General features: G+C 73.2%; 51 protein-coding genes and 2 pseudogenes (1 of these 53 cut by a window edge). 28 read left to right on the top strand and 25 right to left on the bottom strand.

What is annotated here, in order from left to right:
* Both AB0G63_RS20015 and AB0G63_RS20020 read right to left on the bottom strand, forming a co-directional pair.
* The coding region (locus AB0G63_RS20015) for an alpha-L-rhamnosidase C-terminal domain-containing protein (RefSeq protein ID WP_360751799.1) at positions 1-332 on the bottom strand (332 nt) is incomplete at its 3' end.
* Complete coding sequence (locus AB0G63_RS20020; protein WP_360751802.1) at positions 329-583, bottom strand: hypothetical protein; 255 nt, start codon at positions 581-583, stop codon at positions 329-331. The genes AB0G63_RS20020 and AB0G63_RS20015, both read right to left, overlap by 4 nt.
* A 290-nt stretch (positions 584-873) precedes the next feature.
* On the opposite strand from AB0G63_RS20020, the gene AB0G63_RS20025 reads away from it, so the two are divergent.
* Positions 874-3,150, top strand: coding sequence for a catalase (locus AB0G63_RS20025; RefSeq protein ID WP_360751805.1), 2,277 nt, complete (start codon positions 874-876; stop codon positions 3,148-3,150).
* A gap of 308 nt (positions 3,151-3,458) precedes the next feature.
* On the opposite strand, the gene AB0G63_RS20030 is transcribed toward AB0G63_RS20025, so the two are convergent.
* On the bottom strand, positions 3,459-5,084 hold the full coding sequence (locus AB0G63_RS20030) for a LuxR C-terminal-related transcriptional regulator (protein ID WP_360751808.1): 1,626 nt from the start codon (positions 5,082-5,084) through the stop codon (positions 3,459-3,461).
* Between the two features lie 230 nt (positions 5,085-5,314).
* On the opposite strand from AB0G63_RS20030, the gene AB0G63_RS20035 reads away from it, so the two are divergent.
* From AB0G63_RS20035 to AB0G63_RS20045, 3 genes are all read left to right on the top strand, one after another.
* Entirely contained in the window at positions 5,315-5,980 is a 666-nt protein-coding gene (locus tag AB0G63_RS20035; RefSeq protein WP_360751810.1) for a cutinase family protein, read from the top strand.
* 121 nt (positions 5,981-6,101) lie between these two features.
* Entirely contained in the window at positions 6,102-6,569 is a 468-nt protein-coding gene (locus tag AB0G63_RS20040; protein WP_360751812.1) for a DUF4334 domain-containing protein, read from the top strand.
* Positions 6,566-7,657, top strand: coding sequence for a zinc-binding dehydrogenase (locus AB0G63_RS20045; RefSeq protein WP_360751816.1), 1,092 nt, complete (start codon positions 6,566-6,568; stop codon positions 7,655-7,657). Before AB0G63_RS20040 ends, AB0G63_RS20045 begins: the two co-directional genes overlap by 4 nt.
* A gap of 62 nt (positions 7,658-7,719) precedes the next feature.
* Here the strand turns inward: AB0G63_RS20045 and AB0G63_RS20050 are convergent, their stop codons facing one another.
* The gene (locus AB0G63_RS20050) at positions 7,720-8,712 is read right to left on the bottom strand and encodes a hypothetical protein (RefSeq protein ID WP_360751818.1); all 993 of its coding nucleotides are present in this window, start codon (positions 8,710-8,712) and stop codon (positions 7,720-7,722) included.
* Between the two features lie 85 nt (positions 8,713-8,797).
* On the opposite strand from AB0G63_RS20050, the pseudogene AB0G63_RS20055 reads away from it, so the two are divergent.
* A pseudogene (locus tag AB0G63_RS20055) lies at positions 8,798-9,025 on the top strand (DUF3093 family protein); the annotation flags it as partial.
* Positions 9,026-9,117: 92 nt separating this feature from the next.
* On the opposite strand, the gene AB0G63_RS20060 reads toward AB0G63_RS20055, so the two are convergent.
* Positions 9,118-9,579 (bottom strand): ATP-binding protein, encoded by a 462-nt coding sequence (locus AB0G63_RS20060; protein ID WP_360752003.1) that lies wholly within the window; start codon positions 9,577-9,579, stop codon positions 9,118-9,120.
* Positions 9,580-10,195: 616 nt separating this feature from the next.
* Here AB0G63_RS20060 and AB0G63_RS20065 point away from each other — a divergent pair.
* The 5 genes from AB0G63_RS20065 (at position 10,196) to AB0G63_RS20085 (ending at position 14,679) form a co-directional block, all read left to right on the top strand.
* Entirely contained in the window at positions 10,196-11,923 is a 1,728-nt protein-coding gene (locus tag AB0G63_RS20065; protein ID WP_360751821.1) for an ATP-binding protein, read from the top strand.
* A 126-nt stretch (positions 11,924-12,049) separates the two neighbouring features.
* Positions 12,050-12,469 (top strand): roadblock/LC7 domain-containing protein, encoded by a 420-nt coding sequence (locus AB0G63_RS20070; protein ID WP_360751824.1) that lies wholly within the window; start codon positions 12,050-12,052, stop codon positions 12,467-12,469.
* Positions 12,466-12,822 (top strand): DUF742 domain-containing protein, encoded by a 357-nt coding sequence (locus tag AB0G63_RS20075; protein ID WP_360751826.1) that lies wholly within the window; start codon positions 12,466-12,468, stop codon positions 12,820-12,822. Before AB0G63_RS20070 ends, AB0G63_RS20075 begins: the two co-directional genes overlap by 4 nt.
* A complete protein-coding gene (locus AB0G63_RS20080; protein ID WP_360751829.1) occupies positions 12,803-13,420 on the top strand; it encodes an ATP/GTP-binding protein in 618 nt (205 codons plus the stop codon). The genes AB0G63_RS20075 and AB0G63_RS20080 overlap by 20 nt, the downstream gene beginning before the upstream one ends.
* A complete protein-coding gene (locus AB0G63_RS20085; RefSeq protein ID WP_360751832.1) occupies positions 13,417-14,679 on the top strand; it encodes a cytochrome P450 in 1,263 nt (420 codons plus the stop codon). Before AB0G63_RS20080 ends, AB0G63_RS20085 begins: the two co-directional genes overlap by 4 nt.
* An 82-nt stretch (positions 14,680-14,761) precedes the next feature.
* On the opposite strand, the gene AB0G63_RS20090 is transcribed toward AB0G63_RS20085, so the two are convergent.
* Genes AB0G63_RS20090 through AB0G63_RS20100 form a run of 3 tightly spaced genes read right to left on the bottom strand, consistent with a single transcriptional unit; the run spans position 14,762 to position 17,819 of the window.
* Positions 14,762-15,988 (bottom strand): cytochrome P450, encoded by a 1,227-nt coding sequence (locus AB0G63_RS20090; RefSeq protein WP_360751834.1) that lies wholly within the window; start codon positions 15,986-15,988, stop codon positions 14,762-14,764.
* Positions 15,989-16,027: 39 nt separating this feature from the next.
* The gene (locus AB0G63_RS20095) at positions 16,028-16,912 is read right to left on the bottom strand and encodes an oxygenase MpaB family protein (RefSeq protein ID WP_360751837.1); all 885 of its coding nucleotides are present in this window, start codon (positions 16,910-16,912) and stop codon (positions 16,028-16,030) included.
* 1 nt (position 16,913) lies between these two features.
* A complete protein-coding gene (locus tag AB0G63_RS20100; RefSeq protein WP_360751840.1) occupies positions 16,914-17,819 on the bottom strand; it encodes an oxygenase MpaB family protein in 906 nt (301 codons plus the stop codon).
* Positions 17,820-18,049: 230 nt separating this feature from the next.
* Here AB0G63_RS20100 and AB0G63_RS20105 point away from each other — a divergent pair, with 230 nt between their 5' ends.
* The 4 genes from AB0G63_RS20105 to AB0G63_RS20120 are packed head-to-tail and all read left to right on the top strand — an operon-like array spanning position 18,050 to position 22,821.
* Positions 18,050-18,682: a DUF6230 family protein gene (locus AB0G63_RS20105; RefSeq protein WP_360751842.1), complete on the top strand. Its 633-nt coding sequence runs from the start codon at positions 18,050-18,052 to the stop codon at positions 18,680-18,682.
* A 24-nt stretch (positions 18,683-18,706) separates the two neighbouring features.
* On the top strand, positions 18,707-20,389 hold the full coding sequence (locus AB0G63_RS20110) for a DUF6114 domain-containing protein (protein ID WP_360751844.1): 1,683 nt from the start codon (positions 18,707-18,709) through the stop codon (positions 20,387-20,389).
* A gap of 12 nt (positions 20,390-20,401) precedes the next feature.
* A complete protein-coding gene (locus AB0G63_RS20115) occupies positions 20,402-21,295 on the top strand; it encodes an oxygenase MpaB family protein (RefSeq protein ID WP_360751847.1) in 894 nt (297 codons plus the stop codon).
* The gene (locus AB0G63_RS20120; RefSeq protein ID WP_360751849.1) at positions 21,292-22,821 is read left to right on the top strand and encodes an aldehyde dehydrogenase family protein; all 1,530 of its coding nucleotides are present in this window, start codon (positions 21,292-21,294) and stop codon (positions 22,819-22,821) included. The genes AB0G63_RS20115 and AB0G63_RS20120 overlap by 4 nt, the downstream gene beginning before the upstream one ends.
* 7 nt (positions 22,822-22,828) lie before the next feature.
* Here the strand turns inward: AB0G63_RS20120 and AB0G63_RS20125 are convergent, their stop codons facing one another.
* Entirely contained in the window at positions 22,829-23,455 is a 627-nt protein-coding gene (locus AB0G63_RS20125) for a TetR family transcriptional regulator (protein WP_351893466.1), read from the bottom strand.
* Positions 23,456-23,545: 90 nt separating this feature from the next.
* Here AB0G63_RS20125 and AB0G63_RS20130 point away from each other — a divergent pair, with 90 nt between their 5' ends.
* Positions 23,546-24,685: an acyl-CoA dehydrogenase family protein gene (locus AB0G63_RS20130; RefSeq protein ID WP_360751852.1), complete on the top strand. Its 1,140-nt coding sequence runs from the start codon at positions 23,546-23,548 to the stop codon at positions 24,683-24,685.
* 84 nt (positions 24,686-24,769) lie between these two features.
* On the opposite strand, the gene AB0G63_RS20135 is transcribed toward AB0G63_RS20130, so the two are convergent.
* The 6 genes from AB0G63_RS20135 to AB0G63_RS20160 form a co-directional block, all read right to left on the bottom strand.
* The gene (locus tag AB0G63_RS20135) at positions 24,770-26,590 is read right to left on the bottom strand and encodes an AMP-dependent synthetase/ligase (RefSeq protein ID WP_360751855.1); all 1,821 of its coding nucleotides are present in this window, start codon (positions 26,588-26,590) and stop codon (positions 24,770-24,772) included.
* Between the two features lie 113 nt (positions 26,591-26,703).
* Complete coding sequence (locus AB0G63_RS20140) at positions 26,704-28,887, bottom strand: 3-hydroxyacyl-CoA dehydrogenase NAD-binding domain-containing protein (RefSeq protein WP_360751858.1); 2,184 nt, start codon at positions 28,885-28,887, stop codon at positions 26,704-26,706.
* A 68-nt stretch (positions 28,888-28,955) separates the two neighbouring features.
* Positions 28,956-30,170: an acetyl-CoA C-acetyltransferase gene (locus tag AB0G63_RS20145; RefSeq protein ID WP_360751862.1), complete on the bottom strand. Its 1,215-nt coding sequence runs from the start codon at positions 30,168-30,170 to the stop codon at positions 28,956-28,958.
* A gap of 65 nt (positions 30,171-30,235) precedes the next feature.
* Complete coding sequence (locus AB0G63_RS20150; RefSeq protein ID WP_360751864.1) at positions 30,236-31,378, bottom strand: acyl-CoA dehydrogenase family protein; 1,143 nt, start codon at positions 31,376-31,378, stop codon at positions 30,236-30,238.
* 61 nt (positions 31,379-31,439) lie between these two features.
* Positions 31,440-32,465, bottom strand: coding sequence for an LLM class F420-dependent oxidoreductase (locus AB0G63_RS20155; RefSeq protein ID WP_360751866.1), 1,026 nt, complete (start codon positions 32,463-32,465; stop codon positions 31,440-31,442).
* Complete coding sequence (locus AB0G63_RS20160; RefSeq protein ID WP_360751869.1) at positions 32,465-33,700, bottom strand: CaiB/BaiF CoA-transferase family protein; 1,236 nt, start codon at positions 33,698-33,700, stop codon at positions 32,465-32,467. The genes AB0G63_RS20155 and AB0G63_RS20160 overlap by 1 nt, the downstream gene beginning before the upstream one ends.
* A gap of 305 nt (positions 33,701-34,005) precedes the next feature.
* Between AB0G63_RS20160 and AB0G63_RS20165 the strand changes: the two genes are divergently transcribed.
* The 5 genes from AB0G63_RS20165 (at position 34,006) to AB0G63_RS20185 (ending at position 37,558) form a co-directional block, all read left to right on the top strand.
* Complete coding sequence (locus AB0G63_RS20165) at positions 34,006-34,719, top strand: TetR/AcrR family transcriptional regulator (RefSeq protein WP_360751871.1); 714 nt, start codon at positions 34,006-34,008, stop codon at positions 34,717-34,719.
* Positions 34,720-34,921: 202 nt separating this feature from the next.
* Positions 34,922-35,338 carry an ATP-binding protein gene (locus AB0G63_RS20170; protein ID WP_360751874.1) on the top strand — a complete coding sequence of 139 codons (417 nt, stop codon included), beginning with the start codon at positions 34,922-34,924 and terminating at the stop codon, positions 35,336-35,338.
* A gap of 365 nt (positions 35,339-35,703) precedes the next feature.
* A complete protein-coding gene (locus AB0G63_RS20175) occupies positions 35,704-36,078 on the top strand; it encodes a hypothetical protein (protein WP_324788276.1) in 375 nt (124 codons plus the stop codon).
* Between the two features lie 211 nt (positions 36,079-36,289).
* A complete protein-coding gene (locus AB0G63_RS20180; RefSeq protein ID WP_360751877.1) occupies positions 36,290-36,673 on the top strand; it encodes a metalloregulator ArsR/SmtB family transcription factor in 384 nt (127 codons plus the stop codon).
* Positions 36,674-36,883: 210 nt separating this feature from the next.
* Positions 36,884-37,558 (top strand): hypothetical protein, encoded by a 675-nt coding sequence (locus AB0G63_RS20185; protein WP_360751881.1) that lies wholly within the window; start codon positions 36,884-36,886, stop codon positions 37,556-37,558.
* A gap of 71 nt (positions 37,559-37,629) precedes the next feature.
* Here the strand turns inward: AB0G63_RS20185 and AB0G63_RS20190 are convergent, their stop codons facing one another.
* On the bottom strand, positions 37,630-38,070 hold the full coding sequence (locus AB0G63_RS20190) for a hypothetical protein (RefSeq protein ID WP_360751884.1): 441 nt from the start codon (positions 38,068-38,070) through the stop codon (positions 37,630-37,632).
* Between the two features lie 126 nt (positions 38,071-38,196).
* On the opposite strand from AB0G63_RS20190, the gene AB0G63_RS20195 reads away from it, so the two are divergent.
* Positions 38,197-38,721, top strand: a complete 525-nt coding sequence (locus AB0G63_RS20195; RefSeq protein WP_360751887.1) for a molybdenum cofactor biosysynthesis protein — start codon at positions 38,197-38,199, stop codon at positions 38,719-38,721.
* Between the two features lie 115 nt (positions 38,722-38,836).
* Here AB0G63_RS20195 and AB0G63_RS20200 read toward each other — a convergent pair whose 3' ends face one another.
* Both AB0G63_RS20200 and AB0G63_RS20205 read right to left on the bottom strand, forming a co-directional pair.
* Positions 38,837-39,832 (bottom strand): peptidoglycan-binding domain-containing protein, encoded by a 996-nt coding sequence (locus tag AB0G63_RS20200; RefSeq protein ID WP_360751889.1) that lies wholly within the window; start codon positions 39,830-39,832, stop codon positions 38,837-38,839.
* 485 nt (positions 39,833-40,317) lie between these two features.
* Positions 40,318-40,695, bottom strand: coding sequence for an HAD family hydrolase (locus AB0G63_RS20205; RefSeq protein WP_360751892.1), 378 nt, complete (start codon positions 40,693-40,695; stop codon positions 40,318-40,320).
* 401 nt (positions 40,696-41,096) lie between these two features.
* Between AB0G63_RS20205 and AB0G63_RS20210 the strand changes: the two genes are divergently transcribed.
* Positions 41,097-42,425 carry an alpha/beta fold hydrolase gene (locus AB0G63_RS20210; RefSeq protein ID WP_360751895.1) on the top strand — a complete coding sequence of 443 codons (1,329 nt, stop codon included), beginning with the start codon at positions 41,097-41,099 and terminating at the stop codon, positions 42,423-42,425.
* Between the two features lie 95 nt (positions 42,426-42,520).
* Here AB0G63_RS20210 and AB0G63_RS20215 read toward each other — a convergent pair whose 3' ends face one another.
* Entirely contained in the window at positions 42,521-43,948 is a 1,428-nt protein-coding gene (locus AB0G63_RS20215; RefSeq protein ID WP_360752006.1) for an MFS transporter, read from the bottom strand.
* A gap of 431 nt (positions 43,949-44,379) precedes the next feature.
* Here AB0G63_RS20215 and AB0G63_RS20220 point away from each other — a divergent pair, with 431 nt between their 5' ends.
* Positions 44,380-45,102, top strand: a complete 723-nt coding sequence (locus tag AB0G63_RS20220) for an FAD binding domain-containing protein (protein WP_360751898.1) — start codon at positions 44,380-44,382, stop codon at positions 45,100-45,102.
* Between the two features lie 117 nt (positions 45,103-45,219).
* Here the strand turns inward: AB0G63_RS20220 and AB0G63_RS20225 are convergent, their stop codons facing one another.
* Both AB0G63_RS20225 and AB0G63_RS20230 read right to left on the bottom strand, forming a co-directional pair.
* The gene (locus AB0G63_RS20225; protein WP_360751901.1) at positions 45,220-45,924 is read right to left on the bottom strand and encodes an LmeA family phospholipid-binding protein; all 705 of its coding nucleotides are present in this window, start codon (positions 45,922-45,924) and stop codon (positions 45,220-45,222) included.
* Positions 45,921-46,481 (bottom strand): annotated as a pseudogene (locus AB0G63_RS20230) (MMPL family transporter); the annotation flags it as partial. The pseudogene AB0G63_RS20230 and the gene AB0G63_RS20225, both read right to left, overlap by 4 nt.
* A gap of 225 nt (positions 46,482-46,706) precedes the next feature.
* Between AB0G63_RS20230 and AB0G63_RS20235 the strand changes: the two are divergent.
* Positions 46,707-47,171, top strand: a complete 465-nt coding sequence (locus tag AB0G63_RS20235) for an SRPBCC family protein (RefSeq protein ID WP_360751904.1) — start codon at positions 46,707-46,709, stop codon at positions 47,169-47,171.
* A gap of 165 nt (positions 47,172-47,336) precedes the next feature.
* Here AB0G63_RS20235 and AB0G63_RS20240 read toward each other — a convergent pair whose 3' ends face one another.
* Positions 47,337-47,603 (bottom strand): hypothetical protein, encoded by a 267-nt coding sequence (locus AB0G63_RS20240; RefSeq protein WP_360751907.1) that lies wholly within the window; start codon positions 47,601-47,603, stop codon positions 47,337-47,339.
* Positions 47,604-47,719: 116 nt separating this feature from the next.
* Positions 47,720-49,810, bottom strand: a complete 2,091-nt coding sequence (locus AB0G63_RS20245) for a DUF1996 domain-containing protein (protein WP_360751910.1) — start codon at positions 49,808-49,810, stop codon at positions 47,720-47,722.
* 198 nt (positions 49,811-50,008) lie between these two features.
* Between AB0G63_RS20245 and AB0G63_RS20250 the strand changes: the two genes are divergently transcribed.
* Positions 50,009-50,542: a DoxX family protein gene (locus AB0G63_RS20250; RefSeq protein WP_360751912.1), complete on the top strand. Its 534-nt coding sequence runs from the start codon at positions 50,009-50,011 to the stop codon at positions 50,540-50,542.
* Between the two features lie 112 nt (positions 50,543-50,654).
* Here AB0G63_RS20250 and AB0G63_RS20255 read toward each other — a convergent pair whose 3' ends face one another.
* The gene (locus AB0G63_RS20255; protein WP_360751914.1) at positions 50,655-53,663 is read right to left on the bottom strand and encodes a glycosyl hydrolase; all 3,009 of its coding nucleotides are present in this window, start codon (positions 53,661-53,663) and stop codon (positions 50,655-50,657) included.
* Positions 53,664-53,844: 181 nt separating this feature from the next.
* On the opposite strand from AB0G63_RS20255, the gene AB0G63_RS20260 reads away from it, so the two are divergent.
* The 3 genes from AB0G63_RS20260 (at position 53,845) to AB0G63_RS20270 (ending at position 56,521) form a co-directional block, all read left to right on the top strand.
* The gene (locus AB0G63_RS20260; protein ID WP_360751916.1) at positions 53,845-54,522 is read left to right on the top strand and encodes a lipoprotein; all 678 of its coding nucleotides are present in this window, start codon (positions 53,845-53,847) and stop codon (positions 54,520-54,522) included.
* A gap of 737 nt (positions 54,523-55,259) precedes the next feature.
* Positions 55,260-55,712, top strand: coding sequence for a hypothetical protein (locus tag AB0G63_RS20265; protein WP_360751919.1), 453 nt, complete (start codon positions 55,260-55,262; stop codon positions 55,710-55,712).
* Positions 55,712-56,521 carry a sigma-70 family RNA polymerase sigma factor gene (locus AB0G63_RS20270; protein WP_360751920.1) on the top strand — a complete coding sequence of 270 codons (810 nt, stop codon included), beginning with the start codon at positions 55,712-55,714 and terminating at the stop codon, positions 56,519-56,521. Before AB0G63_RS20265 ends, AB0G63_RS20270 begins: the two co-directional genes overlap by 1 nt.
* A gap of 165 nt (positions 56,522-56,686) precedes the next feature.
* Here AB0G63_RS20270 and AB0G63_RS20275 read toward each other — a convergent pair whose 3' ends face one another.
* Positions 56,687-56,821: the 3' portion of a pectin esterase gene (locus AB0G63_RS20275; RefSeq protein ID WP_360751923.1), read on the bottom strand. It continues 879 nt past the right edge of the window; 135 of the gene's 1,014 nt are visible here — the last part of the coding sequence; the start codon falls outside the window, past its right edge — the gene reads right to left on this strand; it ends in the stop codon at positions 56,687-56,689.

Genomic DNA, 56,821 nt, shown 5'->3' on the forward strand with positions numbered 1-56,821 from the left:
GTCGTTGCTGGGGAACCACCACCAGGCCGCCTCGGGCTCGTCCGCCGCCACGGCTCCGTCAGCCGACCCGGTACACCGCCGCGGTGTCCCCGACACGCAGCAGGTGCGCCTCCTCGGGCGCGCGGGCGGTACCGCCGAGCAGCGGGATGGACCTCGGCGGTGCTGCCGGCGGGCACGTCCACCGTCAGCCGGAAGCCGTCCGCGCTGCGCTCCCGGTCGGTGCGGGCGACACCGTACGGCGTGCGGTACGAGCCCGACGCGAACGCGGGCGTCACCGCGACGGCGGTGAGGACGGTGGGGGTCCGCGTCCGCGGCGCGAGGGGGCTGGTCATGGGGCTTCGTACGACGCCCACAGCAGCGGCGGCAGCGGCGTGCCGTTGACGGTGACCGCCGCGACATCGCGCACGTCGCCGAGGTCGAGCGGGATCCGGCGACCGTCGAGCGGCGACGCCGGTACGCCGATGTCCTTGGTGCAGATGCCGCTGCCGGAGAACAGCCGGTCGTGGTCGGTCCGACGGCCCAGCGGCGCGGTGACCGGGACGGCCCCCTCGCGTTCGAGGACGAGGGTCCGGTCGCCGTCCACCGCACTCGGCGTTCCGCCGCGAAGGCCGGGGCGGCCGGGGCGGCGCGTCGCCGGGCCCGGCACGGACGTACGGGCGCCGGCACTCCCCCGGCGGCCGGCGCCGTCGTGACCGCGTCGCCGGACGGGGGGTACACAGCCGCGGCACAGGTGTCGCGCGCTTTCCGGCCGTGTTCACCCGGATGATCCACCACCGTGTTCGCTCGCGCCGCGCGGGTACCCGCCGTGTCGCTGTGCCCGAGTGCAGCCCACTCCCACGCGCGGCACCGCCCCCGTCGAAAGGTACGAATGCAGTGAGCGAGAAGAAGAACCCGGTGACAGCCGCCGCCGAGAAGGTCGTCGAGAAGGTGCAGGAGACGGTTTCGCCGGGCAACGACATTCCCGGCGCCCCGAGCCCGCAGGCCCCTCCGGTCGAGGAGCCGACGCAGGCGCGCGAGCCGCTGCCGCCCAAGCCCGACCAGCGCGGACCGGACACCTACAGCCCGACCGGACACCCCACCGGGAGCCCGCAGGGCGACGTCGCCCAGCAGGGCGCCTACGCGACCACCGCCCAGGGCGCCCGGCTGTACGACACCGACCACTCGCTGAAGGCGGGTCCCCGAGGCCCGGTCCTGCTCCAGGACCATCACCTGCGCGAGAAGATCACCCATTTCGACCACGAGCGCATCCCCGAGCGGGTGGTCCACGCCCGCGGGGCCGCCGCACACGGCGTCTTCCGGTCCTACGGCACCGCGACGGGCGTCACCAAGGCCGCGTTCCTCGCCGAAGGCGCCGAGACGCCGGTGTTCGTCCGGTTCTCCACGGTGCTGGGCTCGCGCGGCTCCGCCGACACCGTGCGCGACACGCGCGGTTTCGCCACGAAGTTCTACACCGGTGAGGGCGTCTTCGACCTGGTCGGCAACAACATCCCGGTGTTCTTCATCCAGGACGCGATCAAGTTCCCCGACGTCATCCACGCCGGCAAGCCGCATCCCGACCGTGAGATCCCGCAGGCGCAGAGCGCCCACGACACGTTCTGGGACTTCGTCACCCTGCACACCGAGGCGACCCACCACACGCTGTGGAACATGTCCGACCGGGGCATTCCGCGCTCGTTCCGGATGATGGAGGGATTCGGCGTCCACACCTTCCGGCTGGTCAACGCCGAGGGCGCGACCACACTGGTGAAGTTCCACTGGAAGCCGAAGCTGGGCGTGCACTCGCAGGTGTGGGAGGAGGCGCAGATCACCGCGGGCGTCGACCCCGACTTCCACCGCCGTGACCTCGCCGACGCGATCGAGGCCGGGGCGTTCCCCCAGTGGGAGCTGGGCGTGCAGACGTTCCCGGACACCGAGGACCAGATGTTCGAGGGCATCGACCTGCTGGACCCGACGAAGATCGTGCCCGAGGAACTGGCGCCGGTGCAGCCCATCGGTCTGATGACGCTCGACAAGAACCCGTCGAACTTCTTCGCCGAGACGGAGCAGGTCGCCTTCCACGTCGGGCACCTGGTCCCCGGCATCGACGTCACCAACGACCCGCTGCTGCAGGGCCGTCTGTTCTCCTACCTCGACACGCAGATCACCCGGCTGGGCGGCCCCAACTTCGCCCAGCTGCCGATCAATCGCCCGCACGCGCCCGTCAACGACATGCTGCGCGACGGCATGCACCAGACCGCCGTGCACCGGGGCGTGGCGCCCTACCGGCCCAACTCCCTCGACGGCGGCTGCCCGTTCATGGCGGGCGCGGACACCGGCGCCTACATCGAGGTGCCGGCCGAGGTGCCCGCCGCGCGCAAGGTGCGGGACGCGGCGGCGTCCTTCGACGACCACTTCAGCCAGCCCCGGCTGTTCTGGCTGAGCATGTCCCCCACCGAGCGCGAGCACATCGTCGCCGCCTACACCTTCGAACTGGGCAAGTGCTACGAGCAGTCGGTCAAGGAGCGAGGGCTGCGGGTGCTCGCCAACATCGACTCCGAGCTGTGCGCCCGGGTCGCGGCCGGTCTGGGGCTGCCGGCTCCGGAGGCGACCGTCCCGCCGGCGGCCGTCGAGCCCAGTCCGGCGCTGTCCCAGCTCGGCGAGGAGTGGCCGGTCGACGGCCGTGTCGTCGGCATCGTCACCGACGGCGCCGACGGCCTGGACCAGGTGCGCGAGGTACGCCGGGCGGTGCTCGACGCCGGAATGGTCCCGCTGGTGATCGCGCCGTCCGGCGGCACGCTGGGCGACGGCGACGCGGTCACCGTGCAGCGCACCTTCGCCACCGCCCGCTCCACCGAGTTCGACGCGATCCTGCTGGCGGGGGCGCCCGCTCCGGCGGCCGACGCCTACGGTGCCCGTGAGGCGAAGGCCGACGACGCCGCCGCGCGGCTCACCGCCCTCGACCCCCGGGTGCTGCTGATGGTCACGGAGGCGTTCCGGCACGGCAAGGCGCTCGGCGCCTGGGGCAAGGGAACGGACGCCCTGCAGGCCGCCGGTCTGCCCGTGGGCGCGGCGGGCGTGGTCACCGGTGACGCCGCGGCCCCGGTCCTGGAGACCGTCACCGGCCTGCTGCGCGGGCACCGCGCCTGGGACCGCTTCGCCGCCGCCCTGTGAGGCGGTGTGTCCCGTGAGGGACACCGCGCGGGGCAGGTGACCGCCGCCCCTTTCGGACACGCACCGACGGCGTTGTCCGGGAGGGGCGGCGGTCGTGCGTGGGGCGGGCCGCCTCCTGCCGGACGACGGCCGGCGCCTGCCGGACGACAGCCTGCGCCTGCCCGGCTACGAGCCGGTTCCTCCGGACGGCGGCCGGGAGCATGCCCGGCGACAGACCGGCGCCTGCCGGAGGACGGCCCGGCGCGCGCCTGCCGGAGGACGGCCCGGCGCCTTCGGGCGGCGGCCGGGGGCCTTCGGACGAAGGGTCGTCACTCTCCGAGCAGTCGAGCCAGGTCGACCCGGGAGCGCACGCCGAGTTGGGTGAAGACGTTGCGCAGGTGGTACTCGACGGTGCGCGTGCTGATCGAGAGCTGACGGGCCACTTCGCGGTTGGTGGCGCCCTGCGCGACATGGCGGGCGATGCGCAGTTGTTGCGGGGTGAGGCGGCCCAGGGGACCCGGTTCGGGGCCGGCGGCTCCCGTTGTCTCCCCCGCCGCGCGCAGCTCCGCGCGCGCGTGCTCCGCCCAGACGTCGGCGCCGCACTGCTCGAACCCCATGACAGCGCTGCGCAGTTGGGGCCGGGCTTCGCCGGGACGACGCCGCCGGCGCAGCCACATCCCGTAGGCCAGGTGAGTCCGGGCGTGTTCGAAGGGGCCGTTGACCTGGTCGTGCCGCGCCAGGGCGTCGGCGAACAGTTCCTCGGCACGCTCGTCGCCCGCCACGAGCGCCCGGCAGCGGGCGAGGAGTGCGGGGGCCTGCGGGTCGGCGCCCATGCCGGCCCAGACGGCGTACGCGTCAATCACGTGGTCCGTGTCCGTGTCCGCGTCGACGTCGGCGCCGCGTCCGGCGAGCACGGCGGCTTCGACGTAACAGGGGACGGTCAGCACCCACAGACCGAAGTGGCCACGGCGGGGGCCCGCGTGCACCACCGGCGCGAGGCGGGCGGCTGCTCGCTCGGCGTGCCCGTGCCCGAGGTCGGCGCGGGCCTGCGCCCACTCCGCGAGGGTGGCCGTCTGGCGCAGCCCGTGGGCGTGCGCGACACGCAGCGCGGCCTGGGCGTGCGCGGCGACCGTGGCCGGGCTGCCCGTGATCGAGGCGGCCAGGGCGAGTACGGCGGAGAGATTGGCCGACACGTTCCGCTGCCGGAGTCGTCCGGCCGCCTCCAGGCCGGCTTCGGCGTGCACCCGGGCCTGGTGGTGACTGCCCTCGCGCAGTTCGGCGTAGGCCAGGTGCTCCAGGATGCGCGGCACGAGGTCGGGTGCCTTGCCGGAGCGGGCGCCGGCCAGCGCGAGGCCGAGCAGGTGCCGGGCCGTCGGGAGGTCGCCGAGCATGAGGGCGACGGTGCCGGCGTTGAGCAGGTCCAGGGGTTCACGCCGCGCCGCGAGCACGTTCAGCACGGGGCGCAGCAGGGCGTCGGCGCGTGCGAAGTCGCCGTTCATGACGCTGTGCATGCCGTCGCGGTAGGTGCGCCAGAAGGCGTCGACGGGGCTGTCCCGGTCGCGGGCCGCGCCGGTGCCGTCGTGCGGGCCGGGTACGGCGGGGAGCGCGGCGAGAGCGGCGAGGTAGCCGTCGCGGTCGCCGCCGGACCAGGCGGCGGCGGTGGCGTGCACGCAGGCCGCGCGCGCCTGTGCCGGGTCTGTGCTCGCCAGCGTGGCGGCGGCCAGGGTCAGGGAGTTGTAGGCGTCGGCGACGGGGCCGTCACGCAACAGCAGGAGACCCTGCCGCAACTCCTCGCGCGCCTGACTCAGCTCGCCGTCGGCGTGGAACAGGGCTCGGGCGGCGGGGTGACGGTCGGAGCGGGGCCGGCCGGGCGGGCGGGATTCGGCGCTCACTGCGCCGACGGTGCGGCGCTCGTCCTGATGCCAGGAGGCCGCCTCGGCTGTCTCGTGCCCCACGTGCACCACCGTTCTCCGTGGTCTCGCTGTGCCCGATCGTAGCGACGGGCAGACGGCCGCGGACCCGTTTCCCGCGCTTTGCTGACTCGGCATCCAACAGCCGACCCCAGTGAGGTGACTGGTGATTCCACCGATGCCGGTGGGGCGTTGCGGCTCTTACGTTGCTCGGGCTCCGTACGAACGGATCCGTGCGGAGCACCCGCACCGCCGCACGCGAAAGAGGTAGCTCCATGTCACATCGCGCTCCCCGACGCCGCACCACGATCGCCGCCCTCGTCGCCGCCGGAGCCCTCGGCGCGGCCGGCCTCACCCTCGCGCCGTCGATGGCCTCCGCGGCGCCCTGTTCCGACGTCGAGGTCGTCTTCGCCCGCGGCACCGGGGAAACTCCCGGCCTGGGCATCGTGGGCACTCCCCTGGTGAGCGAGATCAAGAAGGACCTGCCCGGCAAGACGGTGACCTCCTACGCCGTCGACTACGCGGCCAACTTCTCCCAGACCAGCGCCGGTCCGGGCGCCACCGACATGACGCGCCACGTCAGGTCCACCGCCGCCGACTGCCCCGGCACCTCCTTCGTCATCGGCGGCTACTCGCAGGGGGCCAGCGTCACCGACATCGCTCTGGGCATCCGCACGGCCCTGGGCACCGGCCAGTCCATCCCGACCGACCTCGCCCCGCGCGTCAAGGCCGTCGTCGTCTACGGCAACCCGCTGCGCCTGTACGGCAAGACCATCAACACGGCCAGCGCGCTGTACGGGCCGAAGGCCAAGGAGTTCTGCAACACCGGCGACCCCGTGTGCGCCAACGGCGCCAACGGTGCGGCGCACCTCAGGTACCACCTCAACGGCAGCGTCCCGGAGGGCGCACGGTTCGCCGCCGACAGGATCAAGGCGGGCTGACCGGAATCCGGCACCGATCCTCCGCTTCTCCGCCCCTCTGTCCCCCTGCCCCTCTGTCCCTTCCGGTGAAACACTGATACACAGAACGTGCTTATGTATCTCTCCATGGGAAGAGGGACTGATGGACATCGACGAAGCACGGACCAGGTTCGCGGTCCTGCGCGGCAGGAACTCCGCCGTCTCGCCGGACGAACTCGACGCCATCTGGGCCGCGTTGCCCACCGTCCGGGTCGAGGACATCCTCGGCGAGTGGCGGGGCGACGAGTTCCACACCGGCCATCCGCTCAACGGGAAACTGGAGAAGGCCGGTTGGTACGGCAAGACCTTCCTGGCCGCCGACGACGCCAAGCCGCTGATCATGCGCGGGAAGGACGGCCGGCTGTACTCCGACACCGAACTCGGCAAGGGCGAGGCCAGTCTGTGGATGGTCGAGTTCCGGGGCGAGTCGACGGCCACCATGGTCTACGACGGCCAGCCGGTCTTCGACCACTTCAAGGCCGTCGACGACCGCACCCTCATGGGGATCATGAACGGCAAGGGGTTCGGCGAGGACGGCCCGTTCTTCTACTTCCTCCTCGAACGCGCGTGAGAGCCGCGGTGGTGGAGGCGGCGGGCGGCGCCTTCACCGTCCAGGACATCGACATCGCCGAGCCCGAAGGCCGCGAGGTGCTGGTGGAGGTGCGGGCGTCGGGTCTGTGCCACACCGACCTGACCCTCGCCGCGCACCCCTCCGCGCGGTTTCCCCCGCCGGTGGTACTGGGACACGAGATCGCCGGAGTCGTCGCCGCCCTCGGCCCGCAGGCCACCGGGTTCGCCGTCGGGGACCACGTCGTCGGCTGCCTCGTGCAGTGGTGCGGGACCTGCCCGGCGTGCCTGGACGGCCGGCCGTACCAGTGCGGCCGGCCCGGGTCCACGCTGCGCGACCCGCGGGACGGTCCGCGGCTCAGCCGCTCCGGGCAGCCCGTCGCCCAGGGCATGGGCCTGGGCGGCTTCGCCGAACGGGCACTCGTCCACGAGAACCAGCTGACGGCCGTCCCGCGCGAGTTGCCGTTCGACGCGGCCGCGCTGCTGGGGTGCGGGGTGCTGACCGGCGTGGGGTCCGTCCTCAACGGCGCCCGTGTCGGGGCCGGGGAGAGCGTGGCCGTGATCGGCGCCGGGGGCGTGGGGCTGAACGTGATCAGCGGGGCCAGGCTCGCCGGGGCGGCCCGGATCGTGGCGGTCGACGTGCGGGAGGGCGGGCTGCGGCGGGCGCTCGCCTTCGGCGCCACGGACGTCGTCGACTGCTCGGCCTCCGACGCCGTCACGGCCGTGCGCGAGCTGACCGGCGGCGGGGTGCGGCACGCCTTCGACGTGGTGGGCGTGGCCGAGACAACACAACAGGCGCTGGACATGACCGTCCTCGGGGGTTCCGTGCACCTGGTGGGCCTGGCGGCGGGCGCGGCGGAGCTGACGCTCTCCCTGCCCAGGCTGCTGCTGCAGCAGAAACGGATCCAGGGCCTGATCATGGGCTCCGGCAACCCCCGGCGTGACATCCCCCGCTACGCCGGCCTGGCTCTGCAGGGGCGGCTGGACCTCGACGGCCTCGTCTCCCACCGCATCGGGCTCGACGAGATCGACACCGGTTACGCCGCCCTGCGGGATCCCGGGACGGCCCGCGTCGTCGTCACGTCCTTCTGAGGATCACCGCCGCGACGCCCGACGACGTCCCGGGCTCACACCGGCGAGCCGGCCGGGCGGGTTCACACCAGCGAGTTCGCCAGGGTCCGCTCGGACAGGCCGAGCCACCAGGCGGCCGCCTCGCGCGCGGTGAGGGGCGGGCGGGCCGGTCGCGCACGTCCCGGATCAGGTCGGTACGCCGCGCCCGGCCCATCACGTAGACCAGGCCGCTCGGCGTGGCGGCCGCGGCGGGGTCCCGGCGCTGCGTCCACTCCCGGCTGGGCGAGGGCGCGGGTGAAGAACACATCGTCGTCCCGGGCGCAGTCGATCCGGCCGAGGCTGTGCACCGCCGCGGAGACCGTGGCGCGTGGCAGCCCGGGCGACAGCGCGAGGCGTTCCACGGTGCCGCGGTGACCGGCGTCGCCCAGGACGCGCAGGGCGCCGAGCAGGGGCAGGGCGCAGGAGGGCGCCGCGGCGACGTGCGGGCGGTCGAGCTCGGCCAGGACCGCGTCGGCCAGCCCGCCACGGTACGGGGTGGCCGCGAGCAGGACCGCGGTGTACAGCCGTACGTCGAAGAGGGAGGGGCAGAGCAGCTCGGTGACGAGGGCGGACAGACCGCGTCGGCTCCGTCGGACGGCGTGGTGCGCCGCGCCTGCCGCAGCACCCGCCGTGCCACCGGCGCGAGTTCGGCGGGCGCGCGGCCCGCGTCGGGTGCGCCGAGCCGGGTCCGCTGCGCCGGGGCCGGGCGACTCCCGTAACGCCCCGGACAACGCCCGTACCTGGCCGAAGAGATCCCATTCGGGGCCGATGTCATGGGCGGCCCGGCCGAGGCGGCGGAGCCGGGAGGCCGTGAAGTGCCGGTAGTGGATCTTGCGGATGCAGGCCATGACGGCTCCCGGTAACGCCCGCTGGCCGGTGGGCCGTTGCAGTTCGGCCAGGACGCGGGCGGCGGCGTCGGCGTGCGCGGTGTTGTCGAGGGCGCAGATCACCTCGGTCGCCGCGTAGTTGGAGCCGTCACGTGCCGTGGAGGCGCAGACGGCGATCGCTTGCTGAGCCGCCCCGGGACGGTTCAGCATCCGGTTCAGAGCCTCGAACCGCAGCATCCACGGTGAGCGCGCCGACCGCCTGGGGCTGCACGCCCATGGCGGCGTCGGCATCGTCGTGACGGCAGTCATCTCCGGGCGTGCGATACGGTTCCCGCTCGCCTCCCTCGGCATGGCGGAGATGCTGGACGGGGAGGAGGCGTTCCTCTGGCGCACCCGTCGGGCCGACGTTCGCGCGCTGACGCTGCTGCGCAGCTACGTCCCGACGGCGCTGCGCATCGAGATCGACGACCCGGACTGCCCGGCCCCCTACCTGTACCTCTCCACCCGACGGCCGGCCACCCTGCTGGCGGTACTGGCCTTCGCCCGCACCTGGCAGGCGCGTCGCGGTCACCGCCCCGTCGGGCACGCGCCGCACCGGCGAGGCGTCGACGCGCGTCACATCAGGCGGCCCGCCGGGTGGCCGCCCGGATCGTCGGCGAGCATGATCGTGGCCCTGACCCGCTTGCCCACCGGCTCACGGCGGATCTCGAAGCTGCGGCACACCGCCATGACGATCTCCAGCCCGTGCTTCCCGACCCGGGCCGGGTCGGCGGCCTGGGGCACCGGGAGGGTCGGGTCGCCGTCCCACAGGCTGATCTCCACGGCTCCGTCGCTGACCTCCAGGTCGAGCAGGCACGGGCCGGGCGCGTACTTGTAGGCGTTGGTCACCAGCTCGCTGACCACCAGTTCCACCGTGCCCATGGCGCGGTCCGACACCGGGATCCCGTGCACGGACTGCACCTCGGCCATGAAGCGGCGCGCGGCCCGGCGGGCCTCGGCGATCGGTTCTCCGGCGCCGAGGGCCACGGCCGCGGACACGGGACGGCTGACCAGCGGCTGATCCTCGTCTTCGTGCACCACTGGCCCACACCGCCACCCTCGTCCTGAGCAACACGGCTAACGGCACTCGGATACCCCCGAATCGCGGCCGTACGCAACCTTCACACCAGCGTTGTTGAACCCGGTCGGCCTCCGGCTCGTGCAAGAAGGGGGCCCGGGGGCCACGGGGCGACAGGTTCGCCACATCCTCCCTCCCTTCTCCACGATCCCCACGGCATCGACATCGCGGACGCGGGCGGGACGCGCCACCGGGGCGGCCGCGCGGGAGGCGTCCGACCGATGACACCAACATCGGTACGACAGTTGGCTGAAAATCGACCTACCCGATAAGGTTTCAGCTCATGCGACACACATCAAGCCGATCGAAGAATGTCCGAAAGCGCCAACTGCCGCCTGTTTGAGATCGACTGACGTCAACTCGGCGCAACTACCACACCGCACCCGGGCCCTGACTTTTTTCTCGACGAAGTGCCGATCTCCGAACAATGAGCCGCTCTGCCGGGGCCGACCACCGGATGCGATGACTAGCATGAGCGGCGTGCTTGATCTGGAAGATGGTCATCCGTCCTCCGGCCTGTCGGCGATGTTTCAGTCGTCCACGTACTCCTGCTCTCACGGACCGAGGGACCGCGGAATGTCAGTGCCTGCTCAACCCCACCAGCGCCGATCTGCGCAGGGGCGTTCCATCCCGGCCACCTTCGCCACGGCCCTGATCGCGCCCGCCGCGGGCGCCGGAGCGGTGATCGCCGCCGCCCCGGACAGCGCCCGCCCGTGGGTGATGGGCACGGCGGCCGTCGCCTGGTGCTGCATCGCCGGCATCGCCGCGACCAGCTCCGCCCTGCTGCGCCGCGCGCGCCGCCAAGTGGCCGCGCGGGGCGGCGAACTGGAGATGACCAAGAACAACTGGACCCAGCAGGCGGTGGAGACCGCCCAGCTGGTCAATGTCACGTTGCCGACCATCGCGCGGCAGCTCAAGAGCGGCGCGAGCGCCGACGAGGCGCTGGCCCGTGCGGCCACCCCCACCGACCCCTATCTGCGTCAGATCCTGCACGTCTTCGCCACCGAGATCGCCGAGGTGATCCGCCGGTCCGCCGAGGCGCACACGGAACTCGGCGTCATGCAGCGCGAGCTGTCCCAGGGAACCGCGGAACTCGAGCGCCTGACGAACGAGACGCTGCCCGCCGCGGTCGCCCTGCTGCGGGACGGAAGCTCCGCCGACACCGTTCTGGCCAAGCTCGACTGGCCGCAGAACCCGCTGCTGCGTACCCCGGCCGAATCGTTCGTCAGGGAACTCGCCTACAGCGAGCGCCGGTCCGCCGCCGCGCAGGCCGCCTCCGCGAAGGCGCTCAGCCGGGTCCAGGCCAAGACCGTCAGCATGCTCGCCGACCTGCGCGACATGCAGGACCGGCACGGCGGAGAGGTCTTCGGCGACCTGCTGCGCCTGGACCACAGCACTTCCCAGCTGGGTCTGATGACCGACCGGCTGGCCCTTCTCATGGGAGGCCGTCCCAGCCGCGTGTGGAACAAGCCGATCGTCATGGAGAGCATCCTGCGGGGTGCCGTCGGCCGGATCGCCGCCTACCGGCGGGTGCGCCTGCACAACTCCAGCAAGGCCGCCATCGCGGGCTTCGCGGCCGAGGGCGTGATGCACCTGCTGGCCGAACTCATGGACAACGCGGCCAACTTCTCCCCGCCGATCGACGAGGTCCACGTGTACGTGGAGGAGCGCAGCGCCGGCATCGTCGTGACCATCGAGGACAGCGGTCTGAAGATGTCCGACGCCGCCATGCGCCGGGCGGAGGAGGCGGTCTCGGGCAACGTCACCGACCTCGCCTCGCTGCAGGGCACCCGGCTCGGCCTGGGCGTGGTGGGCCGCCTCGCGCTCAAGTACGGCATCAGCGTCAACTACCGGCCCTCCTCGCGCGGCGGCACCGGCGTCGTCGTCCTCCTGCCGCCGGAGCTCGTGGCACAGCAGCGTGAGCCGGTCACCGCCGAACGCCGCACGGCCGGCGCCGAGACCCCGGCCGTGCCCGCGCCGGCCCCGGCCCCCGCGGCCGAGGCGCCCCTCCCGTCTCGCTCCCCGTCGGTGGCGCGGGCGGACGTGACGCCCCGCGCCGAGGCTCCCCGCAGGGGGACGTCGGCCACCCCCAACGGGCTGCCCGTGCGGGCCCCCGGACGCACCATGGCCGAGGCGGAACGGGGCCGGCCGAAACCGGACCGGTCGCGGTCTTCGGCGAACGAGACGGGGCCGGCACGCAACGCCGGTAGCCAGTTCGCCGCCTTCCACCGCAGCCGGCAGGCCGGCGGCCCCCCCGCCGAGCCCGGCATCCGCACCGGAGACGAGACCGAGTCCGAGGACTAGGTCCGGCCTTCCGCACAGCTCAGGGCCGCACAGCCCACACCACCCCTGCACCGATTCGCTGCACCTCGTTGGATTGGAGGAACGGGCCGGGTGACCCTCCGCCGGTCATGACCCGTCCCAGCCACCATGGAGACCACTGACAACAGCCTCACCTGGCTCTTGACGAACCTCTTGGAGCGCACTCCGGGAACGCGTCATGCCCTCGTCCTGTCCCGGGACGGCCTGAAACTGTGCTGGACCGACCACATGACCCTCGACCAGGCCGACCAGCTGGCGGCCATCTGCTCGGGCATCCAGGCGCTCGCGCAGGGCGCGTCCGTGGAGTTCGGCGACGGGTCGGGCGGCGTCCGGCACTCCATGACCGAATTCCACGGGGGCTTGCTGTTCGTCGTGGGGGCCGGCCAGGGCGCGCACCTCGCGGTCGTCGCCGACGAGAACGCCGACCCCGGCGTCGTCGGTCACCAGATGACCGAGATGGTGGACCAGATCGGCGAGCACCTGCGCGCCGAGCCGCGCACGCCCGTCAGCAGGGGTGCCACAGCGTGAGCCACAAACCCGTGGACATCGGCGATCCCGACCGGCTCTACACGGTCACGGGCGGCCGCAGCGAGGCCGACGACTCGTTCGACCTGGTGACACTGATCGTCAGCGAGTGCGAGCCCACGGCCGGCATGCAGTCGGAGCACGTCCGCATCCTCGAGTTGTGCCAGCACCCGACCGCCCTGGTCGAGGTCGCGGCCGAGCTGAAAATGCCCATCACCGTGGTCAGGATCCTCCTCGGCGACCTCCATGCCATGGGCAAGGTGAGCGCCCGTCACCCCCGCGCGGCCCGATCCGTCGCGGACCTCCCCGAAACCGCCCTGCTCCAGGAGGTGCTCCATGGGCTCCGCAACCTCTGAGCTGCCCTCCCAGCGCACACCGCTGACCGACGCCGCCGAGACCGGCCTGAAGATCGTCGTCGTGGGCGGATTCGGCGTCGGCAAGACCACCCTGGTCCGCTCGGTCAGCGAGATCCGGCCGCTGAACACCGAAGAGGTGATGACGCAGGCCGGGCAGGGCGTCGACGAGACGGCCGGCGTGGAACGCAAGACCACGACGACCGTCGCGTTCGACTTCGGCCGTATCAGCCTCAACGAGCGGATGGTGCTCTACCTGTTCGGCGCGCCCGGCCAGGAGCGCTTCTGGTTCCTGTGGGACCGGCTGTTCTCCGGCACGCTGGGCGCGGTCGTCCTGGTCGACACCCGCCGCATGGAGGACTCCTGGTACGCGATCGACCGGCTGGAACACCACAAGACGCCGTTCGTGGTGGCCGTCAACCGGTTCGAGGACGACGACAACCCGTTCTCGCTCGAAGAGATCCGTCAGGCACTCGCCCTGGGCGACCACGTGCCCATGGTCGACTGCGATGCGCGGCTCAGGTCGTCGGGCAAGGAGGTCCTGATCGCTCTCGTGGACCACCTCTACGCAATGGCCCTGTCCCAGGAGAGAACACAGTGAGCGACACCACCGGCTCCCCTTCCGCGAGCACACCCCCGCCCGGCTGCCCCGCGCACGCCGACGCCGTACAGCTGGGCGGCCTGGAGTACCAGCAGACGCCGTCGCAGCTGTACCGCACCATGCGCCGGGAGCACGGAGCGGTCGCGCCCGTGCTCCTCGACGGCGGCATACCGGCCTGGCTCGTCCTCGGCTATCCCGAGGTCTGCTACGTCACCAGCCATGACGAGCTGTTCGCGCGGGACTCCCGGCGCTGGAACCAGTGGCCGAACATCCCGCCGGACTGGCCGCTGCTGCCGTTCGTCGGCTACCAGCCGTCCGTGCTGTTCACCGAGGGGCCCGAGCACCAGCGACGGGCCGGCGTGATCACGCAGGCGCTGGAGGGCGTGGACCAGTTCGAGCTGGCCCGCGAGTGCGAGCTGATCGCCGACCATCTGATCAGCTCGTTCTCCGGCAGCGGTCAGGCCGAGCTGATGAGCATGTACGCCCACGCCCTGCCGGCCCGGGCCGTGCTGTGGATGTGCGGTGTGTACGGCGACGCCGACGTCGACCAGCTCGTCGACGACCTGCGGATCTCGCTGGACGCCGGCGAGGGCGACGACCCGGTCGCCGCGTACATGCGGGTCGGGGAGCGCATCATGCGGCTGGTGAAGGAGAAGCGGGAGCAGCCCGGTCCGGACGTCACCTCCCGCATGCTGCAGCACCCGGCCGGTCTGAGCGACGAGGAGATCGTGCAGGACCTGATCTCCGTCATCGCCGCGGCGCAGCAGCCCACCGCGAACTGGATCTGCAACACCCTGCGTCTGCTGCTGACCGACGAGCGTTTCGCCGTCAACGTCTCGGGCGGTCGGGTCAGCGTGGGGGACGCGCTCAACGAGGTGCTGTGGCTGGACACGCCGACGCAGAACTTCATCGGCCGCTGGGCCGTGCGCGACACGCAGCTCGGCGGTCGGCTCATCCGCGAGGGCGACTGCCTGGTCCTCGGCCTCGCCGCGGCCAACACCGACCCGCAGATCTGGCCCGACTCGCACGTCGGGGCGGAGAACTCCGCGCACCTGTCCTTCAGCAACGGCGAGCACCGCTGCCCGTATCCGGCCCCGCTGCTGGCGGACGTGATGGCGCGCACCGCGGTGGAGACGCTGCTGGAGCGGCTGCCCGACATCGTGCTGGGCGTCGAGACGTGGGAGCTGACCTGGCGTCCGTCGATCTGGATGCGCGGACTGACGTCGATGCCGGTGCGGTTCACCCCCTCCGTGCAGTGACCGCATCCTCCGCGGGCCGGACGGGGAACGGGCGGAGATCCCCGGGGCGCGCGGAGGACGCGGGCGGAAGGACGGCGGCCGGTCAGCCGGTGACGGGGGTGAAGCGCACCGGCAGCGCCTTCGGGCCGCGGGTGAACACACCCTCCTCGACCGGGTCGAATCCGTCGGCGAGACGGATGTCGGGCATGGCGTCGAGCAGCTGGTTCAGGCCGACCTCCACCTCCGCCTTGGCGAGCAGGGCGCCGACGCAGAAGTGCCGGCCGAGCGCGAAGGCGAGGTGGTCGGCGGCGGCCGAGAACGCCGAGGTGGTGTTCAGGTCGTCGCGGAAGATGTCGAAGCGGTCAGGGTTGCGGTAGCGGCGCTCGTCCCGGTTGGCGGCTCCGATGAGGCAGGTCACCGTGGCGCCCTCCGGGATGGTGCCGCCGGTGACCTCGACGTCGGTGGCCGCCTGCCGCATGATCATGTGGACCGGAGGGGTGTAGCGCAGGGTCTCGGCGAAGGCGGCCGGAATCAGACTCCGGTCCTGCTGGACGGCCGCCAACTGCTCGGGGTGCAGCAGCAGGTTGGCGAGGATGCCGGCGATCGCCTTGTCGGTGGTCTCGCCGCCGGCGGCGAGCAGCAGGCTGCAGAACGCCTTGATGTCCTCGTCGCTCATCTTCACGCCGTCGACCTCGGCGGCGCACAGCGTGGACAGCAGGTCGTCGCCCAGGTTCTCCCGGCGCTCGCGGATGATCGGCAGCATGTACTCGGCGAATTCCACGCGGGTGCGCTCGCCCGCGGCGGTCACCTCCGGGTCGCCGGAGAGGTTGCCGAGGAAGGCGATCACGGAGGTGTACCAGCCGTGGAACCGGGCGTGGTCGGCCTTGTCCAGGCCCAGCATGTCCGCGATGACGTTGACCGGGAAGCGGGTCGCGTAGTCGGTGACGATGTCGGCGGACCCCGTGTGCCGGAACGCGTCGACGAGTTCGCGCGAGTTGCGCTCGATCACCGGCATGAACTTCTCCTGCAGGTCGCTGCCGCGGAACGCGGGGGCGACGAGGGCGCGCCGCACCGCGTGCTCACGGCCGCTGAGCTGCAGGATGGTCTTGCCGTGGACCGGCTCCACCTGCCAGTTGTAGTTGTCGGTGGTGAACTGCGACTGCTTGTCCTTGAAGACGCGCTCGACGTCCTCGTAGCGGGAGATGATGTAGCTCTGGGTGGCCTCGTGCCAGATCAGGGGCGCTTCCTCCCGCATCACCGCGTAGGCGGGGTAGGGATTCTCGGCGAACTCGGGCGAGAGAATGTCGGGAACCTGCTGCGCAGTGGACACGGAACTCCTCGAAGTAGGTGCATACGTTCGAGGTACAGATTATTGATCTTTCGGTGGCTCAAACAGACCAGTCCTGGCCGAAGTTGCATGTTCACTCGCCGCGCGGCGGGCGGCACGGGCGACGGGCAGGTACCTCAGCCGTTCCGGCAGCAGCGGTACGAGGGTGCGCACGACGGCGCCGAAGCGGCGCAGCCTGCGTTCGTCCCGGGCGCTCCAGGACAGGCCGAGGTGCTCGCGGACGGCGGGCGGGAGCAGGCCGGTGGTGACGAACACGTGCAGCCGCGCCAGGGCCGGGCGCAGCAGCGGCCAGACCAGGCGCAGCGGTGCGCGGGCGCCGTCCGGCGGCGGGATGGGCCTGCGGGGGTCGAGGAGTTCCCGCGCGACGACCGTGTTCTCCAGTTCGTCGCGGACCATGGCGTCGAAATACGGCCAGTACGCCTCGGGGGTGGGCGGCATGTCGCGCCGGTGGATGCCGAGGATGTCGCCGAGTTGGAGCAGTTCGTCGTACAGGCGCCGCTCGTCCCGCTCGTCGAGCGGGCGGGACATGTACCGGGCCGCCCGCAGGAAGGCCGGGTAGGCGGTGGCGTGGACCCAGGCGTAGTAGGCGGGGGTCAGGGCGTGGTAGGTGCGGCCGTGGGTGTCGGTGCCGCTGATGCTCTTGTGCAGCCGGCGCAGCCTGCGGCCCTCCTCGATCGCCCGCTCGCCGCCGTAGACCCACAACTGGAGGGATTCCAGGGAGCGCTGGGCGCGGCCCCAGGGGTCGGTGCGGAAGACCGAGTGCTCGTCGACGCCGGCGCCGACGGCCGGGTGGGCGACCTGCAGCACGGTGGCGGCCGGGAGGGACAGCAGCAGCCGGACGTCGCCGGCGATGTCCCACAGGATGGAGCCGGGGGCGAACGGGACGGGCTCGGACCTGGTGGTCATGTCACCACGCTCCCAGCGGCCGCCGGCGCGCCGCGGCTTCGGTGCCCGGCCGGTGGGTCGCCCAGTAGGCGATGGCCAGGGAGACGGTGATCCGCAGCGGGGGCGGCACCGGCGCCGTCAGCATCCGCACCAGACGGGCGAAGCGCCGCAGGGCGCGTTCCTGTCGTGCGCTCCACCGCAGGTGGAGACGTTCCCGCAGGTCCGGCGGCAGGGTGCCGACGGTGACCAGGAGCGCGAAGTGGGCGGCGACGCGGGCGAACGGCCGCCACAGCGGGCCGGGTATCCAGGCGAACGGCTTGGCGGGGCGGGAGAGTTCGTCGAGGACGTCCTGGACGGACCGGTTGTACTCCAGGCGCTCCGCGACCATGTCGTCGTAGTACTCGACGAACGACGGCCAGTCGGGCGGCAGGTGATGGTCTGTCAGGCCCCACACGCGTCCGACGTCGCGCATTCCACGGTAATAGGCTTCGAGTTCGCCGTCGGTCATGCCCTTGCCGAACAGGCGCTGCGCGTCGACCGGGCCCTTGACGAGCGTCGCGTGCACCCAGTGGTAGGCCTCGGGGTTGAGGGCGTGGTAGCGGCGGCCCGCCGAGTCGGTGCCCTTCATCGGCGCGTGCACCTGGAGCAGCCGGCGCGCCTCGGCCGTGGCGGCTTCCTGGCCGCCGTAGACGACCGTGGTGAGCGACAGCAGGGTGCGCATCAGGCGCGGCCAGGGCTCGGCGCGGAAGTTGCTGTGGTCCGCGACTCCCGCGCCGACCACGGGGTGCGAGACCTGCAGCAGGAGCAGTTGCGGGGCCATCAGGGTCGAACGGATGTCGCCGAAGCAGCGCCAGACCGCGTCGCCGCGGCGCGGCGCCCGGATCTCCGAGGAAACCTCGACTCCCTTGCCCCTGGGGTCAGTTGACACTTCGGACGTGTGCGGCAGAGCGGTCATGTCGCCTCCGATTCTCCGTCGTGTCCGGAGTATTGACGTGCCCCGTGAAACAAGTCAATAGTTTTTGTATCTTCGACTCTCCAGGTGATCCGCTCCGCGCTTCACCCCGCACGTCACGCCACATCACGCCACGTCACGTCACGTCACACCACGTCACGCCACACGTCATGCCGCCGAACGACCCGGAACGGGAAGGACGCACCATGAGCGACAGAACGGCACATATTCCACGGAACACTCAGGGTGAGGGCCGTACTCACTGGAAGCGCAGCGCCGTCATGTTCGTCCCGTGCACGCTGGCGGTGGGCACACTGGGCATCGCCCTCGCGCAGGGAGCGCTGGCCGCCTCCTTCGCCGTCTCGGGAACGGCGTTCAAGGTCGCCGCCTCGGAGGTCACCGCGGAGGGTGTGTCGTCCTTCCCCTCCTCCCTCGGCGACTCGGCCGACGACGCCAAGCCGGTCCTGCTGGCCGCGGTGAAGAACGGCACGGTCTCCGACGTGTGCGTCTCGCTGGAGCAGAAGCTGCCCGTCGTCGGGAAGATCTCCATGCTGGTGCACTCGGGCGCGGACAAGCCACTGGCGGGCAGCAACCTGGTGGTGAACGCGGACGCGCTCACCAGCGGTGGCGGGAAGGTCACCGGCGTCCAGGCCGGCCGGGACGCCTCCACCCTCACCGGGGCGCCCGGCGTGACCGGACCGAAGGGTGTCTTCGGCGTCCAGGCGAACACCGCCGTCGCCCACGACGTCAAGAGCACGGCCTACTCCGCCAACGGCGGCACCCTGACGCTGGAGAAGCTCCAGATCGAGTTCAGCCGCACCGGCAAGCAGTGCTTCTGACGGCGGCGAGGACGGACTCAGGCCATGTTCACCTTCGTTCTCGGCTTCCTGTCGGAGCTCGCCCGTGAGACCGGCGACTGGCTCGACCGGACGCTGCCCGCGCCGCGACTGCGGCGCGCAGCGCGCGGATGGCGCAGAAGGCGGCCGTTCTGGGCCGCGATGTGGGTCATCGCGGGCGGTGTGGAGATGGTCGCCATCCCGCTCGCCCCGCTCCCGCTGATGATCAAAGTGGGCGTGGGCGCCATGTCGGCCGTCGGCATCAGCGTCGTCCTCGTCGCGGGCGGAGTGTTCTTCCTCTTCAAGCCCGACCAGCGCATGTTCGTCTCGATCGTCACCGCGGTCGCGTCGCTGACGTCGATGGCGACCACGAACCTGGGCGGTTTCGGCATCGGCATGATGGCGGGCCTCATCGGCTCCTCCATGGCGTTCGGCTGGATGCCGGGGCCCGCGCCTGCGGAGCCGGACACCCCCGCCTCCGGCAGGGAGGACGCCGACCCCGCCGGCCCCGCCGAGGAGGCCCAGCAGCAGACCGAGGCCGCCGGGGACACCCGGCCGCCCGGGGTGGCCGGGGCGACCGGGGTGGCCGGGGCGGCACGGGTGACCGGGGCGGCACGGGCGACCGGAGCGGCGGCCGGGACGGGACGGGTGGCGCGAGCGGACGCGCGCCGCGAGCTCCGGGCCGCGGGACGGGAGGGCGACCTCCCAAAAGCCGGTGAGGACCGCGCCCGCCCCGGCGGGCGGCACGGCCGGGCGCGGGGCGCGGTCCTCTTCGCCGTGAGCACCGTACTCGCGGCGGCCGCGCTGCCGGCCGCCGCCGGCACCGCGGGGGCGGCCCCGGCGCAGGACCTCCTGCCCGTGCCCTGGCCCACGATCAACTGGCCCTGGGAAACACCGGCGACGACCCCCTCCCCCACCGGCACCGCTCCCGCCGCCACCCCTTCCGCCACCGCCACCGCGTCCACGTCCGCCGCCGCGTCGCCGTCCGGCGGGGCGACACACCCCGGCGACGACAGCCCCGGCGGCGGGAAGGAAAGCGGCACCGACAGCCCCGCGGCGGACGGACAGGACAGGACCGCCGAGGGCGCCCAGGTCACCCTCCCCTGCCTCACCGGCGTCGACACCGGAGGGCTGCCCAACCCCGACGAATCCGGCGCCGACGCCGAGCCCGGGGAAGCCGTACCCGGCCGGATGCCCGCGGACCCGGACGACCTGACGGCGCTGCGCCCGCCGATCGTCGTCGGCGGCCAACCGGGCCGCCCCCGCGCGACCTACCCGGTCAACACCGTCTACCCGGAGGTCGGCGCGGACAGCCTGACCGCCTACGGGGCCATCATCCACGGCGCGACCTACCTCAAGACGGCCGACGGCGGGCGGATGAAGGTGCTGTGGGTGCACGCCGACCGGCTGGTGGCCGACAACTACACCTTCCGGCTCGACACCGGCGGCCAGACGCAGACGATCGACGTCGACCTCGACATCCCCCAGGTCGACATCTACGTCACCGTACTGACCGGCTCCATCACCATCCCCGTCATCGACGTCAGCACCCCCCGCATCTGCATCGGGGCCGACGTCGTCCCCGCCAACCTGCCCATCGCCGTGCAGCTGCCTCAGTTGTCGGTCACCGCCGTCGAGGCCGGACAGGTGCTGGTCGACGCCGAGACGGTCAACTTCTCCGAACTGAGCGCACACAGCCGGCCGCGATAGGAGACGACACCCATGGGCCGTTACAGCCGGCTCCGCCGCATCCAACGACTGGACCCGCACAAGGACTACGAGCAGATCTTCTGGTGGCTCACCCAGTACGAGTTCCCCTGGGACTACCTCCAGGGCGTCTCGGTCGCCTTCCTGCGCGACTACGGCGTGCCGCGCATCTCGCAACTCCTCGACCGTACGCAGGAGTTCGAACGCGCGGGCCAGAAGCGGTACGACGACACGGTGCTGATCGCCTACGAGATGGTCCGCGAGGGCATGGACTCCGAGCACGGCCGGGCCACCGCCCGTCACCTCAACCGCATCCACGGCCGCTACCGCATACCCAACGAGGACTACCTCTACGTCCTGGCCACCACCGTGGTCGGCCCCAAACGCTGGATCGACCGCTACGGATGGCGCGCGCTGTCCCCGCAGGAGACGGAGAGCATGGCCCTGGTCGGACGGCGCATGGGCGAGATGATGGGCATCGCCGGCCTGCCCGGGGACTACGCCGGCTTCGAGCGGCTGCACGACGACTACGAGAAGCAGATGTTCGCCTACGACCCCGCCAACCGGCGGGTGGCGGCGGCGACCTTGCGGGTCATCACCGGCTGGTTCCCGCGCCCGCTGCGGCCGCTGGTCGCCCGTGTCGCGCTGGCACTGCTGGACGAACCGCTACTGGCCGCCCTCGGCTTCCGCCCCCAGCCCCACTGGCTGCGCACGGCGGCCCACCGCACGCTGCGGGCCCGCGCCGCCCTGGTACGCCGGCTGCCGGCCCGGCCCGACTGGCTGCCGCACCGCGCCAAGCCCCGCAGCTACCCGTTCGGCTGGACCCTCGACGACCTCGGCCCGCACTGGGCGCACAGCAGGCCCCTCGCCCCCCTGGCCGAAGAAACCTCACCGCAGGAGCAGCAATGACGCACACCACCCGCCGACCCGGCACCACCGAGGTCACGGAAACCACCGACACCGAGGCCACCTTCGCCTCCCAGGACCCGGCCACCGGAGAACCGCTCGCCCACTACCCGGTCCACGGCCCGTCCGAGGTCGCCGCGGCGGTGGACCGGGCCCGCGCCGCCGCCCGCCGCTGGGCCGCGCTGCCCGCCTCCCGGCGCCGTGTCCATCTGCTGTCGTTCAAGCGGGAGCTGGCCGCGTCGCTGGACCGCGTGGCGGACACCGTGTCGGCCGAGACGGGCAAGCCGCGCCAGGACGCGCAGCTCGAACTGCTGCTGGCGCTGGGCCAGTTGGACTGGGCGGCGCGCAACGCCGGCCGGGTGCTGGGCCGGCGCCGGGTGCGCACCGGGCTGGTGGCCGCCAACCAGGCGGCGACGGTCGTGCACCGCCCGCTCGGCGTCGTCGCGGTGATCGGCCCCTGGAACTACCCGGTCTACACCCCCATGGGCTCCGTCGGCTACGCGCTCGCGGCCGGCAACGGCGTCGTGTTCAAGCCGTCGGAGTACACCCCGGGCACCGGGATCGCGCTGGCCGAGTGCTTCGAGGCGGCCGTGCCCGAGTTCGCCGGTCTGCTCGCCGTCGTCACCGGAGGGGCGGCGACGGGCGAGGCGCTGGTCCGCTGCGGTGTCGACAAGGTGGCCTTCACCGGCTCGCCGGGGACCGCGCGCAAGGTGATGGCGGTCTGCGCGGAGTCGCTGACGCCGTTCCTGGCCGAGTGCGGAGGGAAGGACGCGGTGATCGTGACCGCCGACGCGGACCTGGACGCCGCGGCGGACGCGGTGGTGTGGGGCGCGCTGGGCAACGCCGGGCAGACCTGCGCGGGCGTGGAGCGCGTCTACGCCGTGCGCGAGGTGCACGCGGCGCTGTGCGAGAAGATCGTGGAACGGGCCCGCGTGTTGCGCCCCGGCACCGGAGCGGACGCCGCCTACGGGCCGATGACGATGCCGTCCCAGACGGCCGTGGTGGAGCGGCACGTCCGCGAGGCCCTGGCGGCCGGGGCGCGCGCCGCGCTCGGCGGGGTGGAGTCGCTGTCGGCGCCGTTCGTCGCCCCGGTGGTCCTGGTCGACGTGCCGGAGGACTCGCCCGCCATGACCGAGGAGACCTTCGGGCCGACCGTCGCCGTCAACGCGGTGGCGGACGTGGACGAGGCGGTGCGCCGCGCCAACGCCTCCCGCTACGCGCTCGGCGCGGCGGTGTTCACCGGCAGCGGGCGCGCCGGCGCCGCGATCGCCGCCCGGCTGCGCGCGGGCGCGGTGTCCGTCAACTCCGTCCTCGGCTTCGCCGCCGTGCCCGCCCTGCCCTTCGGCGGCTCCGGCGACTCCGGGTTCGGCCGCGTCCACGGGGCGGACGGACTGCTGGCGTTCACCGCGCCGCAGTCGGTCACCGTGCGGCGCTTCGCCGCGCCGGTCGACCTGACGTCCTTCCGTACCCCGGCTGCGGCGAAGGCCCGCGTCATCGCCCTCGCCCGCCGGCTGCACCAGCGGCGCTGAACGGCGCTCAGGCGTCCAGCAGCGGGGCGAGGTAGCGGCGGGCGAAGGCGCGGGCCTGCTCGTCGTCGTCCATCTGGATGCAGCTGGCCGGGTTGAGCAGGAAGGAGACCGCGACCCGCACCATCAGCTCCGCGACCGGCCGGGGATCGCTCTCGGGCCGGCCCTCGGTCTGCTGCGCGCGGCGCAGATGGCCCGTCAGGTACTCGGTGGTGGCGGCGAGGGTCGGCCCGCCCTGGACGGTCATGTAGGGCAGGACGACCTCCGGCTCGAGCCTGAGCAGTCCGCCGAAGAGGGGATGGGCCCGGGTGTACCGCAGGGTGACCACGAAGCCCTCGACGACGCGGTCCTCCATGGTGGGCAGCGGGGCGACCGCGGAGTCGAGCTTCTTGAAGAAGCGGCTGCCCTCCCGGAGCAGGCACGCCTCGACCAGGCCGTCCTTGTTCCGGAAACGGCGGTACACCGTCACCCGCGACACGCCGGCCCGTTTGGCGACGTCGTCCACCGAGGAACGGCGCAGCCCGAAGGTCGTGAACTGTTCCACCGCGGCGTCCAGGATCTGCCGCGCCAGCTTTTCCTCCGTCTCGGGCCGGGCGATGGCCCGCGCGAGCAGGGAGTCGTTAGCAGAAGTCTTCATGGTGCCTCTCACGGTACCGGCACCTCCCCGGTTGGCAACATTGAAACAACCTTCATACACATGTATCTCCATCGATCTCCGGAGGACCCCATGGGAAGCCGTCTCACCCCGCAGCAGTCGGACTTCGCCGCCGCCGTCCGTGACTTCGCCCGGCGCGAGTGCGGCACTCGGGAGCAGCGCGACGCGCTGACCCAGGGCGGCCGGGAACCGCACAACCCCAAGATCTACGGCATGCTCGCCGAACTCGGCTGGCTCGGCGTCTGCCTGCCCGAGGAGTACGGCGGCGCGGGCGGCGGCCTGGCCGACGCCTGCGTCTTCCTGGAGGAGACCTCCTACGGGATGGTGCCCGCCGGGGGCTTCGTCACCACCGTCATCACCGCCAAGGCCTACGAGCGGTTCGGCTCCGAGCGGCAGCGGCGCGAGGTGCTCGGCGCCGCCGCGGACGGCGCGGTCCTCGCCATCGCCATGTCGGAACCGGCCGCCGGCTCGGACGTGGGCGCGCTGCGCTGCCGCGCCGAACGGCAGCCGGACGGGAGCTGGCTGATCGAGGGTCAGAAGACGTGGATCTCCAACGCCCACATCGCCGACAGCATCCTGCTGGTGGCCCGGACCGGCGCCGACAAGCACGGCGGCCTCACCATGTTCCACCTCCCCGCCGGCACGCCGGGCGTGGAGATCCGGGGCATCGAGACCATGGGCGGCCGTGAGGTCAACGACGTCTTCCTCACCGGCGTGCGGCTGCCCGCCGACGCCGTCGTCGGCGAGGTCGACCAGGGCTGGCGGCAGCTGATGGCCGGGCTGAACCACGAACGGCTGTTCCTGGCCGCCAACATGCTGGGCCTGGCCCGCCGGGCCTTCGACGACGCGGTCGCCTACGTGCGCGAGCGGGAGCAGTTCGGCCGTCCGATCGGCTCCTTCCAGGCGCTGCGGCACCGGGTCGCCGACCTCGCCACGGAGATCGAGTGCGCGCGGCTGCTGGTGCGCGAGGTGGCCTCGGACTGCGACGCGCAGCCGGACCGGTTGTTCCCCCGCGAGGCGTCCATGGCCAAGCTGAAGGCCACCGAGACGGCCAAGCGGGTCGCGCTGGAGTGCATGCAGATGATGGGCGGCTACGGCTACGCCACCGAGTACGGCATGGAACGCCACCTGCGGTCCGCGGTCGTCTCCACCGTGTACGGCGGCACCAGCGAGATCCAGCGGGACATCATCGGCAAGAGCTACGGCCTCTGAGCGCACACGCCGACGGCCGCGCACACGCCGACGGCCGCCCCGCGCGGATGCGGGGCGGCCGTCGGCCTTCGGGTGCGCGGCGCCTCAGTCGTCGTAGAGCTGCGCCAGGTCGGTGGCGTACTTCTCGCGGATCACCTTGCGGCGCATCTTCAGCGACGGGGTCAGCTCGCCCGTCGCCGGTCCCCACTCCTGCCCCAGCAGGCGGTACCGCTTGACCTGCTCGGTCCGGTTGAGCCGGCCGTTGGCGGCGGCCACCGCCCGGTCCACCTCGCGGCGCACCTCGGGGTGCGCGGCCAGGGCCGCCGGATCGTCGCCGGCCTCGATGCCGTGGGCCGCGGCCCAGGCGGGCGCCGTCTCCGGGTCGAGGACCAGGAGCGCCACCAGGTAGGAGTGGTTGTCGCCGTGCACCATGGCCTGCCCGATCAGGGGGTGTTCCTTGAGGGTGTTCTCCACCAGCGCCGGGGAGACGTTCTTCCCGGTCGAGGTGATGATCATCTCTTTCTTGCGGTCGGTGATCCAGAGATAGCCGTCGTCGTCGAGCCGGCCGATGTCGCCCGTCCGCAGCCACCCGTCCTCGCCGAGCGCCGAGCGCACCGACCCGTCCTGCTGGAGGTAACCGGCGAAGACGGAATCGCCCCGCACCTCGATCTCCCCGTCGTCGGCGATCCGCACCCGCACGCAGGAGACGGGACGCCCGACGGAGCCCAGCCGGAACCCGGTGCGGGGGCTGTTGCTGGTGGCCACCCCCGTCGTCTCCGTCAGACCCCAGGCGTCCATGATGACGATCCCGAACCCCGCCCAGAACCGCACCACGTCCAGCGGCATGGGCGCGGAGGCGCTGGCCGCCCAGCTGATCCGGTCCAGGCCGCCCGCCGCCAGCAGCGGCAGCAGCACCCGCTCGCGGCTTCGGGCGTACGCCGCCTCCAGTTCGGCGGGCGGCTGCTCGCCGCGCTCGCGGCAGCCGACGTGCTCGCGGGCCACCCGCATGGCCTCCTCCACGGCTTGCTGCTGCTCGGCCGGCAGCGCGGACAGACCCGCGCGGACCGCGGCGGCCAGCTTCTCCCAGATCCTCGGCACGCCGAAGAACTGCCGCGGCCGCACGGCGCGCACGGCGTCGGCGACGGCGGCCGGGTCGGCGCACAGATGGACGTGCGAGGCGCGGTGACAGGGCAGGTAGATGCCGAGCATCCGCTCCGCGATGTGCGCGAAGGGCAGGTAGCAGATGTGCTCCACGTGCGGCGGCAGCTCCACCACCTCGTCCAGCGCGCGGGCGTTGGCCAGCACGTGCCGGTGGGCCAGCACCACGCCCTTGGGCTCGCCGGTCGTGCCCGAGGTGTAGACGACGGTCAGCGGGTCCTCGGGACGCGCGGTGTCCAGCACCTTGCCGAACTGCTCGGGGAGGGGTTCCGCACGCAGCGCGGCGTAGGGGAAGTGGCGGCCCTCCTGGCCCGGCTCCACGACGACGAGCCGCTCGAGCGGGGTGCCGTCGTCGTCCAGCAGCGGCGCCCACGCCTCCGCCTGCACGGCGCCCTCCACCACGGCGAGGGCCGCCCGGCAGTTGCGGGCGATGTGGGCGATCTGCGGGGGCGCGGCGGTGCCGTACACGCTCACCGGCACGGCACCGAGGCGGACCAGTGCCAGATCGGACAGCCAGTGCTCGGGCCGGTTGCCCATCATCAGCAGCACGTGGTCGCCGCGGCCCACGCCCAGCGCCGCGTACCCGGCCGCGAGGCGCGCGGTGTGCTCCCGCACCTGTCGCCAGGTGAGCGTCGAGCTCCCGGTGCCGCCCGGCTCCTGCCAGCTCAGGGCGGGCAGGTCGGGGTGGAGGCGGGCGTTGCGCTCCAGCAGGAGCGGCAGCGTGGGCGGTGCCTCGTGATCCCCGTCGGTGCGCGGGGCTGGTGTCATGTGGGCCTCCTGGCGGGCTGGGACGGAACGGTGCGGGTGAACGGGGTGCGGGAGAAGGGGGTGCGGCAGAACGCGGGTGCGGCCCGGTCGGCGGGCCGCACCCCCGGCGCGGGTCAGGCGTCGGTGAACGTCTGGCCGCGCTCCGCCTTGCGGATCAGCAGCTCGGGCGGGGCGAAGCGCTCGCCGTGCGCGTCGCGCAACTCCCGTGCGCGGGTGAGGAATCCCGGCAGGCCGCCCGGATAGCCGTTGACGTACTGCAGGACGCCGCCCGTCCACGCCGGGAAGCCGATGCCGAGCAGCGAGCCGACGTTGGCGTCCGCGACCGAGACCAGGACACCCTCCTCCAGGCAGCGCACGGCGTCGAGGGCCTCGACGAAGAGCATCCGCTCCGACAGCTCCGTCAGGTCGGCGTCGCGCAGCGCCGGGTCGGTGAAGTGCTCGCGCAGTCCCGGCCACAGCCGGGTCCGGCGGCCGTCCTCGTAGTCGTAGAAGCCGGCGCCGCCGCTGCGGCCGGTGCGGCCGAACTCGTCGATCATCCGGTCGACGACCGTGTCGGCGGGGTGCGGGCGCCACTCCTGACCGGCCTGCTCCGCGGCGCGGCGGGTCTCCTCGCGGATCCGGCGCGGCAGGGTGAGGGTGAGCTCGTCCATCAGGGCGAGCACCTTGGCCGGGTAGCCGGCCTGCGCGGCGGCCTGTTCGACGGTCGCCGGATCGTAGCCCTCCGCGATCATGGCGACGCCCTCGTCGATGAAGCGGCCGATGACGCGGGAGGTGAAGAATCCCCGGCTGTCGTTGACGACGATCGGCGTCTTGCCGATCTGCCGTACGAGGTCGAAGGCGCGGGCGAGCGCCTCGTCGCCCGTCTCCCTCCCCCTGACGATCTCGACCAGGCGCATCTTGTCGACCGGCGAGAAGAAGTGCAGCCCGATGAAGTCCTTGGGCCGGTCGGCGGCCTCGGCGAGCAGGGTGATGGGCAGGGTGGAGGTGTTGGAGCAGAGCAGCGCGTCCGCGGCCACGTGGCTCTCGGCCTCCCGGAACACCTCGGCCTTGAGCGCGGGGTCCTCGAAGACCGCCTCGATCACCGCGTCGCAGCCCGCGAGGTCGCGGGCCCTGGCAGTGGGGGTGATGCGGGCGAGGAACGCGGCGCGTTCCGCCTCGGTCGTGCGGCCCTTGGCGACGGCGCGGTCCAGCAGCCGGGCGGAGTAGGCCTTGCCGCGCTCGGCCGCCTCCTCGGACACGTCCTTCAGGACGACCTCGATGCCCGCCTTGGCGCAGGCGTACGCGATGCCCGCGCCCATCATGCCGCCGCCGAGGACGGCGACCCGGCGCACCGTGCGGGCGGGCAGTTCCTGGGGCCGGTTGGCGCCGGAGTCGACCGACTGGAGGTCGAAGAAGAACCCCTGGATCATGTTCTTGGCCGTCTGGCCGGTGACCAGGTCGGTGAGGTAGCGGGCCTCGATCACGAAGGCGGTGTCGATGTCGACCTGGGCGGTCTCGACGGCCGCCGCGAGGATGTTGCGCGGCGCGGGATACGGCGCGCCGCCCAGCTTCTTGCGCAGCAGGGCGGGCAGCGCGGGCAGTTGCCTCGCCAGCGCGGGATGGGCCGGGGTGCCGCCGGGGATGCGGTGGCCCGGGGTGTCCCAGGGCTGCGCGGACCTCGGATGGGCGTCGATGAACGCCTTTGCTTTGGCGAGGAGTTCGTCCGGGTCGGCGGCCAGCTCGTCGACCAGTCCGGCGGCGAGGGCGTCGGCCGGGGCGAACTGGCGGCCCTCCAGCAGCACCTTCTGCAGCGCCTCGACGACGCCGAACATCCGCACCGTGCGCGTCACTCCCCCGCCGCCGGGCAGCAGTCCGAAGGTCACCTCCGGAAGGCCGACGCGGGCGGCGGGGCGGTCCAGCAGGATCCGGTGGTGGCAGGCCAGGGCGATCTCGTAACCGCCGCCCAGGGCGACGCCGTTGATGGCGGCGACGACGGGCACGCCCAGCGTCTCCAGCCTGCGCAGGGCGCGTTTGACGCGCATGCCCGCCTCGAAGGAGCGCTCGGCGGTCTCGGGGGTGACGGAGCTGAGGTCGCGCAGGTCGCCGCCCGCGAAGAACGTCTTCTTGGCGGAGGCGACGACGACGCCCTTGAGGGTGTCGCGGCGGGCGTCGAGGCGGTCGACGACGGCGTCGAGTGAGTCGATGAACGCCGCGTTCATGGTGTTGACGGACTGGTCGGGGTCGTCGAGGACCAGGGTGACCACGTGGTCGGCGTCCTCTTCCCAGCGGATGGTGCGGCTTTCGGCGTCGGGGGCCATGGGGTGTGTGCTCCAGGGAGGGTGCGGGCCGGTGGGTGGCGGGGTGCGGGGGCCGGATCGGGCGGCGGTCACAGGCGCTCGACGACGGTGGCGATGCCCATGCCGCCGCCGACGCACAGGGTGGCCAGCCCGTACCGCTGGTCGCGGCGTTCCAGTTCGTCGACGAGCGTGCCGAGGATCATCGCGCCGGTCGCGCCCAGCGGGTGGCCCATGGCGATGGCGCCGCCGTTGACGTTGACCTTCCGCGGGTCGAGGTCCAGATCCCGGACGAAGCGCAGGACGACGGCGGCGAACGCCTCGTTGATCTCGACCAGGTCGAGGTCGGCGGGGGTCAGCCCGGCCTTGGCGAGCGCCTTGCGGGAGGCGGGGGCCGGTCCGGTCAGCATGATCGTCGGGTCGGCGCCGGAGACAGCCGCCGACACGATCCTGGCCCGCGGGCGCAGTCCGTGCCGCCTGCCCGCCTCGGCTGAGCCGATGACGGTGAGGGCCGCGCCGTCGACGATGCCGGAGGAGTTGCCCGCGTGGTGCACGTGGTCGATCTCCTCCACCCAGTGGTACTTCTGCAGCGCCACGGCGTCGAAGCCGCCGAGCGCGCCGACGTCGGCGAACGACGGCTTGAGCGCGGCGAGGGAGTCGACGGTGGTGCCGGGCCTGATGTGCTCGTCGCGGTCCAGCACCAGCAGTCCGTTGCGGTCCCGCACGGGGACGACGGACCGGGCGAACCTGCCGTCCTTCCATGCCTCGGTGGCCCGCGCCTGGGACTCGGCCGCGTAGGCGTCCACGTCGTGGCGGGTGAAGCCCTCCAGGGTGGCGATGAGGTCGGCGCCGACGCCCTGCGGGACGAAGCCGGTGAGGTGGTTGGTCAGCGGGTCCTGCGCCCAGGCTCCGCCGTCGCTGCCCATGGGGGTACGGGACATGGACTCCACCCCGCCCGCCAGGACGAGGTCCTCCCAGCCCGAACGGACCTTCGCGGCGGCCAGGTTGACCGCTTCCAGGCCGGAGGCACAGAAGCGGTTCTCCTGCACGCCGGCCACGGTGTCGGGCAGGCCGGCGAGCAGGGCGGCGGTCCTGGCGATGTCCGCGCCCTGCTCGCCGACGGGGCTGACGACGCCGAGGACGATGTCGTCGATGCCGGCCGGGTCCAGGCTGGGGAACCTGCGGCGGACCTCGTCGACGAGGCCGACGACGAGGTCGACCGCCTTGGTGCCGTGCAGGGCTCCGCCGGGCTTGCCGCGGCCGCGCGGGGTGCGGATCGCCTCGTACAGATACGCTTCGTTGGTCACGGGGTGCCTTCCGGTGGTGTCGGGGAACGTGGTGGCCCCGGGGAACGCGGGGCCGGGGCGGTCGCTCAACCCAGCAGGGAGCGGCCGATGATCTCCTTCATGATTTCCGTGGTGCCGCCGTAGATCGTCTGGACGCGGCCGTCCAGGAACGCCTTGGCGACCCGGTACTCCGTCATGTAGCCGTAGCCGCCGTGCAGTTGCAGGCACCGGTCGACGACCCGTTTCTGCAGCTCGGTGGCCCACCACTTGGCCGCCGAGGCGTCCACGGCGTCCAGCCGTCCCCGGCTGTGCTCGGTGATGCAGCGGTCGACGAAGGCGCGGGTGACGGCGCACTCGGTGGCCATCTCGGCGGCCTCGAAGCGCACGTGCTGGAGCCGGGCGAGGGGACGGCCGAACGCCTCGCGCTCCTTGACGTACTCCACCGTCAGCCGCAGGACGTGCTCCGCGGCGGCGGCCGCGCCCACGGCGATGGCCAGCCGCTCCTGGGCGAGGTTGGCCATGAGGTAGGAGAACGCCCTGTTCTCCTCCCCCAGCAGGTTCTCCTTGGGCACGCGCACGTCGTCGAAGAACAACTCGGCGGTGTCCTGTGCCTTCTGGCCGATCTTGTCGAGGTTGCGGCCCCGCTCGAAGCCGGGCGTGCCTCGCTCGACGACGAGCAGGCTCTGCCCGGAACTGCCGCCCTCCGGCTTGGTGTTGGCGACGACCACGACCAGGTCGGCCAGGATGCCGTTGGAGATGAACGTCTTGGCGCCGTTGAGCAGGTAGTGGTCGCCCCGGTCGGTGGCGGTGGTGCGGATGCCCTGCAGGTCGGAGCCCGTGCCGGGTTCGGTCATCGCGATGGCGGTGATGATCTCGCCGGAGGTGTGGCCGGGCAGCCAGCGCCGCTTCTGCTCGTCGGTGGCGAGCCGGGTCAGATAGGGGCCGACGATGTCGTTGTGCAGGCTCAGGGCCAGGCCGGACGCCCCGGCGCGGGCGAACTCCTCGATGAGGACGGCGCTGTAGCGGAAGTCGTCGGTGCCTCCGCCGCCGTACTCCTGCGGTACCGCCAGGCCCAGCAGGCCCTGGCGGCCGGCGGCGCGCCAGACGTCGCGGCTCACGATGCCGTCGTGCTCCCACTGTTCGTGGTGGGGCAGCACCTCCTTGGCGAGGAAGGTGCGGACGGTGTCGCGGAACGCCTCGTGTTCCGGGGTGTAGATGTCTCGTTCCATGTCGCCTCCGCGTCGCGGTGGGTGGGTGCGGGCCCCGGCCGGCGGGCCGGGGGGCGGCCGTTCACAGCCAGTTCTTGACCCGCTCGACGAGCCGGGCCGGGTCGGGGCCGACGGGAGTGACGTTGAGCATGGTCACGCCCGACTCCCGGAAGACTTCGACGCGGTCCCGCACGTAGCCCTCGGGGCCCGCCAGGCAGAGCAGTTCGCACAGTTCGGCGGGGACCGCGGCCTCCGCCTCCTTCTTGCGGCCCGCGAGGTAGTGCTCCTGGACGGCGGCGGCCTCGGCCTCGTACCCGTAGGAGCAGACCAGGTCGTGGTAGAAGTTGCGGCCGGGGGCGCCCATGCCGCCGACGTACAGCGCGACGAGGGGCCGCACCAGGTCGCGGACCGCCTCGGCGCCGTCGCCGATGGCGAGCAGCCCGCCCGCGACGACGGACAGCGGCCCCAGCGCCGGGTCGCGCCGGGCGGCGCCCTCGGCGAGCGGCTCGCCCCAGACCTTGCCGGCGTGTTCCGGCACGTACAGGAACGGCAGCCAGCCGTCGGCGAGTTCGGCGGTCATGCGGACGTTGGCGGGGCCGAGCGCGGCGACGTAGACGGGGATGGTGTCGCGGACCGGGCGGGTGAGCAGCTTGAGGGGTTTGCCGAGGGTGCCGCCCTTCTCCGGCGGCAGGGGCATGTCGTTGATGCCGTGGTGCTCGATCACCTCGCGCCGCCAGATGCGGCGGGCCAGGCCGATCGTCTCCCGGGTGCGGCCGAGGGGCTTGTCGTAGCGGCGGCCGTGCCAGCCCTCCACGACCTGCGGGCCGGACGCCCCGATGCCGAGCAGCGCGCGGCCCCCGGTGAGGGCGTCGAGTCCGGCGGCGGTCTGGGCGATCAGCGCGGGGGTGCGCGAGTACACGTTGAGGATGGCGGAGCCGATGCGCAGCCGCTCGGTGCGGGCGGCGAGGTAGCCCATGACGGTCGGGGAGTCAAAGCCGTAGGCCTCGGCCACCCAGATCGCGTCGAGGCCCGCCGGCTCCAGCGCGGCGGCCTCGTCGGCCGCGGTCCGCGGGTCGCCCGCGTACTGCAGGGGCATGGAGAGTTCCATCAGTTTCCGTCCTGGTCGGTGGTGCCGCACCGGGCCGCCGGTGCGAGTGCGGGAACGTCCCAGTCGCGGGCCACGTCGGTGTTGTGGATGCCGGGGACGGGGGGCGGCAGGCGCAGCGAGCCGGGCGTCGCGGAGAAGCGGGGCGCCACGCCCGGCTGGGTGACACCGTGGGCCTCGGTGAGGCTGCCGCGGTGGACGAGGTGCGGGTGGGCGGCGGCCTCCCGCAGGGACAGCACCGGGGCGACGCAGGCGTCGGTGCCTTCGAAGACGGCGGCCCAGTCGTCGCGGTCGGCGGTCTTGAACCGTTCGGCGAACCGGGCCCGCAGCCGCGGCCACCGGCGCGGGTCGTCGCGGTCGGGCAGTTCGTCGGCGGCGAGCCCGAGGAGGCGTACGAACTCGGCGTAGAACTGCGGCTCCAGCGCGCCGACCGCCATCCAGCCGCCGTCCCGCGTCTCGTAGACGGCGTAGTAGGGGCAGCCGCCGTCGAGGAGGTTGCGTCCGCGTCCGTCCTGCCAGAGTCCGGCGGCGAGCATGCCGTGCACGATGGCGGTCAGGTGCGTGGTGCCGTCGACGATCGCCGCGTCCACCACCTGTCCCTCGCCCGTGACGCGCGCGGTCAGCAGCGCGGCCAGGACGCCGACGGCGAGATAGAGGGAGCCGCCGGCGTAGTCGCCGAGCAGGTTCGCGGGGACGGCGGGCGGTCCGTCCGCGGCGCCGATCATGCCGAGCGCGCCCGCGGTGGCGATGTAGCCGATGTCGTGTCCCGCGCGGGGCGCCAGCGGCCCGTCCTGGCCCCAGCCGGTCATCCGGCCGTAGACCAGGGCCGGGTTGGCGGCCCGGCACTCCCGCGGGCCGACGCCGAGGCGTTCGGCGACGCCGGGGCGGTAGCCCTCGATCAGGACGTCGGCGCGTCCGGCGAGCGCGCGCACCAGCCCGGGTCCGTCCGCCGACTTCAGGTCGACCAGGACGGAGCGCTTGTTGCGGTTGGTGAGGTCGTGGACGGGGTCGACGGCCACGGGCGACGCGGTGGGCCGGTCCACGCGGACGACGTCGGCGCCCAGGTCGCCGAGGAGCATCGCCGCGAAGGGGGCGGGGCCGATCCCGGCCAGCTCCAGCACGCGCACGCCGGTCAGCGGTCCGGCGCGGCGGGCGGGTGAGGCGGTCGGGGAGGTGACGGTCGAGGAGGCGTGCGGGTCCGTTCCGTACGGCAGGGTGGCGCCGCTCGTCGAGCTCATGGGTCCCTCTCTCGGAGGAGGGCGTGCGACGGCCCTCCGGACTGGACTCTACTTAGCGCTCGCTAAGACGGTAGGGACGAGGGCGGGAGCGGTCAATAGCCGGAGCCGGGCTGGACGATCCTCGTTCGAAGCCGGATTGAAGAGGAGTTCTCTCCGCCGAGACCGTGAACCATTGCATCGAGGGGCTGGATCAGGAACGCTGAAGCCGGGCAGAAACTGAGCGGTCGATAAGCGATCAGGTGCGGGGCCGTCGGACCCGCCGTACGTACAATGCCGGTCGCCGGCGACACATCGGAGGAGCACCGTTGAGCACCCAGTCCAGCCAGGAGACCACCGCCGCGTCCCACTGGCGCGCCTATGGGCCACTCGACCTGCACCCGATCCTGATGCACGCCATGGAGGCGTTCAACGAGCACGGCTACCACGGCACTTCGGTACGCGACATCGCGGGCCGGGTCGGCGTGACCGTCCCGGCGCTCTACTACCACTACGAGAACAAGCAGGCGCTCCTCGCGACGCTGCTGGAAACCTCCATGAAGGACGTCCTCGACCGCTGCCGGGCCGCCGCCGCCGAAGCGGGCGACGACCCGCTGCCCCGCTTCTGCGCCATGGTCGAGTCCATCGTGCTCTACATGGCCCACCGCAAGGGACTGGCCTTCCTGGACACCGAGATCCGCAGCCTGGAACCCGGCAACCGGGCCCGGTACGTGGCGCTGCGCGACTACTTGGAGCACATGCTGCTCGACACGGTCGAGGCGGGCATCGCCCGGGGCGTGTTCACCACGCCGATCCCCGCGGACGCGGTCCGCGCCGTGCTGATCATGTGCCAGGGGGTGGCCAACTGGTACCGGGCCGACGGCCCGCTCACCGCCGAGGAGGTCGCCCAACGGCACGTCCTGCTCAGCCTCGGCACGGTCGGCCACCCGGGAGCGCTGAACGGCCTGGACGTGGTCCCCCGCCCCGCCGGCCGGCCCTCCGGCAGGGGGCGACGGCGCAGGGACTCGGGCGCCGCGGACTGACCCGGCACGGACGCCGGCCGACACGGACACTGACCGACGCGGCACGGACGCCGACCGACGCGGCACGGACAGCGTCGGCGACCGGTTCGCGGTCACCCGTACCGGGCATCAGGAAGGGGTGGGCCCGGTCGGGCAGGACCTGCGGCGGCCGGGTGGATAGTCACCGTGTGGCCGGACGGCCCAGGAGGGGAAGTGATCCGCCATGCGTACGCGACCGCGTACCCATCGGCGTTCCGTAGGAGTCGAGTACCTGCTGCCCGATGACGCCGAATCGGCTTTCCGGGCGCGCAGGTTGACCTGGCAGTTCCTGGTCTGGCGCGGCCACCGGACGGCGGGGCTGGACGCCGGGCACATCCACGACGCGGCCCTCGTCGTGTCGGAACTGGTCGCCAACGCCACCCGGCACGGCGGCACCTGCCGCCTGCGCCTTCAGGTGTCCGACACACAGGTGACCGTCGAGGTGTACGACCGCAGTCCCGGCCGGCCCCGTGTCCGGCCGCTCACGATGTGGGGCGAGAGCGGCCGGGGCCTCGCCATGGTGCACAGCCTGGCCCAGCGTCTCGACGTGGACCCGGTCAGCGGGGGCGGCAACCGGGTGCGCGCGGTCCTGGCGCTGTGACACCCGGCCCTGGCGCCGCGTGACGCCGGGCCCTGGCCCCGCGTGACACCCCGCCCTGGCCCCGTCTGGCGCCGGCCCTGGCCTCGTGCGGCGCTGGATCGCGGGCGCGGCCGTGGTCATGTCGCGCGAGCGCGACGGCTGAGGCATCGGCCCAGTGGCGCCGGTTGTCAACTTCTGTTCCGCGCAGGCCAGTTCCCGTCGAGGCATGGTCCCGTCCGGTCGCCGTCCGGTCATCCGCAGTCAGTCCCGCAGACCCGCTCCGGGGGCGCGGGCGATGTGCGTACGGTCCGGGCATCGGAGCGGGACGGGACGAAGACCGGCCCGCCGCAGTCGACGGACGACGACGGACGACAAGGGGAGGCGCTGTGGCGAGTGTGGAAGTGTCGCTGAAGGAGATGATGGCCGGCATCGAGGGTGCACTGGGGGCCGCGGTGGTCGACTACACCAGCGGGATGGCGCTCGGCACGCTGGGCGGCGGCAAGGACCTGGACCTGACGATCGCCGCGGCCGGCAACACGGACGTCATCCGGGCCAAGGTGCGCACCATGGAACAGCTGGGCCTGGCCAGCAGGATCGAGGACATCCTGATCACACTGGAGGGCCAGTACCACCTCATCCGCCTGGTGTCCGGCCGCAACGGCAACGGGCTGTTCCTCTACCTGGTCCTGGACAAGGCCCGCTCGAACCTGGCGATGGCACGCCACCAGCTGACGCGGGTGGAGGAACAGCTCGAGATCTAGGCCGTCCACCCGGGACCGGGGCTTCGCACGCCCCTGATGTGAAAACTTCTTCAAGTCACCACATCAGCATGATTCCAATGTGCGGTTGCGCGCGGGCCGGGGCGATAAGGATCAGCATCCCGGGGTGCCGCCCCGCGGCGGCGCCCCGGGACATCGCCGCGCCGCGGCCGTCCCGTCCGGTACCACCCGATCCTGCTGGGAGCGAGCGCCCATGCACGTCCCCCTCTACCAGGCCAAGGCCGACTTCTTCCGCATGCTCGGCCACCCCGTCCGCATCCGGGTGCTGGAGCTGCTCCAGCACGGTCCGGTGGCCGTGCGGGACCTGCTCGCCGACATCGACATCGAGCCGTCCAGCCTCTCGCAGCAGCTGGCCGTGCTGCGGCGGTCCGGCATCGTCGTCTCCGTACGGGACGGCTCCACCGTCCGCTACGCCCTGGCCGGCGGTGACGTCGCCGAGCTGCTGCGCGCGGCGCGGCGCATCCTCACCGAGCTGCTCGCCGGGCAGAACCAGCTCCTCGCCGAGCTCCGCCAGGCCGACACCCCGGCCGTCGCCCCGCCGTTCCCGCAGCCGCGGCCGCCGTTGAGGGCACGGTGAGCCCGTCCCGCGGTGAGCCGGGCGGCCGGATTCCGCCGGCCTCGGGGGCGTCACGCCGGACGCGCACGGCACCCCTGACGCATCAGTGCGCCGGCGTGCGTGGCCGGATCGTTTCCGTCGGTCACAGAACCGGCCGCGGGCTGGGTATCCCTGCACTCGGGACGGCCGGCACGGGCCGGAGCGGGCGGCACGTCGGGGGGAGTCGGCACTGTGGCACGCCAGACGTGGACTCCCGGCCGCCGTGAGTCGCGTCGTGCCCGCAGACGACGCGCCGTACGTCTGCTGCGCGATCAGGGACGCTACGGGCCCGGGCTGCGGGAGGTGCTGCCGGCGCTCGCGGGGCTGGTGGCGGCGGTGTGCGCGGTGGTCGCGGCGCTGGCCGCGGGATACCGCGCCGCGGGAGTCGCCGTCCCGCTCGCCGGTGTGGTGGCCGTCGGCCTCGCCGTCACGGTCGCCGTCCGGCGCCGGTCACCGGCCGCGCGCCGCCGGCTCGGCTACTACACCCCGGACGAGTTGCTCGAACTGGGCACCCAGGAACTGGCGTTGGCCGTCGCGCGCATGCTGCGGCGGGACGGCTGGCGGGTGCGGCTGCTGCCGGCGCCCGACCGTCCGCGGCTGTGCGCCCGGGACCGGGACGGCCGTCGGCTGGAGGTGGCCTTCCGCCCGGTGGCCGAGCCGCTGCCCGACGAGGATCTGCCGCATCCCCACCCGCACCGCGGCGGCGAGGAGCCGTATCTCCGTCTGGTCGTGCATCGCGGCACCTTCGCCGACCGTGACCTGCGGTGGGCACGGCGTCAGGGCAGGACGTGTCTGGTCGACGGCTTCGCCCTGCGCCGCTGGGGGCAGGGCACCCGCCTGAACGACCTGGTGGGCGGCGGCGGTTGAGCACGCGCCGCGACATCGCGCCGGCGCGGCCGGCCGCGTCGGCCGGCCGCGGTGGCGACACGTGCGGCGTGTCAGATCCGCCCGCCGGTCAGGCGGGTGATCGGACCGTGCGCGCACCGGCCCGCACGCCGGCCCACCGCGTACGACGTGGCGCTCAGCGCCGTCAGGCCCGCGCCCACGCCCGCCGCGACGAGCTTGCGGTGCGAGATCACCGTCCACGCCGTCCTGGCGAGCGCGGCGGCCTGCCCGGACGCGGCGACGACGGCCTGCCGTCCCGCGTCGACGCTCCTGGCCGCGGTCTGCACGGCCTGGCCGGCCGTCCCGGCCGTGCGCTCGGCCGTGTCCTTCGCCGTGTCCTTCGCCTTCGACGCCGTGTCAGCACTCGTCGCAGCGGCCTTGTCCGCCGCCTTCGACGCGGGGGCGGTCGCCTTTCCGGCGGTCCGCCGGGCCTTGGCGGCCGTGCTCCGCGTCGCTGCGGAATCTCGACTCGGTTTGCTGTTCGGTTCACTCATGGACACCGCGTTGCCGCTCAGACCGACGGCAAACCCGCCCCGCCCGGCGCGCGTTCGGCGGGGCCGCCCGGCCTCCGGCGGCAGCGGAACGCGCCACTCCCGCCATCGGCGCACTAGGGTGGCCGCATGCATGAGGTGGAGGTGCTTCAGCTGCTCGTCTCCCCCGCGCACCGGCTCGCCGGGCGACCGGCCGACGGGCCTTCGGACGGGCCGGCGGACGAGCGGGTGCGTGAGGTGCAGGTGCGCAGCGGTCTCGGGCTGGTCGGCGACCGTTACTTCGGCCGGCCCGCGCACCGCGATGCGGCCGTCACCCTGATGGCCGTGGAGAACCTGCCCCGGCACATCGCCGCCGAGGCCGACCTCCGGCACACCCGCCGCAACATCCTGCTCCGCGGCGTCGACATCGACGCCTTCGTCGGCCGCACGATCGAACTCGACTCCGGCGCCGGTCCCGTGACGTTCCTCGTCAACCGCCCGGCCCGGCCCTGCGCCTGGATGGACGTCACCATCGGTCCGGGCGCGCAGAAGGCCCTGCGCGGCAAGGGCGGGGTGCGGTGCACTCCCCTGTCCGACGGTGTGATCGGCCTCGGAAGGGCCGTCTTCCGGTGCGTCGACGCGGCCGCCGACAGCCGCGACGACGCCGGACGGTGAGCGACGCGCGACCGGTCGTGAGCGACGCGCGACCGGTCGTGAGCGACGCGCGACGGGCGGTGAGCGACGCGGTGAGCGACGCGCCGCGCACGCCGGGCCGTACCCGGCCGGCGGGTCACGGCTGCGAGGTCTCGGATTCCAGAGCGGCTCGGGTCGCCTCGCCGTAGACGCCCGGTTCGTCCTCCAGGACGACACGGGTGAACTGGTAGCCGCGGACGGCGCTCTCCACCTCGCTGTCGAAGTCGCCGTCCGCGTCCCCGTGGTACAAGCCCACCTGGCGCAGGCGGAGTTGGAGCTCGGTGACCTCCGCTCCCCGGTCGCCGAGGCGCAGGACGGGTGCCCCGCCGTCGGACTCACTCGGCGCGGGCACGGGCGCGGTCGTGACGGCGGCGTCGGCGGGGGTCCGGGTCGGGGAGGCGAACCCGGTCGGGTCGGCGGTAGCGCTGTCGGTCGGCGTGCTGGCGGGCGAGGACGCCGGGGCCGCGGAAGACGGCGCGAAGGAGACCGTGGGAGATGCGTATCCGGACGACGGGGTGCCGCCCGTGGACGCGTCCGGCAGCGCCGCCCGCACGCCGTCGGTGCCGGAGCCGTCCCGCGAAGGGCCGGTGTAGAAGAAGAGTCCCCCGACGAGACCGCCCGTCAGCAGAACGGCCCCGGCGGCTCCCGCTCCCATGACCAGGGTCGCGCGGCGCCGTCGCCGGGGGCCGGGAGCACCGTCCGGCAGGGGCTGCGGGTTCGGCGCATCCGGGAGCCGTGGGGGCGGACCGTCCTCGGCGGCCGTCGCCGGCAGAGGCACGTCGGCGGGCCCGGCGGTGGCCCCGGCCGCTTCCGCGGAGCCGGTCGGCTCATCCGGGCCGTCCGCGGCATCCGGGCCGTCCGGGGCATCCGGGGCATCCGGGGCATCCGGGGCATCCGGATCCTCGGCGGTGACGCCGACCTCCACGAACGGCCGTATGCGCAGGGGGGAGAAGTCCTCCGCGACCGCCGCCTCCGCCGTACGCGTCTCGCGGTGAGCGTCGGACGCGCGTCGGGCGCAGGAGCAGGCCGGCGTGCCGTCCGCGGCCCGGGGGGCGTTGCACTCCGGGCAGACGGGCCCCGTCGGTTCACTCACGCACGTTCCCTCTCGATTCGATCTTCAGATTTTAAACAGCTTTCCCCCACGCGATCTCCACGACCGCCGGAAGCCGACGGAAACCGACGGAAACCGACGGGCCCGGGGAACGCGACCGTCCGCCGCACGGGTGCCGTACCGCGCCAGCCGGGCGGCGCGGGGTATTCGCCGACCATGACGATGATCGGGACACACCGGTGAGGAGCGGGCCCTCCGGGCACGGACCGCCGGTCCGCCGGTCCGCGGCGGCCCTGGCCTGGTGGTGCGCGCTGTTCCCCCTGTGGTTCCTCTTCACCGGGCAGTTCGACGGCCTGACGGCCCCCTGGGCCGCCGGTGCGGCCTGCGCCGCGGCGGTCCGGGGTCGTGCTGGTGACCGGGGCGACTGTCGGTGGGCCCGCGGCCCTGGGGCGGACTGGGGGCTGACGCTGCACTGACACACCGGCCCCCACGACCGGTCGAGCCCTGGCGCGTCGGGCAACGGCCCGTCATGCCCTGGCGGCGGTCAGCCGGGCGGCGAGGTCGCTGAGATCCTCGGCCGTGTGCGTCGGCGGGGTCGTCGTACGGGGCAACCGGCCGATGGGCCCGCGGCGCGGCCAGGTGCCGCCGAGTCCGGTCCGGCGGGCGCCGTCGACGTCCCGGGGGTGCACGGCGACGAGAAGCGCGCGTTCTGGTGGTACGCCCGCGTGGCCGACGGCGTACCGGTACGCGGCCGGCGCCGGCTTCCAGGCGCGCGGGCCGCTGACGTCCAGCAGCCCCTCGAAGGCGTCCGCCACGCCCGCGGCGGTCAGCAGCCACTCGGCCAGGGCCGCGTCACCGTTGGTCATGGTCACCAGCCGGAACCCGGCGGCGCGCAGGTCACTCACGGTCTTCCCGCCACGGGGCCCCTCGCCGCAATCGCACCGTCGCCCGGAGGACGGCCCAGGCGGAGACGCGGCGCACGTCGTCGTGGTGACGCACCCCGCACCCCGCACCCCGCACCCCGCACCCCGCACCCCGCACCCCGCGAAAGCGCTCTCATGTCGTACCGCACGAGGTCAAGGTGCCCGTCGCGAGCCGTCTCGCCGTCATATTACTGAACCGTAACCTATCGAGGACTACCCCGGGTAACACGGCCGCGGTTACGGTCCTGACACTTCGTCTAAGAACGGTGCGGGGCGGCGGCTGGACGACCGCGGTCCCGTACCGCAGGCCCCTGCCCCCACGGGCCGTCACCGCCCGAGCCGCAGCCGAAGGCTCGGCCTCCCCACAGCCCCGGAGATCCGCCATGCCCGTTTCCGCCCGCCTGCTGGCCGCGGCCGTCACCACCGCCGCCTGTCTGGGTGCCACGGCCCTGCCCGCCGCCGCCGCTGCCCCGCAGTCCGACGCCGTGGTCTCGCGCGGCGTCACCATCCCGGATTTCTACTCCCCGCCCGCGAACCTGCCCGCCGCGAACGGCACCCTGGTCCGCAGCGAACCGCTCCCCCTCGCACTGAGCCTGCCGGGCCTCGACGGACCGCTGCCCGGCACCGCCACCCGCCTGATGTACAAGTCGACCGATTCCAACGGCGGTCCGGTGGCGGTCACCGGCGCCTACATCGAACCGTCCGCCGCCTGGAAGGGCAGCGGAGCCCGGCCCTTGGTCGCCGTGGCCCCCGGCACCATGGGACAGGGCGACCAGTGCGCCGCGTCCCTCGGCCTGGAGCATCCCCTGCTGGTCAACGGCCAGACGCTGTCGGTCGGTTACGAGGACCTGGCCATCTACCGCCTGCTGGCCCGGGGCATCGCCGTGGTCGTCACCGACTACGCGGGCCTCGGCGCCACGGACCGGCTGCACACCTACGTCAACCGCGTGGACGAGGGCCACGCCGTCCTCGACGCCGTCCGCGCCGCGCGCTCCCTGCCCGGCACCTCGCTCACCTCCGCCTCGCGCGTGGCCCTGTTCGGCTACAGCCAGGGCGGCGGCGCGACCGCGGCGGCCGCCGAACTGCAGCCCTCCTACGCGCCCGACGTCCCCCTCGCAGGCACCTCCGCGGGCGCCCCGCCCGCAAACCTGATCGAGGTCACCAAGGGCATCGACGGCACCGAACTGACCGGCGCCCTGGGCTGGTCGGTCAACGGCTTCCTGCAGTCCGACCCGGCGCTGCAGCCGGTCGCCGGCGCCCACCTGAACGCGGCGGGCAAGGCTGCGCTGAAGGACCTGTCGACCATGTGCGTGGGCGACGCGCTGCTGTCCTACGGCTATGCCCGCAGCACCAAGTGGACCACCGACGGACGCTCCCTCAGCGACATCATCGAGGCGGAGCCGATGCTGAAGGGCTTCCTGAACGAGCAGCGCATCGGCACCATGAAGCCCGCCTCCCCGGTGCGGGTGGCCACCGGCACCAGCGACAACCTCGTGCCCCACGCCCAGGCGCGCCGGCTCGCGGTCGACTGGTGCGCCAGGGGTGCCGACGTGACCTACAAGCCCGTCGTCCTGCCCAGCCTGGGCAGCGCCCTCATCAACCACTTCACGCCGCTGCTCACCGACCAGGGCGACGCCATCGACTGGCTGACCGACCGGCTCAACGGCAAGTCCGCCGCCTCCAACTGCGCGAGCCTGCCCCTCCAGCCCTGATCAAGCCCTGATCAAGCCCTGACCCGGCCGCGGCGGGCGGCGGGTACGGGGCGACGGCGAAGTCCGGTAGCGCTCGACGCGACGGGACTTCGCCGTCAGCCCTCCCCCACGTGCCCGGGACCGGGCGGCGCCCCGGACGAGGTGCGGTGCCGGCCGACATCGCGGTCGAGCCGCCAGTCGCGGACCGCCAGGACCAGCGCGCCCAGGACCGGCACCACGCCGAGTCCGACGGCGGCCGCCACGGCGGCCCGGTAGTCGTGGTGACCGGCGACGAGCACCATGTAGAACACCCCGGGCAGCGCCGCCGTACCGACGGCGCCGCCCAGTCGCTGCCCCGTCTGCAGCGCGCCGCCGGCCGCTCCGGCCATCCGCACCGGCACGTCCCGCAGCGTCATGGTGACGTTCGGGGAGATGACGCAGCCGCTGCCCACGCCGCCGAGGAGCAGCGCGGGGAGGGCGAGCCACACCATGCTGCCGGCGGGCGCCCAACGCAGGACGGCCGCGGTCGCGCCGAGGCCGACCGCCACGCCGGCCAGCCCGCAGACGGTCAGCAGCCGGCCGAGCCGCTCCACCAGCCGGCCGGCCGCCGCGGCGGCGACCGCCGACCCGATGGCGAACGGCGTCACCGTGAGCCCGGAGCGCAGCGGCGAGTAGTCCAGGCCGTTCTGCAGGAACAGGGCGAAGACCAGCCACACGCCGCTGAAGCCGACGAAGTACAGAGTGGCGATGGCGGCCCCGGCGGCATATCCGCGCGTGGCGGTCACCAGGCTGGGATGCAGCAGCGGCCGGCCGCCGCGGCCCGCGACCCGCCGCTCCCACCGGGCGAAGACCACCAGCAGGGCCAGACCCGCGGCGAACAGCCACCACAGCCGTCGCACGCCGCCGGACTCGGCGAGGACGAGTGGCAGCATCAGCGCCAGCACCCCGCAGCCCAGCAGCGCGACGCCGCCCAGCTCGAGGCTCTCGCGGCGGCCCGCGGCCGTCCTGGGCAGCAGCCTGAGTCCCAGCACGAGCGCGATCACGCCGACCGGCACGTTGACGTAGAAGATCCAGCGCCAGCCGTCGGGGCCGGCGGCCAGCTTCAGGATCAGACCGCCCACCACCGGGCCGACGGCGCCGGAGACACCCACCGTCGCGCCGAACATGCCGAAGGCGCGGCCGCGTTCGGCTCCCCGGAACATCTGCTGGATGAGGGCGGAGTTCTGCGGGGCGAGACAGCCCGCGGCCACGCCCTGGGCCAGGCGGGCCACGACGAGCAGCGTGATCGTGGGAGCGGCTCCCGCGATCGCGCTGCACACCACGAAGGCCGTCAGCGCCAGCAGGAAGACGCGGTGCCTGCCGACCGCGTCGCCGATGCGGCCGGCCGTCACCAGCACCAGCGCGAAGGTCAGGGCGTAGCCGGAGACGACCCACTGGATGGCGGGCGCCGTCGTGTGCAGGTCGCGTTGCATCGACGGCAGCGCCACCGCGACGATCGTCACGTCGAGCAGGCTCATGAACCCGGCTACCAGGGTGACCCACAGGGCCCGCCATCGCCTGGGGTCGTTGCCGCCGTCCGCTTCGTCCGGCGTCTGCCGGTCCGTGCCCGCCCGTGTCCCGAAGTGCACCAGTTCTCCAGTCTCCGCCCGACTCCGCCCGACTCCGCCAGGCACGCGGGTGTCACCACCACGCCCGCCGCGTCCGCCGCGTCCGCCGGTACGGGTTACCACCGCAGGGCATCCCGCACGCCGGACGGCGGATCGGGTGCAGCACGGCAGGCCGCTCCCACCCCCTCCCGCGGAGGACTTCCGGTCCCGGTCCGGCGATCCGGCGTACGCCCTCGTGCCGCCGTGAGCCTTGTATGCGCCGCCGCTCCGGAGGGCAGAATGCGCCGTGCCGGGGGTCACGGCGGCCCGGACGGCCGCGGGCCCCGGTATCAGGTCCCTCGAGGAACTCGAGAAAGAGGTCGGCTCCCGTGCTGCTGCGTCTGCCTGCGTCCGTGCCCGAAGCTCAGGAGTGCATGGCCGCGGGAGCGGTGCCGGTCGGAGGGGCGACCCTCGTGTGGGCCGTCTGGCAGCGCGACGGCTTCCCCGAGCAGGCGATGTCGCTGCGCAACCTGCCGGAGGCCAACGTGATCGCCCGCGACGGGCTGGGCGCCGCCGTGGTGCTGAACCGCGTCGACGACCGCGTGCCGGAGGTGCTCAGGCGGGCGGCCTCGACGGTGGGCACCGGGGCGGTGCGCAGGACCGCCACCGTCAGCGGCAACCTCGTCGGCAGCACGCTGCGCTGCCTGCTGCCCGCCGCCCTCGTCCTGGACGCCCGGGCGACGGTGCTGGAGCGGGACCGCACGCACGAGAGCCCGCTCGCCGAGGTGGTGGCCAAGCAGCCGCTGCTGCTCGGCATCCGGTGGCGCGAGCCGGTCGCCAGCAGCTACCGCAAGCTGGCCGCCGAACCGGGCGGGCCGCCGCCCCTGGTCGTCGCCGCCGCGGTGCACGACGAGGGCGGCGGACGCCGTCACCTGCGGGTCGCCGTCCGCGACGGCTACGACGTGCTCAGCGACAGCGTCCCCTGCGACGGTGACACCGGGCAGACGGTCCGGACCCTGAACGAGGGAACCGTCGGCACGCTGCACCCGGAGGCCCGGGATGTGGTCGCCCAGCAGGTCACCGACCTGCTGACCCGCGCGGCCGGCACCTGAGCCCGACCGACAGCGCCGACCCCGCCCGAGAGGGCCCTGCCGGCAAGGCCGTGTGCGACACCGCGACCGGAGACCTCCGCCGCAGGCGCCGAGCACCCGCGGCAGCGGCGGCGGCCGTCACGTCTTCCGCTGGGCGGGGAATCGGGCGGGGCCGCCGTCCAGGGTGACGTTCAGGCCGGTGGACGTGACGTCGAGCACCGTGGCCTTCAGGCCGAGGGGGTGGTCGGCGTCGGCGCGGCCGGCCAGGTTGCTCTCGATCCGGTCGACGAGCCGGGCGGGTGCGGGGCTGCCGAGGACCTCGGCGTCCTCGAGGCGCAGGGTCAGGCGCCCGTCCTCGATGCGGGGCCGCAGCGTGGCCCGGCCGAGGCCGCCCTTCAGTTCGAGGGTGATGGTGTCGGCCGCGGCGTCGAGGTGCACGGCGGTGATCGGCAGCCGCTTGCCGCGCGCGCCGGCCATGCTCTGCAGGGACTCGGCGGGGACGTCGGCGTGGGTGCGGGCGACCGTGCCGGAGCGGCTGCCGGTCAGCCGTATGTCGTTCAGGCGGACGCGGACGGACACGTCGGTGAGGCGGCCGAGGGTGGCGTGGTCGTCGCTGATCGTCACGGAGTCGAGGTGCCGGTCGAGCAGGGCGAGCAGGGCGGGGCCGCCGTCGATGTCGACGCCGCTGTCCTCTCCGAGGATGCGCCCGGCCGCGGCCGTCAGGCGACTGTGCAGCAGGGTGCGGGCGGCGGCCTCGGCGACACCGGCGACGAGCCGCACGACGGCGAGGACCACAGCGATGACGGACGCGGCGCGGTGCCGCCGGAAGAGGGACCGGATCACCGCTGCTCCCCCAGGGCGGTCGCCACGGCCGGGCCCGGCATCGTGCCGGGCGCGTCGGGCGGCGGCGCGGACCCTTCCGGGTCGAGGTGGGGCAGGATCCGGTCCAGCCGGCGCGGCAGCCACCAGTTGGCGCGGCCCAGCAGGTACATGGTGGCGGGGACCAGAACCAGCCGGACGAGGGTGGCGTCGATGACGACGCTGACGCCGAGACCGAGGGCCGGCATCTTGATCACCACGTTGGCGGACAGCAGGAAGGCCAGGAAGACGCTGGTCATGATGAGGGCGGCGCAGGTGATGACGCGGGCGGTGTCGGCCAGGCCGGTGGCGACGCTGAGGTGGTTGTCCCTGGGTTCGTCGACGCCGAGCAGCGAGCCGCCCCAGCCCCACTGGAAGACCGCGACGACGACACCGTAGGCGGCGCCGATCGACAACAGGTTGAGCAGGGCCGCCTTCAGGGCGACGAGGAGGCTGCGGAAGACGACGAGCAGCAGCAGGAAGGCCGCCGCGACGACGACCGCGATGATGACCGGCAGCCGGTCCACCACGACGTCCCGGAGTGCGCCCCACCGGCGCGGTGGACGGGCCGGCGGCGGCCGTCGTCGACAGCGGCCGGCGAGGGGCCCTGCTCGCGGATCCACGTCTCCTCCGACCGGGGAGACGCGGATCACGACACCGCAGTCGTAGGCCGGTGATCCTCGGGTACCCGGCCCCTCGTGCACGATCCGCACGGCGGCGCCGGGGCCCGGCCCCGCCGCCGACCAGCGACAACGAAAGGCACAGGCGTGAGCACAGTCAAGGAAACCGTGGAAGTCGAGGTCCCTGTCCACACCGCCTACAACCAGTGGACCCAGTTCGAGGAATTCCCTCAGTTCATGGAAGGCGTCGAGGAGATCAGGCAGCTCGACGCCGGCCACAACCACTGGGTCACCAAGATCAGCGGCGTGCGGCGGGAGTTCGACACCGAGATCGTCGACCAGCTTCCCGACGAGCGGATCACCTGGCGCACGACGAGCGGTGACACCCGCCAGAAGGGCACGGTGCGGTTCGAGCGCGTCGACGACACGCACACCCGCGTGGAACTCGTGATGGACGTCGAGCCCAACGGGGCCGCGGAGAAGACCGCGGACATGCTGGGGGTCATCGACCGGCGCGTCAAGGGCGACATGCGGCGCTTCAAGGAGTTCATCGAGGGCCGCGGGGGCGAGTCCGGAGCCTGGCGCGGGCGTATCCGGCCCGGTGACGTCTAGGTCAGTACTGAGTCAGTACTTCCAGGACGTCGAAACCTTGACGTGAGGACCGCGGCGAAGCGTCTCAGCCGGGGCACGGCGAAGGCGCTTCGCCTCTTCACGCCCGGAGCGAACCGCCCGCGCCCGCCTCGCGGGCGGTTCGCCTCCGTGGCCGGCGCCGGGGCCTCATGGGCTGTCGCCGTGCCAGTCGAAGCGGCGGCCGTCCTGGGGACGCGGGACGTACAGGGCGCGGCCGCCGGGGCCGTAGCGGCCTATCTCGGTGTCGAGCGCGACACCGTGCCGCAGTTCGTGGCCGGGCCTGCCGGTGGTGTCCAGAAGCAGCCCGTCGAGCGGGCCGCCGACCAGTTCCACATAGGTGCGGCCGGGTCGCGGACCGGCGTCGTCGTGATCGGCGCCGTAGACCCGGCCGCGCATGAACTCCGTCTCGTCCATGTCCGCAGCCTCGCATCCGCCACTGACAACGGCCTCCCCGCGGCCGTTGTCAGTGGCGGATGCGGCGCGTCAGCCGCGCCCCTGGACGCGTGCCTGCCGCCGCCTGCCGGGCTGCCTCACCGCACGAAACGGCGCTTCGAACGCGCCAGCACGATCAGACCGGCGATCAGCAGGACGGTGCCGGCCGCGGCGGGCCACAGGGTCGTACCCGTTTCGGCGAGTCCGCCGCCCTGAACCGCCTGCTGTTCCGCCTGGCCGGCCGCGACGGGCGCGTTCGGGGCCGCCGCCTGGGACTGCGCGGCGGCGCCGGCGTCCGTGGCGCTGTCGTCGCCCTTCGCGTTGTCGTCGCCCGCCGCGGCGGCGCTCTCGCGGCTCGAGGACGTGGCGTAGACCCGCGGGTTCGTGGTGCTGGACAGGGTCGGCCGACCGTCGTCCGCCTGGCCGGTCTGCGGCGCCGCGGTGGCGGACCCGGCCCCCTGGCCGTCCCCGCCGCCGGGGGCGGGCGGCTGGGTGGCAGGAGTCTCCTCGGACGGCGTCTCCGACGGTGCCTCGGACGGCTGCTCGGTGGGCGCGTCCGTGGGCTGCTCCGTGGGCTGTTCCGTGGGCTGTTCCGTGGGCTGATCGGTCGGCTGCTGCGTCGGCTGCTGCGTGGGCTCGTCCGTCGGCTGCTGGGAGGCTCCCCCGCCCGAGCCCGGGTCCGCGCCGCCGCCGGCTCCGGAACCGCACTGCCGGCCGCTGTTGACGCAGTCGGCGATCTCCTGCGCCAGCCCCCCGGTCGTGATGCTGATGAAGTCGTCGTGGTCGGTGGCCGCCTTGTGCAACTGCTCCGGGAAGCCGTCCACCGCGTAGGCGTTCTTGACCTGGCCGTTCTCGACGGTCGGCGCCGGAACGTCGTACACCAGGCGCATCGTCAGCTGCGGGATCGCCTTGAAGCCGTTGCCGCAGTTGCCGCTCGCGTCGGCGAAGGCGACGTGCGTGCGGTGGTTGGCGCTGTCGGTGTTGCGGCCGTCCCAGCAGCTCTGGAAGGCGAAAGAGCGCACCACCTTGCTGCCCTGCGGACAGATCGGGTACTGCTCGGTCAGCTGGACCTTGTCCTCGAAGCCGGTGCAGCTCCAGTGGGCGTTGGCGTTCGCCAGGCCGTTGGTGGTGGTCTTGGCGTCACCGGTGATGATGCGCAGGAACTGCGGCATCGCGACGACCTTGCCGGTGGGGCTGCCGACGTACTTGATCTCGGCTTCCTGCGCGGTCAGGATCCGGCCGACGTTGCCCTCCTTGCCGCCGCCGTCCTGGTTCTGGTCGAACTCCTGCGTGCCGTCCTGCAGCCGCAGCACCGGCCAGTAGTACGACGACAGGTCGTCCTTGTTCTCGCAGCTGGTGCCGCCCTCCAGGAACGTGTCGTTGCTGGAGAAGGCGTTGATCTTCTGGTTGCCGACGTAATCGTGGGTGTGGTGCGCGCCGTTGGTCACGCCGGGCGCCACGATCACGTTGTCGGTGTTGTAGTTCTTGTTGGCGTTCACCCCGCACCTGGTGGTGAAGGAGCCGGTCGAGGCGTCCGCGGTGGTGCGTGGCGCGGCGGGGACGTTCGGCTGGACCTTGGTGATGTCCACGAAGTCCGCCGCGACCGGGCCGTTGCCGGCCTGACCGCCGTTGCCCGCCTGTCCTCCGCCGTCGCCCTGCTGGCCCTGGCCCTGGCCTTGGTCCTGGCCCTGGCTCTGGCCCTGGTCCTGGCCGCCGGTCTGGGCGTCGGGGACGGTCAGTGTGCAGGCGGCCAGGGAGTCGAGGCCGGCCGGGCGGTCTCCGACGCGGTCGATGGCGACGGCGATGCGCTCGATCGTCGCGGCCCGCTTCTCCTTCAGCGGGTTCATGATGGCGTTGTCGGCGAAGCCGCTGTCCTGCCGCTGGTCCGGGCCGGTCGTCTGCAGCCGCTGGTAGGCCTCCGCGATCTGCTGGTCCAGCAGGGCGAGTTCCTTGTCGACGTCCGCCCGCGCCTGGTCCGGCACCTGCGTCAACCGGGTCCCTACGTCGGGGCAGTCGATGGTGCCGGCCATGGTGCTGCGGGTCTGGGCCGCGTCACCGCCGGAGCCGCCCTCGGTCGCCGAAGCGTAGACGTTCACCCCGACCAGCCCGCCTCCGCCCAGGATCAGCGCGAATGCCGCGAAGGTCGCGCGGCGTGGGCCTGTCGGGCGTCTGCGCGTACTGCGTCCCACGAGAACTCTCCTACGGATCACGGCGGTCGGGCATGGAAATCCCTCGCCCCATACGGACGGCGGCAGCCGGGTGTTCAACCGCCCCACGAATTCATAGGAAGATCTCAGCCGGACACGGTCCCCACGCGCCGTCGATTGCCGCCCCGGCTGCGGGGAACCCGGGGACGGCCGTACGCACTCACACGTCTGGAGAGCACCATGAGTCTGTTGCGCGTGGCCGGCCGTCCGATGCTCGCCTCGATGTTCGTCACCGCGGGTCTGAACTCCGTCCGTGCGCCCGAGGACGTGGCCCCGGCGGCCGAGCCCGTGGTCCGGCCCATCACAGAACGTGTGCCGGTGTTGCCAGACCGCACCGAGCAGCTCGTACGCCTCAGCGGGGCCGTGCAGGTGGCGGCGGGTGTGCTGCTGGGCATCGGCCGCATGCCCCGGCTGGCCGCGCTGGCCATCGCCGGCACGCTGGTGCCCACCACCCTGGCGGGCCATCGTTTCTGGGAGGCCGACGACCCCGCCGAGCGGACCCAGCAGCGCATCCACTTCCTGAAGAACCTGTCGATGCTGGGCGGTCTGCTGATCGCGGCCGACGACACCGGGGCCGCTCCGTCGCTGGTGTGGCGCGGCCGGCACGCCGTGCACGACGTGCGGCGCGACGCGCGGCTGGTGCGGCGGACCGCCCGTGTCGCCGCCCGGCCGGCCGCCACGGCCGGCAGCCTGCGGGCCAAGCTGCCGCACTGACGGACGCCCGGGGACGGGCGCCGGCGCACACGCGGGCCCTCCCGCCCGCGCTCCCGCGCTCCCGCGCTCCCGCGGCGGGGCGCACCGGCCGGAGCCGGTGCGCCCCGTGGCGTCAGGACACCACCGCCTGCGCGTACGGAACGAGCCGGACGGGACCGACCAGGCCGTAGTCCTGGCGGGCCGCGGTGCCGAACACGGACGGCTGGGCCACCCGGAGCCGGTTGATGAGCGGGGTCGCCACTTCGATCTCGATGCTGTTGTCGCCGCGGCGCAGGTAGGGGCCGACGTCGACGACGGGGTGCAGGCGGTCGACCGCGGGCACGGAGGTGCCGTTGACGGTGACACGGACGGTGTCGGAGACCTGCCCGAGTTCGAGGACGGCCCCGTGGGACGCGGTCCAGTCGTCCGGCAGCGTGACCTCGGTGCGGTAGCGGCCGACGCCCGCGGAGTCGGCCAGTTCGGGGATCTTGGACCAGGGCGCGAGCGTGTCCAGGGTCAGGGTGCGCCGGACGCGCTCGGTGCGGGTCGCGTCGGAGCCGGGGTACCAGTCCTCGACCTCCAGTTCCCACGTGGCCGGGGTGATCGGGTCGGGCACGGACGGCAGGGTCGTGGTGACCGTGCTGCCGTCGGACAGGCGGGTGGTGCGGGTGCCCGCCGTGCCGGCCCGCACGGTCAGTCCGCGGCCGGCGAACAGCACGGTGTCGGCGTCCGAGGCGACGGCGTGCGGGCGGTTGCCGTAGCGGTCGCCGAACAGTCCGGGCCGCCCCAGCGCGACGATCACCGTCTCCCCCGGCTGGAGCGTGACGCGCAGGGTGACGTCGTCGCCGTCCTGGGTGTAGCGGGCGAGCCGTACCGCCCGTCCCGTCCAGGCGTCGAGGAGGTACGGCACCGTCGCCCCGCGGCCCCGGGTGCTGCGCAGGGTGACGTCGTGGTCGATGGCGGCCACCGCGGGCTTGACGGTCTCGGCGTGCTTGCCGTTGCACAGGTAGTAGAAGTCCACGTCGCCGGTGGCCCGGTGGGCGTTGAGGAGCGTGGAGGGGGTGGCGTAGCGGACGTCGGGGGTGACGCCGAGCTTGGCGAGCGCGTCGCCGACGGCGGCCTTGTCGGTCACGCGGACGACGCTCGGCAGGGCGAGCAGCCGGGCCAGGATCGCGCGCAGCCGGTCGGTCTCCCCGTCGTCGGGGACGCCGGGGGTGAGTGCCTGGTCGAAGGCGCCGAACAGGACCATCGGCAGGCCCGCCTCGGCCAGCTTCAGCAGCTTGCGCGCGTCGTCGACGGCGAGCGTCGGGGTGGAGCCGTAGAAGAAGTCGCCCTCGACGAACAGCGCCTTGTAGGCGGGCCCGTCGGGCGCCAGCCGACCGCCGGAGACGGTGGCGCTCGGCAGGTCGAGCAGCGGGCCGCTGAGGAACTGGTGGGTCCAGCCGAGGGGGATGCCGGTGGCGGTGAACCAGGACGCGCCGATGCCGGTGGCCGTGTAGCCGGTCTGCCGGAAGACGGCGACGTCGGCGCGGGCGGTGCCGGTCTGCAGCACCCGGTGGACGCGGCCGAGGTAGTCGGAGATGTCCTCGACGTGGCCCCAGGTGGGCTGCCGGGGTCCCCACGACTCGCCGTAGCCGGGGGCGCCGTTGTACGGGCTGAAGGCGGCGAACCCGGGCCAGCTCACCTGCGGGGCGGTGGCGTAGGAGAAGCCGTGCACGACGGTCTGGTTGACGCCCGCCGCGTACGCGCCGCCCATCGTCCGCAGGAAGCGGTCCCACGTGGTGCTGTACGCCGTGCCGTTGTACGCGCCGGCCTCGCAGGACAGCACCGTGCGCCCGGCCATGTCGCGGCCGCCGGCCAGGCAGCGGTAGTCGTCGAGGTTCTTGAAGCCGAGGGACTCGCCCTCGGGGATGTCCAGGATCGCCGCCGAGGCGATGGCGTCGGTCTGCAGCCCGTAGGGCTGCGAGCGCAGGGACATGTCCAGCGAGTGCGCCCAGGTCTTGAGGGCACGCAGGTGGTGGGTGTTGAACAGGTCGGAGACGGTCGCCCAGAAGTCGTGCCTGATCTGCCGGGTGAGCTGGGCCTCGAAGGCGAAGACCTGGTTGCCCTTGTCGAGGATGACGGCGGGCAGGTACGGCAGCAGGGGGCGCCCCGTGCGCTTCTCGAACGCGTCGGGCAACTGCGCGGTCCAGTTGAGGCCTTGGGTCTCCAGTTCCACGGAGTCCTCGAAGAACGCGCCGCCGGCGGCCTTCAGGAGGATCTTCAGCGACGGCGTCAGCAGGGAGTCCCAGTAGTCGGTGACGGCGGCGGTGCCCGCGGGACTGAAGTGGTCGACGGCGTAGGCGGCGGGCGAGGAGTGCGGGCCGGACTCGGGCTGCTGGCCGGAGCCCCGCTGCCAGTAGGAGATCAGCACCCAGTCGCCGTCCGCGGGCGCGGTCCAGGTGAGGGCGCCGTCGGTGACGGTGGCGGTCAGGTCGCGGACGGCGGCCAGGTCGAGGCCGGTCTCCTTGCGGGTGGAGTTCGCGGTGTTGACGCGGGCGGCCTGGACGGCGAGGAGCTGCCGGCGGGTGACGCCGGAGGCGGCCGCGCGCAGTGGCTCCGGGACCGGACCCTGGTAGGTGGTTCCGCCGGGGACCGAGACGCGGCCGTAGGCGAGTTCCTGGGCGGCGGCCGCGTCGTCGGGGGTGATGCCCGGTACGGCCACGGGCCAGCTCGGGCCGAGGGTGAGGTCGACGGTGAGGCCGCGTCTCGCGGCGCGGCGCAGGGCGGCCTCGACGCCGTCGAGCCACGGTCTGCTGCCCCAGCCGTGACGGGCGGTGTCCAGCACCGACTTGTCCTTGATGCTGTGGTGGACGGCGGCGATCTCGACGCCGCCGAAGCCGGCGTCCGCGATCTGGTCGATCTCGCGGGCGATCTCGTCGGGGTCGACGAGGCCGTCCGGCCACCACCAGCGGAACTTGGGGCGCACCGAGCGCGGGGGGTCGGCGAACCAGTCGGCGGCGGGAGCTGATCCGGCGCCGGCGGGGAGTGCGGTCGCGGCGGGCGCCGCGACGCCGAGGGCGGCCACGGCGCCCGCGGCCAGAGAGGCGGCCAGGACCGCGCGCCGCGACATCCCGCCGCGCTGCGAGACGAGTTCATGCATGTGCGCCCCAAGGGGTGAGTCGTGCAAGGGACTGAATCGTTTCAATCCTCTGTAAACGCCGGAACGTTAAGCCCCGCGCCGAGACAGGGTCAAGAGGTCGGCACCGGCCGATCCGACGGGCACACGAGCGGCGCCCGGCTCTCGGATAAGGTGTCCGCCTCGACGAGGGGAGCGCGGACACATGCCGGCCAGGACGGGCAGCGCACAGCGCGTTTTGGTCAACGCGGCATTGCTGGCAGGGGTGTTGACCGGCTGCTCGGAGGCGCCGCCGGACGACGCGCAAGCCTCGGCGAACGCGTCGGCGGACGCGAAGTCGGCGGTCGCCGTGAGCGGTGGCAGCATCGGCGCCGCCGGCTCGGCGTGCGGACTCCCGGTCACCTTCGACATCGCCGAGGGCTGGAAGGCCGAGGCCGTCGACGCGGAAGCCGCCCCGGAGAAGGCCGGCGGCTCCGGCTCCGGCATCGGCGGCGAACTCGCCGACGCCGTGCTGCACCAGGGCCCGGTCACCGTCGCGTGCGAGGTGGACGCCAAGCCCGCCGGGCACATCGGCTACCTGCGGGTGTGGACCGGCGATCCGGGCGAGGACGACGCACGCGCCGTGCTCGAGGCGTTCGTGGCGGCCGAGGACGGCGCGAGCCGGGCGAAGTACCGCACCTTCCGCACGGGCGGTCTCACCGGCGCCGAGGTGGAGTACCTGTACACGAGCGAACTCCTGGACGAGACGAAGAGGGAACGCGCCCTCGCCGTCACGACCTCCGGCGGGCCGGTCGTCCTGCACCTCGGGGGAATGGACACCGAGGAGCACGAGGCGATGCTCCCGGCGTACGAACTCGCCAAGCGGACCCTGCGGGCCGACTGAACGGGTCCGCTGAACGGGCCGGCCCCGCAGGTCCGGACCCGGACGACATCGCACCGGCGAGGCCGCTGGCGCGCCGGCCGTCTGTCCGCTCCGGGCGCGAACTCGTGCATGCATCGGCACAGACCCGCATATGCGAGTTATCCATCCTTTCTGCCGCACCAGCGAAACACGCCTTTCTGCTACCCCAGCGAAACACGTAGACCAGCCATCAGACCCGGCCCGGGCAGGTCCGCCCGGGCCGGACGGGCGCGGGGGGCGCGTTCCATCGACCTTCTCGACCTGTGCTTTTCGCGATACAGCACCACTCACCGCCCTCCACCGAGCCCCGAGAGACACGACGAAGCGGGCGTGCTTGCGTGATCGACCATGGAAAGTTTCGAGTTTTGACGGGGTTATCGACAACAGACATCCGATGAGTCGACGCTGTGCCTCATGGGTCGCAGACATTTCCTCGCCGTGTCGACCGCCACCGCAGCCGGCATGGCAGGCCTCGTGTCGGCCGGGGTCGCGCGTGCCGCCGACGGAGCCGACGACGACCGGCCGTTACCGGAGGGCGCGTCGGACCAGCCGCGGCCGTGCCCGGTGAGTTCGCGCTCCGGTACCCCCGGCAGACGGAGTCGGCCTGCTGGTCTCGATCGGCACGAGCCAGACGGACCACCAGGACCCGGCCGGCGATCACGCCGCCCGTGCCGGCGCTCCGCTCGACGCGGCGTCGGACACGGAACTCCGCAAGCGCCATGGCCACTGATCCGCAGCTGGTCGCGCTGCACTTCCAGTACGGGCGCTGTCTGCTGATCTCCTCGTCCCGTCCCAGGACCCGGCCCGCGAACCTCCAGGGGGTGGTCGGCACGGTCTTCGACGTGCTCGCCGACCTGTCGGACGCCGGGGCGAGAACCGCTGAGGTGCAGTACGGGGCAGGCGGCTGGGTCACCCACCACGTACCGACGCCTGGCGCGGCACGGCACGGCACGGCACGGCACGGCACGGCACGGCACCGGTGGACGGATCCCCGGGGACAGCACCGCACCCGCCCGGCCGGGGCAGCCCACTCGATCAGACCCGGCGGCTCCCAGGGCCTCAGCCGCCCGGCGCCGGGTCGCGCTTCGATCAGCACCACCGACCGCACCGCGGACCACAGGGATCGACCACCCAGGTGCCCGCCGGGCACCGGTAGGGGAAGGCGGATGTGATGCTGACGAGGACGCAGCGGGATCCCGTCGCCGGGGATGTCGTCGCCCTCGTGAGGGCGGCGCAAGCCGGCGACCGGGCGGCGTTCGCCGATCTGGTCGCCGCGCACCTGCCCGTGCTCTACGGTTTCGTCGGCCGCGCGCTGAACGGGCACGCCGACGTCGACGACGTCGTCCAGGAGACCGTCATCCACGTCATGCGCGGCCTCGGCGGTCTGCGGAGACCGGAACGGTTCCGGTCCTGGACGATCGCCATCGCGTACCGAGAGGTGCAGGCACAGCTGCGTCGGCGTGCGCCGGACCTGGCGCGCTGCCGACAACCTGTTCCCGAGCCGGCCGACCCGGGCGCCGACCTCGCCGAGCGAACGGTGACCGCGCTCATGCTCACGGACCAGCGGCGGGAACTGGCGGAAGCGGCCCGCTGGCTGGACGAGGGCGACCAGCGGCTGCTGTCGCTGTGGTGGCAGGAGGTCACCGGCCGGATCACCCGCGCCGAGCTGGCGGCGGCGATGTCCGTCACCGCGAAACACGTCACGGTGCGCGTAGGGCGGATGAAAGTGCGGCTCGATGCCGTGCGAGCCGTCGTCCGCGCCATGCACGCGTGCCCGCGCTGCCCCGCGCTCGATGGCCTCCTGCGCGGCTGGGACCACACCCCCGGCCCACGGTGGCGCAAGAGGCTGGTCCGGCACGTACGCGACTGCCGGTGCTGCGGACAGCACCGGCGGGGCCTGCTGACGCCGGAAGCACTGCTGCCCGGTGCCCCGGCGGAACCGGGGAGGCCCCGCGGGAGCACCGGGCACACCGGGCCGTGACGCACAGTCCGCCGACCGGCCCGTGAGGCCGGCTCGCCGGCCGGCGAGCCGGCGTCTCCTGGCGCGACCCGACGCCCCGGGACCGGACACCGGTCCCGGGGCGGGACATCGGGAAGAGCGACCTGAGACGCGGCCTCTTACGCGCGAGGGCGGCCGCCCATCCGGTCAGAGCCCGATGTTCGCCTGCGGCCCGGAGTACGTCTTGACCAGGTTGGGCACGTCGGCCGCCGCGTCGAGGGTGTACGAGTAGAAGTCGCGCGGGTTGAACGCCGAGCCGCTGGTCTGCTGCTTGCCCGAGCT

The organism is Streptomyces sp. NPDC020996 (assembly GCF_040641355.1).
Lineage (GTDB): Bacteria > Actinomycetota > Actinomycetes > Streptomycetales > Streptomycetaceae > Streptomyces.

Coding starts and splice junctions, on each gene's coding strand:
- AB0G63_RS20210 (WP_360751895.1), top strand. CDS start 41,097: ATGCCCGTTTCCGCCCGCCTGCTGGCCGCGGCCGTCACCACCGCCGCC.
- AB0G63_RS20130 (WP_360751852.1), top strand. CDS start 23,546: ATGGGAAGCCGTCTCACCCCGCAGCAGTCGGACTTCGCCGCCGCCGTC.
- AB0G63_RS20250 (WP_360751912.1), top strand. CDS start 50,009: ATGAGTCTGTTGCGCGTGGCCGGCCGTCCGATGCTCGCCTCGATGTTC.
- AB0G63_RS20260 (WP_360751916.1), top strand. CDS start 53,845: ATGCCGGCCAGGACGGGCAGCGCACAGCGCGTTTTGGTCAACGCGGCA.
- AB0G63_RS20195 (WP_360751887.1), top strand. CDS start 38,197: ATGCATGAGGTGGAGGTGCTTCAGCTGCTCGTCTCCCCCGCGCACCGG.
- AB0G63_RS20095 (WP_360751837.1), bottom strand. CDS start 16,912: ATGACCACCAGGTCCGAGCCCGTCCCGTTCGCCCCCGGCTCCATCCTG.
- AB0G63_RS20035 (WP_360751810.1), top strand. CDS start 5,315: ATGTCACATCGCGCTCCCCGACGCCGCACCACGATCGCCGCCCTCGTC.
- AB0G63_RS20170 (WP_360751874.1), top strand. CDS start 34,922: ATGCGTACGCGACCGCGTACCCATCGGCGTTCCGTAGGAGTCGAGTAC.
- AB0G63_RS20150 (WP_360751864.1), bottom strand. CDS start 31,378: ATGGAACGAGACATCTACACCCCGGAACACGAGGCGTTCCGCGACACC.
- AB0G63_RS20190 (WP_360751884.1), bottom strand. CDS start 38,070: ATGAGTGAACCGAACAGCAAACCGAGTCGAGATTCCGCAGCGACGCGG.
- AB0G63_RS20110 (WP_360751844.1), top strand. CDS start 18,707: ATGTTCACCTTCGTTCTCGGCTTCCTGTCGGAGCTCGCCCGTGAGACC.
- AB0G63_RS20265 (WP_360751919.1), top strand. CDS start 55,260: ATGGCCACTGATCCGCAGCTGGTCGCGCTGCACTTCCAGTACGGGCGC.
- AB0G63_RS20065 (WP_360751821.1), top strand. CDS start 10,196: ATGTCAGTGCCTGCTCAACCCCACCAGCGCCGATCTGCGCAGGGGCGT.
- AB0G63_RS20140 (WP_360751858.1), bottom strand. CDS start 28,887: ATGGCCCCCGACGCCGAAAGCCGCACCATCCGCTGGGAAGAGGACGCC.
- AB0G63_RS20120 (WP_360751849.1), top strand. CDS start 21,292: ATGACGCACACCACCCGCCGACCCGGCACCACCGAGGTCACGGAAACC.
- AB0G63_RS20080 (WP_360751829.1), top strand. CDS start 12,803: ATGGGCTCCGCAACCTCTGAGCTGCCCTCCCAGCGCACACCGCTGACC.
- AB0G63_RS20135 (WP_360751855.1), bottom strand. CDS start 26,590: ATGACACCAGCCCCGCGCACCGACGGGGATCACGAGGCACCGCCCACG.
- AB0G63_RS20050 (WP_360751818.1), bottom strand. CDS start 8,712: ATGCTGAACCGTCCCGGGGCGGCTCAGCAAGCGATCGCCGTCTGCGCC.
- AB0G63_RS20125 (WP_351893466.1), bottom strand. CDS start 23,455: ATGAAGACTTCTGCTAACGACTCCCTGCTCGCGCGGGCCATCGCCCGG.
- AB0G63_RS20115 (WP_360751847.1), top strand. CDS start 20,402: ATGGGCCGTTACAGCCGGCTCCGCCGCATCCAACGACTGGACCCGCAC.
- AB0G63_RS20240 (WP_360751907.1), bottom strand. CDS start 47,603: ATGGACGAGACGGAGTTCATGCGCGGCCGGGTCTACGGCGCCGATCAC.
- AB0G63_RS20155 (WP_360751866.1), bottom strand. CDS start 32,465: ATGGAACTCTCCATGCCCCTGCAGTACGCGGGCGACCCGCGGACCGCG.
- AB0G63_RS20070 (WP_360751824.1), top strand. CDS start 12,050: ATGGAGACCACTGACAACAGCCTCACCTGGCTCTTGACGAACCTCTTG.
- AB0G63_RS20160 (WP_360751869.1), bottom strand. CDS start 33,700: ATGAGCTCGACGAGCGGCGCCACCCTGCCGTACGGAACGGACCCGCAC.
- AB0G63_RS20040 (WP_360751812.1), top strand. CDS start 6,102: ATGGACATCGACGAAGCACGGACCAGGTTCGCGGTCCTGCGCGGCAGG.
- AB0G63_RS20180 (WP_360751877.1), top strand. CDS start 36,290: ATGCACGTCCCCCTCTACCAGGCCAAGGCCGACTTCTTCCGCATGCTC.
- AB0G63_RS20255 (WP_360751914.1), bottom strand. CDS start 53,663: ATGCATGAACTCGTCTCGCAGCGCGGCGGGATGTCGCGGCGCGCGGTC.
- AB0G63_RS20105 (WP_360751842.1), top strand. CDS start 18,050: ATGAGCGACAGAACGGCACATATTCCACGGAACACTCAGGGTGAGGGC.
- AB0G63_RS20270 (WP_360751920.1), top strand. CDS start 55,712: ATGCTGACGAGGACGCAGCGGGATCCCGTCGCCGGGGATGTCGTCGCC.